The sequence below is a fragment of the Hymenobacter metallilatus genome (assembly GCF_003944705.1).
Taxonomy (GTDB): Bacteria; Bacteroidota; Bacteroidia; order Cytophagales; family Hymenobacteraceae; genus Hymenobacter; species Hymenobacter metallilatus.
On sequence record NZ_RWIS01000003.1, the window covers coordinates 401,819 to 452,165 of the forward strand.

41 protein-coding genes (1 of these 41 only partly in view) are annotated in these 50,347 nt (G+C 59.1%); 27 read left to right on the plus strand and 14 right to left on the minus strand.

Annotation, left to right across the window (positions count from 1 at the left end):
- From EI290_RS07260 to EI290_RS07275, 4 genes are all read left to right on the plus strand, one after another.
- Positions 1-1,393: the 3' portion of a DUF5916 domain-containing protein gene (locus EI290_RS07260; RefSeq protein ID WP_185816884.1), read on the plus strand. It extends 1,211 nt beyond the left edge of the window; only the last 1,393 of its 2,604 coding nucleotides appear in the window; its start codon lies off the left edge, out of view; its stop codon occupies positions 1,391-1,393.
- A gap of 351 nt (positions 1,394-1,744) precedes the next feature.
- Complete coding sequence (locus EI290_RS07265) at positions 1,745-2,467, plus strand: dioxygenase family protein (protein ID WP_125428186.1); 723 nt, start codon at positions 1,745-1,747, stop codon at positions 2,465-2,467.
- A 105-nt stretch (positions 2,468-2,572) separates the two neighbouring features.
- Positions 2,573-3,088, plus strand: coding sequence for a hypothetical protein (locus EI290_RS07270; RefSeq protein ID WP_125428188.1), 516 nt, complete (start codon positions 2,573-2,575; stop codon positions 3,086-3,088).
- Entirely contained in the window at positions 3,085-3,777 is a 693-nt protein-coding gene (locus EI290_RS07275) for a pirin family protein (protein WP_125428190.1), read from the plus strand. The genes EI290_RS07270 and EI290_RS07275 overlap by 4 nt, the downstream gene beginning before the upstream one ends.
- A gap of 83 nt (positions 3,778-3,860) precedes the next feature.
- Here EI290_RS07275 and meaB read toward each other — a convergent pair whose 3' ends face one another.
- On the minus strand, positions 3,861-4,838 hold the full coding sequence (gene meaB / locus EI290_RS07280) for a methylmalonyl Co-A mutase-associated GTPase MeaB (protein WP_125428192.1): 978 nt from the start codon (positions 4,836-4,838) through the stop codon (positions 3,861-3,863).
- Between the two features lie 130 nt (positions 4,839-4,968).
- Between meaB and EI290_RS07285 the strand changes: the two genes are divergently transcribed.
- On the plus strand, positions 4,969-6,366 hold the full coding sequence (locus EI290_RS07285) for a DUF5723 family protein (RefSeq protein WP_125428194.1): 1,398 nt from the start codon (positions 4,969-4,971) through the stop codon (positions 6,364-6,366).
- 114 nt (positions 6,367-6,480) lie between these two features.
- On the opposite strand, the gene EI290_RS07290 is transcribed toward EI290_RS07285, so the two are convergent.
- The 3 genes from EI290_RS07290 to EI290_RS07300 all read right to left on the minus strand — a co-directional run bounded on the left by EI290_RS07290 (position 6,481) and on the right by EI290_RS07300 (position 9,085).
- Positions 6,481-7,581 (minus strand): TolB family protein, encoded by a 1,101-nt coding sequence (locus EI290_RS07290; RefSeq protein ID WP_125428196.1) that lies wholly within the window; start codon positions 7,579-7,581, stop codon positions 6,481-6,483.
- Between the two features lie 148 nt (positions 7,582-7,729).
- Positions 7,730-8,287: an NUDIX hydrolase gene (locus EI290_RS07295; RefSeq protein ID WP_125428198.1), complete on the minus strand. Its 558-nt coding sequence runs from the start codon at positions 8,285-8,287 to the stop codon at positions 7,730-7,732.
- Between the two features lie 42 nt (positions 8,288-8,329).
- On the minus strand, positions 8,330-9,085 hold the full coding sequence (locus EI290_RS07300) for a L,D-transpeptidase family protein (protein WP_125428200.1): 756 nt from the start codon (positions 9,083-9,085) through the stop codon (positions 8,330-8,332).
- 131 nt (positions 9,086-9,216) lie between these two features.
- Between EI290_RS07300 and EI290_RS07305 the strand changes: the two genes are divergently transcribed.
- Genes EI290_RS07305 through EI290_RS07315 form a run of 3 tightly spaced genes read left to right on the plus strand, consistent with a single transcriptional unit; the run spans position 9,217 to position 11,862 of the window.
- Entirely contained in the window at positions 9,217-10,188 is a 972-nt protein-coding gene (locus EI290_RS07305) for an alpha/beta hydrolase (protein WP_125428202.1), read from the plus strand.
- Between the two features lie 43 nt (positions 10,189-10,231).
- Positions 10,232-10,663: a DUF4174 domain-containing protein gene (locus tag EI290_RS07310; protein WP_185816885.1), complete on the plus strand. Its 432-nt coding sequence runs from the start codon at positions 10,232-10,234 to the stop codon at positions 10,661-10,663.
- A 41-nt stretch (positions 10,664-10,704) separates the two neighbouring features.
- Positions 10,705-11,862: a geranylgeranyl reductase family protein gene (locus EI290_RS07315; protein WP_125428206.1), complete on the plus strand. Its 1,158-nt coding sequence runs from the start codon at positions 10,705-10,707 to the stop codon at positions 11,860-11,862.
- Between the two features lie 320 nt (positions 11,863-12,182).
- On the opposite strand, the gene EI290_RS07320 is transcribed toward EI290_RS07315, so the two are convergent.
- Positions 12,183-12,974 carry an SDR family NAD(P)-dependent oxidoreductase gene (locus EI290_RS07320; RefSeq protein ID WP_125428208.1) on the minus strand — a complete coding sequence of 264 codons (792 nt, stop codon included), beginning with the start codon at positions 12,972-12,974 and terminating at the stop codon, positions 12,183-12,185.
- Between the two features lie 149 nt (positions 12,975-13,123).
- Between EI290_RS07320 and EI290_RS07325 the strand changes: the two genes are divergently transcribed.
- The 3 genes from EI290_RS07325 (at position 13,124) to EI290_RS07335 (ending at position 15,955) form a co-directional block, all read left to right on the plus strand.
- Positions 13,124-13,609, plus strand: coding sequence for an ankyrin repeat domain-containing protein (locus tag EI290_RS07325; protein WP_125428210.1), 486 nt, complete (start codon positions 13,124-13,126; stop codon positions 13,607-13,609).
- 383 nt (positions 13,610-13,992) lie between these two features.
- Positions 13,993-14,487: a hypothetical protein gene (locus EI290_RS07330; RefSeq protein ID WP_125428212.1), complete on the plus strand. Its 495-nt coding sequence runs from the start codon at positions 13,993-13,995 to the stop codon at positions 14,485-14,487.
- A gap of 346 nt (positions 14,488-14,833) precedes the next feature.
- A complete protein-coding gene (locus EI290_RS07335; protein ID WP_185816886.1) occupies positions 14,834-15,955 on the plus strand; it encodes an MBL fold metallo-hydrolase in 1,122 nt (373 codons plus the stop codon).
- A 179-nt stretch (positions 15,956-16,134) separates the two neighbouring features.
- On the opposite strand, the gene EI290_RS07340 is transcribed toward EI290_RS07335, so the two are convergent.
- The 3 genes from EI290_RS07340 to EI290_RS07355 form a co-directional block, all read right to left on the minus strand.
- Entirely contained in the window at positions 16,135-16,572 is a 438-nt protein-coding gene (locus EI290_RS07340; RefSeq protein ID WP_125428216.1) for a hypothetical protein, read from the minus strand.
- Between the two features lie 775 nt (positions 16,573-17,347).
- Positions 17,348-19,549, minus strand: coding sequence for a methylmalonyl-CoA mutase (gene scpA / locus EI290_RS07350; protein WP_125428220.1), 2,202 nt, complete (start codon positions 19,547-19,549; stop codon positions 17,348-17,350).
- A 122-nt stretch (positions 19,550-19,671) separates the two neighbouring features.
- The gene (locus tag EI290_RS07355; RefSeq protein ID WP_125428222.1) at positions 19,672-21,450 is read right to left on the minus strand and encodes a methylmalonyl-CoA mutase family protein; all 1,779 of its coding nucleotides are present in this window, start codon (positions 21,448-21,450) and stop codon (positions 19,672-19,674) included.
- Positions 21,451-21,627: 177 nt separating this feature from the next.
- Here EI290_RS07355 and EI290_RS07360 point away from each other — a divergent pair, with 177 nt between their 5' ends.
- From EI290_RS07360 to dnaA, 4 genes are all read left to right on the plus strand, one after another.
- Entirely contained in the window at positions 21,628-22,851 is a 1,224-nt protein-coding gene (locus EI290_RS07360) for a porin family protein (protein ID WP_185816887.1), read from the plus strand.
- A gap of 155 nt (positions 22,852-23,006) precedes the next feature.
- The gene (locus EI290_RS07365) at positions 23,007-23,768 is read left to right on the plus strand and encodes a 5'-nucleotidase C-terminal domain-containing protein (protein ID WP_125428226.1); all 762 of its coding nucleotides are present in this window, start codon (positions 23,007-23,009) and stop codon (positions 23,766-23,768) included.
- Positions 23,769-23,899: 131 nt separating this feature from the next.
- Positions 23,900-24,829, plus strand: a complete 930-nt coding sequence (locus tag EI290_RS07370) for a bifunctional metallophosphatase/5'-nucleotidase (RefSeq protein ID WP_125428228.1) — start codon at positions 23,900-23,902, stop codon at positions 24,827-24,829.
- A 314-nt stretch (positions 24,830-25,143) separates the two neighbouring features.
- Complete coding sequence (dnaA, locus tag EI290_RS07375; protein WP_125428230.1) at positions 25,144-26,643, plus strand: chromosomal replication initiator protein DnaA; 1,500 nt, start codon at positions 25,144-25,146, stop codon at positions 26,641-26,643.
- 332 nt (positions 26,644-26,975) lie between these two features.
- On the opposite strand, the gene EI290_RS07380 is transcribed toward dnaA, so the two are convergent.
- Positions 26,976-27,455, minus strand: coding sequence for a hypothetical protein (locus EI290_RS07380; protein ID WP_125428232.1), 480 nt, complete (start codon positions 27,453-27,455; stop codon positions 26,976-26,978).
- A gap of 173 nt (positions 27,456-27,628) precedes the next feature.
- Positions 27,629-28,057, minus strand: coding sequence for an OsmC family peroxiredoxin (locus tag EI290_RS07385; RefSeq protein WP_125428234.1), 429 nt, complete (start codon positions 28,055-28,057; stop codon positions 27,629-27,631).
- Between the two features lie 177 nt (positions 28,058-28,234).
- Here EI290_RS07385 and EI290_RS07390 point away from each other — a divergent pair, with 177 nt between their 5' ends.
- The 4 genes from EI290_RS07390 (at position 28,235) to EI290_RS07405 (ending at position 31,775) form a co-directional block, all read left to right on the plus strand.
- Positions 28,235-29,731: a GH3 auxin-responsive promoter family protein gene (locus tag EI290_RS07390; RefSeq protein WP_125428236.1), complete on the plus strand. Its 1,497-nt coding sequence runs from the start codon at positions 28,235-28,237 to the stop codon at positions 29,729-29,731.
- A gap of 21 nt (positions 29,732-29,752) precedes the next feature.
- The gene (locus tag EI290_RS07395; protein WP_125428238.1) at positions 29,753-30,169 is read left to right on the plus strand and encodes a hypothetical protein; all 417 of its coding nucleotides are present in this window, start codon (positions 29,753-29,755) and stop codon (positions 30,167-30,169) included.
- A gap of 5 nt (positions 30,170-30,174) precedes the next feature.
- Entirely contained in the window at positions 30,175-30,621 is a 447-nt protein-coding gene (locus EI290_RS07400; RefSeq protein ID WP_125428240.1) for a hypothetical protein, read from the plus strand.
- Positions 30,622-31,310: 689 nt separating this feature from the next.
- On the plus strand, positions 31,311-31,775 hold the full coding sequence (locus EI290_RS07405) for a 3-oxoacyl-ACP synthase (RefSeq protein WP_125428242.1): 465 nt from the start codon (positions 31,311-31,313) through the stop codon (positions 31,773-31,775).
- 150 nt (positions 31,776-31,925) lie between these two features.
- On the opposite strand, the gene EI290_RS07410 is transcribed toward EI290_RS07405, so the two are convergent.
- Positions 31,926-32,405: a hypothetical protein gene (locus tag EI290_RS07410; RefSeq protein ID WP_125428244.1), complete on the minus strand. Its 480-nt coding sequence runs from the start codon at positions 32,403-32,405 to the stop codon at positions 31,926-31,928.
- Between the two features lie 345 nt (positions 32,406-32,750).
- Here EI290_RS07410 and EI290_RS07415 point away from each other — a divergent pair, with 345 nt between their 5' ends.
- The 4 genes from EI290_RS07415 (at position 32,751) to EI290_RS07430 (ending at position 36,682) form a co-directional block, all read left to right on the plus strand.
- Positions 32,751-33,191 carry a hypothetical protein gene (locus tag EI290_RS07415; RefSeq protein ID WP_125428246.1) on the plus strand — a complete coding sequence of 147 codons (441 nt, stop codon included), beginning with the start codon at positions 32,751-32,753 and terminating at the stop codon, positions 33,189-33,191.
- A 63-nt stretch (positions 33,192-33,254) separates the two neighbouring features.
- Positions 33,255-34,430 carry a 1-deoxy-D-xylulose-5-phosphate reductoisomerase gene (locus tag EI290_RS07420; RefSeq protein ID WP_125428248.1) on the plus strand — a complete coding sequence of 392 codons (1,176 nt, stop codon included), beginning with the start codon at positions 33,255-33,257 and terminating at the stop codon, positions 34,428-34,430.
- A gap of 215 nt (positions 34,431-34,645) precedes the next feature.
- Complete coding sequence (locus EI290_RS07425; protein WP_125428250.1) at positions 34,646-36,061, plus strand: site-2 protease family protein; 1,416 nt, start codon at positions 34,646-34,648, stop codon at positions 36,059-36,061.
- Between the two features lie 117 nt (positions 36,062-36,178).
- Complete coding sequence (locus tag EI290_RS07430; RefSeq protein WP_125428252.1) at positions 36,179-36,682, plus strand: DUF6702 family protein; 504 nt, start codon at positions 36,179-36,181, stop codon at positions 36,680-36,682.
- A gap of 293 nt (positions 36,683-36,975) precedes the next feature.
- Here the strand turns inward: EI290_RS07430 and EI290_RS07435 are convergent, their stop codons facing one another.
- Positions 36,976-39,048, minus strand: coding sequence for an OmpA family protein (locus tag EI290_RS07435; protein WP_125428254.1), 2,073 nt, complete (start codon positions 39,046-39,048; stop codon positions 36,976-36,978).
- Between the two features lie 431 nt (positions 39,049-39,479).
- Between EI290_RS07435 and lon the strand changes: the two genes are divergently transcribed.
- The 4 genes from lon to EI290_RS07455 all read left to right on the plus strand — a co-directional run bounded on the left by lon (position 39,480) and on the right by EI290_RS07455 (position 45,549).
- Positions 39,480-41,936, plus strand: a complete 2,457-nt coding sequence (lon, locus tag EI290_RS07440; RefSeq protein WP_125428256.1) for an endopeptidase La — start codon at positions 39,480-39,482, stop codon at positions 41,934-41,936.
- 151 nt (positions 41,937-42,087) lie between these two features.
- On the plus strand, positions 42,088-43,143 hold the full coding sequence (gene porQ, locus EI290_RS07445) for a type IX secretion system protein PorQ (RefSeq protein WP_125428258.1): 1,056 nt from the start codon (positions 42,088-42,090) through the stop codon (positions 43,141-43,143).
- Positions 43,144-43,246: 103 nt separating this feature from the next.
- The gene (gene hslU / locus EI290_RS07450; RefSeq protein ID WP_125428260.1) at positions 43,247-44,671 is read left to right on the plus strand and encodes an ATP-dependent protease ATPase subunit HslU; all 1,425 of its coding nucleotides are present in this window, start codon (positions 43,247-43,249) and stop codon (positions 44,669-44,671) included.
- Positions 44,672-44,817: 146 nt separating this feature from the next.
- Positions 44,818-45,549, plus strand: a complete 732-nt coding sequence (locus tag EI290_RS07455) for an SDR family NAD(P)-dependent oxidoreductase (protein WP_125428262.1) — start codon at positions 44,818-44,820, stop codon at positions 45,547-45,549.
- Between the two features lie 48 nt (positions 45,550-45,597).
- Here EI290_RS07455 and EI290_RS07460 read toward each other — a convergent pair whose 3' ends face one another.
- Together EI290_RS07460 and EI290_RS07465 are read right to left on the minus strand one after the other, a co-directional pair.
- A complete protein-coding gene (locus tag EI290_RS07460) occupies positions 45,598-46,899 on the minus strand; it encodes a RagB/SusD family nutrient uptake outer membrane protein (protein WP_185816888.1) in 1,302 nt (433 codons plus the stop codon).
- 133 nt (positions 46,900-47,032) lie between these two features.
- The gene (locus EI290_RS07465) at positions 47,033-50,212 is read right to left on the minus strand and encodes a SusC/RagA family TonB-linked outer membrane protein (protein WP_185816889.1); all 3,180 of its coding nucleotides are present in this window, start codon (positions 50,210-50,212) and stop codon (positions 47,033-47,035) included.
- Positions 50,213-50,347 lie beyond the last annotated feature (135 nt).

Genomic DNA, 50,347 nt, shown 5'->3' on the forward strand with positions numbered 1-50,347 from the left:
CAGCAATGATGTGTACGCCACCGTGCGCGACTCGGTGGACGGGCGGGAGCGGAGTGTGCTGACCCAGCCCTTCAGCAACTACAACATTGTGGTGCTCGACCAGAGCCTGAAAAACAACAGCTACGTCTCGCTCATCAACACCAACGTTACGCGCTGGGGCAGCACCTACGATGCCAACGTGACGGGCGGCCTGTTTCGCTTCGCCAACAAGAAGAACTCCTACGCCGTGGATGGGCGCGTGGTGTACTCGCGGCGGCGGGGCACGGTGTTCGGCTCCGAGGAGGCCATTGACGACCAGAACGGCTACAAGTACCGGGTGGGCGTGAGCAAAATCAGCGGCAACTTTACCTGGAGCCTGAGCCAGGGCATCGAGTCGGACACGTACAACCCCAACGACCTGGGCATTCTGTTCGGCAACAACAACATCAATCAGAACATCAACTTCAACTACAACAAGTACAAGCCCTTCTGGAAGGTCAATAACTTCTACTCCTACTGGGGCGTCGACCATACCCTGCTCTACAAGCCCACACGCTACCAGGGCCTGAATTTCTACGGGGGCTTCAATACCACCTTCACCAAGCGCTTTCTGACCACGGGCCTGAATTTCGACGCCAACCCCGTGACGCACGACTACTTTGAGCCGCGGCAGTACCCGCTGGGCGACTACTACGTGCGGGTGCCGGTGAATGCCAACGTGGGCGGCTTTGCCTCTTCCGATTACCGCAAAAAGCTGGCTCTGGACGTGAACGGGGGCATCCGGTGGTACCAGCAGGATAACCGGTTTGCCCGGCCCCGCCGCATGGGCTACGGCTGGGGCTTCTCGCCCCGCTACCGCGTGAGCAACCAGCTTAACTTCCGCTATAGCCTCGACTGGAACCTGCGCCAGAACCAGGTGGGCTACGTGAATGGGGGGCTGGATGGCAGCCAGCCGGAGGATGCCCGCTTCCGCGCCGACCACCCCAACGACGTGCTGCTGGGCGTGCGGCGCGTGCTCACGGTTACCAATACCGTATCGGGTGGGTACACCTTCAACAACCGCATGTCGCTCACGGTGCGGGTGCGCCACTACACCAGCACCGTGAATTACCACGACTTCGCGCGGTTGAGCAAGGGAGGCGAGGAATTTCCCGTGGACTACCGCCGCAACCGGGACAACACGTTCAATGCCTTCAACGTGGATGCCGTGTACTCGTGGTGGTTTGCGCCCGGCTCGCAGGTGAGCATCGTATGGAAAAACGCCAGCTCCTCTTTCCTGGAGGCCAACCAGGCCACCCCGCTCTACTTCGACAACCTGAGCAACACCATCAACACGCCCCACAACAACAACCTGAGCATCAAAATCCTGTACTACCTGGATTACCTGATGTTGAAGCGGCGCACGAAAGTGTAGCCGACGGGTGCCGCGGCCCGAACCAGCAGTTCCCCTGATTTCCGGTATTCCTTTCCGGTGCGTCGTTCCGACGGGCCTGGGTTTCTGTTGCCTTGTCTGCCCGCCCCGTAGCGTATCCGCCGATGAAGAAATGTATTCTGCTTTTGCTGTCCTGGCGGTGGCTGGCAGCCGAAACGCAGCAGTTGACCCAGGCAATCCGCTCAGGTATTGCAATTCCCTGGGCAGGTAGTACGTGCTTTTCTGCCCGAACTGTCGGCATTCGGGGCCGGGTGGTCGATTAGAATTGGGCTGGTAAGAGGTAGTGGGCAACTTCGGGTAAGAAATCAGATAACCTTTCATCCGGATTGCCTTATGGAACGCAAGAATTTCCTGAAAACCCTGTTTTTGGGCGCTGTTTCGGCGCCGGCCGTGCTGGCCGCCTGTAGCAAGGACGAGGCCGACACCGTGACGCCCACCAGCAGCGGCACCACCACCGGCGGTACTACCTCGGGCAGCTGCACCGTGGCTCCTACCGAAACCGAGGGACCTTTTCCCACCAAAGTGCCGTCGTCGTACGTCCGCTCCGACATTACCGACGACCGGACGGGCTACAAGCTGACGGCCACTCTCACCATTACCAACAGCAACAACAGCTGCGCCGCCCTGGCCGGGGCGCTGGTAGATATCTGGCACTGCGACGCCGAGGGCAATTACTCCGAGTACGGCGGCACGGGTATGCAGAGCACCAACTACCAGAGCGTACACTTCCTGCGCGGCCGGCAAACCACCAACGCCAGCGGGCAGGTAACGTTTACCAGCATCTTCCCCGGCTGGTACTCCGGGCGCGCCACCCACATTCACGTGCACGTGTACTCGGCTACCGGCACTTCCCTCAAAGTCACCCAGATTGCCTTTCCTGAGGGCACTGGTACGGCCGTGGCCGCCGTAAACGGCTACGCCAAGGGCCTGAGCGGCTACACCTCCAACGCCCAGGACAACGTGTTCAGCGACGGAGTGGCCCAGGAGCTGGCCACCGTAACGGGCAGCACCACGGCGGGCTTTCAGCTGAACATCACGTTTGCGGTGCCTGCCTAACCAGCTTATCGGGCTTGTTCGTATCCGGGAGCCGCGCCGGGTAGTACGTTCCGGCGCAGTTTCGCGGTGCGGCGGCAGTTCAACTTCTTCTACTGTTTATGGGCTATGACTGAGCGGGTTATTACGCTGTGCTACCGGAAAATTATCGACGCCGCCGCCACCCGGCCCTGGGACAAGCTGGTGCTGGAGGATACGTACAACGAGCTGCGGATACAGGCGCAGCTCTACAACCCGGAGCGGCGGTTTCGGACCTACGCCGAGCTGGTGCACCACGTACCCGGGGCCAGCCAACTGTCGTTTCTGGTGAGTGGGGTGGCCCGGGGCTACCTGCCCCAGTTGGGCGGCCTGGTGCCCGATGTGGTAGACAACCTGGGCCGGCGCTTTCTCCGGTTCAGCCGGTTTCAGTTTGAAATCATCAACTCCGACCTGCTCGATAAGAGCCGCCACCAGGTAACCATCAACTTTTTCTCCGACCCGCTCACCTGGCACGCCACCATCGAGAACCTGCTACTGGTGTCGGCGGCGGCAGCCGACCCCGAAAACAGAGAGATACTGACGCACCTGGTGCCGCTACAGCCCTTTCTAGGCATCTATTCCATCCAAACCCCGGCTGCTGTATGACGCTGCAAATTCCCGGCCGCCTGTACCTGGCCGACCAGCACGGTACGCTCACCACGCCGCAGTCGAGCCGCCGCAGCGTGTTTTCCTTCGGCCCCTACCAGGATGCCCAGCGCCCGGCTGCCGGCCGGCTGCTGGCCCTCAACGAGGAAACCCTGGCTGGGGGCCACCAGCTGGTGCTGCCCGCCAGCCAGGCCGCGCACTGCCTGGTGCTGCCCCTGACGGGAGCGGTGGGCTGCGGCGACGCGCTCAGTCAGGAGCTGGTGCAGGTGGAAGCGGTGTGGGCGGGGCTGGTGTCGGCGGGTCACCAGCTGGTGCTCAGCAATCCATATGCTGAGGAGGCTGTGAGCTTTTTGCATATCTGGCTGGCTCTTGATGCCTCCTTGGCCGCGCAGCCCCAGGCCACAACAGTTGCCTACACCTTTCAGCAGGTAGAAAGCGGCCTAGCCGAGCTGGTCAGCACGCCGGACCTCAGGCTCAGCCTGGGCCGCTTCGGGGGCCGGCAGGAGGATGTGTACCGCCTGCACGATACGGAGGCCCTTTTTTTTGCCTACGTGCTGGCCGGGGCTTTTGAGGTGGAAGGCCGCCTCCTGCATCCCAACGACGGCCTGGCGTTGTGGCAGGTGCAGCAGGTGGAGCTGGAAGCCCTTAGCAACAATGCTTTGGTGCTGGTACTGGAAGTAAGCCAGTAGCGCGCAGCTCCGCTTCGCGCACGAGCCGCAGGCGAGTTCCGGCGCGTAAGGGTAGCGCGGCAACGTAGCAGCGCACCACTCCGCTACAGCCCCAGTAGCTCCTCCGCCGCTCCAAACGCCGACTTGGTACCATGCATTACCTGCTGGCGCAGCTCCGGCAGGCGGTTGGCCACGGCCGGTCGGGCGTAGAAACGGGCTTCCAGCGTTTCCCGAATGGTTTCCTCCAGCCAGTGCAGGTGCTGCTCCTGGCGGCGGCGCTGGAAGTAGCCGCTGGCCTTGGTGTGCTGCACGTACTGCTCTATCAGCTGCCACACCTCCGCTACCCCGGCCCCGGTAAGCGCCGAGCTGGTGGTTACCACCGGGCTCCACTGCGAGGCGGCCAGCGGAAACAGGTGCAGGGCGTTCTGGTACTCGGCCCGGGCGCGGCGGGCGGCCTGTTCGTTGCCGGCATCGGCTTTGGTGATGGTTACGGCATCGGCCATTTCCATAATACCCTTCTTGATGCCCTGTAGCTCGTCGCCGGCCCCGGCCAGCATCAGCAGCAGGAAGAAATCTACCATGCCGTGCACGGCAGTTTCACTCTGGCCCACGCCTACGGTTTCCACGAAAATAACAGTGTGGCCCGCCGCTTCGCAGAGCACCAGAGCCTCGCGGGTGCTGCGTGTAACACCGCCCAGGCTGCGGCCGGCGGGTGAGGGTCGGATGAAAGCCTGCGGGTGGGCTGCCAGTTCGTTCATGCGGGTTTTGTCGCCGAGGATGCTGCCCCCACTGCGCTGGCTGCTGGGGTCCACGGCCAGCACGGCCAGGCGCTGGCCCTGCTCGCGCACCAAGTGCAGGCCCAGGGCCTCAATAAACGTGCTTTTGCCCACGCCCGGCACGCCCGTAATGCCTACCCGCACCGAGCGGCCGGCCTGGGGCAGCACCGCATCCAGCACCTGCCGGGCCAGCTCCTGGTCGGTGGGCAGGGTGCTTTCCACCAGGGTAATGGCCCGGCTGAGCATGACGCGGTTGCCGGCCAGTACGCCGTCGATATACTCAGCAGGAGAAAAGCGTTTGGGCACGGGTGAAAAAGAAATGTGGCGTAAGCTTTAGCTTGCGCCCTGCGCTGATGAAAACCTGTATTTTCAGCAGTTGGCGGCCGCCCGGCCGCCACTTAACAGCGCAAGCTAAAGCTTACGCCACATTTTCGCTATGAATCTACTCCGACTGACTTCTGCGCTGGCCTTATTGCTGGCGCTGCCCACCGCTGTGCGTGCCCAGAACGAGCTGAGCAACTTTACTGCCACGGGCCGGGGCGGCGTGGCCACCACCTTCGCCTCCGACTATCAGGCTATTGGCATCAACCCCGCCAATTTGGGCCGGGTAGGCGGGGCCACCGTGGCCTTTACCATCGGTGAAGTGGGGGCCGGCGCTGCTTCTCAGTCGCTCACGCGGCAGCAGCTGCGCAAGTTCATCACCGATACCAACCAGCCCCTCACAGCCCCCGAAAAGCAGGCGCTGGCGGTGGCCTTCAACTCCGGTAACGCGCTCAACCTGAACGCCGACGCCACCACGCTGGCGCTGGCTGTGCAGCTGCCGGTAGTTGGGGGTATTGCCATCAGTAACCGGGTGCGCACGGCCGGGCACGTGGGCCTGAACAAAAACGCCGCTGATATTCTGTTTCTGGGCAAAGATGCGCCCATTTATACCAGCACGGCGGCCGGCAACGTGCCGCTGGTAACGGAAGCCCTGGCTGGTACTGAAATGCAGTTTTCGGTACTGAATGAGTTCAACCTGGCCTGGGGTACCCGCCTGCTCGATTTACCCCTGTTCCAGCTGTCGGCCGGGGCGGGCTACCGCCACATTCAGGGCATTGGCATTGTGGATGTGCGCGTGCAGCCCGGCAACCTGCAAGCTTACAGCTCCATGTCGCCGGTGTTTGATATTGATTACGGCAGTCTGGCGGCTAACCCTAACTTCAACCTGCGCACCGGCTCCGGCCTGAACCCGGTGGGCAAGGGCCACGGCTTCGATTTCGGGGTGGCGGCAGAAGTGGGCAAAACTATGCGTCTGGGCCTGGCCGTTACTGATATTGGCCGGATGACCTGGACCGGCAACCTGCTCACGGCCAACGACCAAAAGCTGAAGCGGCTGAAATCGAGCGGGGTGGGTAGCTACAACTTCATCAAAGAGGCTGCCGAAATCTTCGCCTCCGGCTCCGACAGCCTGTTTCAGTATCAAACGGGCCAGGAGCGCCGCGCCGACCTGCCCACCAAGCTGCGGGCCGGGGCCGGGCTGCGCCTGAGTGAGTATGTTGAAGTAGGTCTGGATGTTACCGTCCCACTCAACGAGGTGGCCGGTAACATCACCTCTCCCTTTGTGGGAGCCGGCCTCGACTATAAACCGGTAAAATGGCTGCGCCTGAGCAGTGGCCTGACGGCCGGGGCGGGCTACGGCTTCAGTGTGCCGCTGGGTTTCACGCTGGCTACCAGTTTCTACGAAGCCGGCATCAGCACCCGCGACGTGGCGGGCCTGCTGACCTCTGAGCATCCCTACCTGTCGGTGGCAGGCGGCTTTCTGCGGTTTAAGCTGGGTGGGAAAAGTAATTAACCGTGTCATTGCGCGGTGAGAAGGACGACGCACCCGCAGGACACTGGCTTGATGCGCCACATGCCTCGCAATGACGGTTCTTGCTTTCACCATTTCACCACTTCACCATTTCACCTACTTCCCTGGCTCCGTGATAAAATTGGGGAGGCCCAGCTTGCTGCGTCGGCCACCGAGCTTCAGGCCGTCGTCCAGGTACTTGGCGGCTTCGGAGTTGGGGTTCTGGATGACGCCTAGGAACTGGTTGTCTTCGCGGGCCACGTAGATGTTACCATCGGGGGCGCGCTGCAGGGAGCCCACCTTGCGGTTGGCCGATTTGCCGATGACGGTAGCCTTGCCCGTTTTCAGATCGAACTGGTATACCTGAGCCTGGCCGCCGCCCTCACCGTTGCTGGAGCCATACAGCTTGGTGCCATCCGGCGAAAATTCCACGCCGTAGGCTTCGGGGTAGGGGGCAAAGGCTTTCACATTCTTTACCTGCCCGGTGGTCCGGTCAAAGTCGAACAACTCATACTTGTTGGCCTCACGCCATAGGGCCACGGCCAGCTTGCGGCCATCGGGGGAGAACTTCATGGCCCCGATGGCGTTGCGGCCGGGGCCGGCGTGCATACTGCCCACGTTGCTCATGATGGGCTTACTCTGCACCCCGTCGGCGGTTACCAGGTAGCTCACAAAAGCGTTGGAGTTCCAGCGGTGGGCCACCACCCATACGTCGCGGCCGTTCTGGTGGCGCACGGCGGCCAGCTTCTCGGCCACCGGCGTAATGAGCAGGGCATTGGCACGGGGCACGTCGCCGAGGCCATTCTCGCGGGTCATGTCCACTACCGAGTAGCGCAGGCCGTTGGAGCCGCCCTGGGCGCCCACGGTAAATACGTAGAACACGTTGCCGCTGCCGGGGTCAGGTACGATGAGGGCGCTTTGGGTGCTGGAGTTAGAGCCCATCAGCTTGCGGCCGTTGGGCATTACCTGGTGCTGACGGTTGAATACAAACTCGCCATTGGTGTAAAACAGCAGCTGGCCCTGCTGATTGGTGGCCACGGCGGAGCCCTCATAGGTAGTCATTTTGCTGGTGAGCAGCGGCGTGGGCGTACCACCATCGGCCGGGAACTGCAGCCCGGCCTGCTGTCCAAATAGCCAGATGGATTGCTCGCGCTGAGCCAGAGCCGCACCTGGCAGCAGCAACGCCAGCAGTAACGGCAGGAAAGAGAATCGTTTCATGGAGCGAAAAAGGGTGTGCGGAGTGCTAACGTAATTTCATGCCAGAAAGTAGGTAGTGCAGCGAAGTGACAGGGTAGACCGTCCTGCTCTATCTGGCGTCCGCTTGTCGAAGCAGGACGGTCTACCCTGTCACCTCATCACCTCATCATTACACCTCCCATTCGCCAGCCAGCAGCCGCGGAATCAGGGGCTGGATGATGCGGTAGCTGGCCCCCCACAGCTGGTAGCCGCCGGCCAGCCGGTAGAAGGGTACACGGCGCGGGCCCGGCCAGCCGGCCAGCTCCCATACCTCCTCCGCGTGGTTGGCCGCATCGGCCAGGTAGCGCAGCGGAATTTCCAGCACCTCATCAATTTCGGCGGTTTGCCACTGCCAGGTTTCTGGCCGGCGAATACGGCCCAGGAAGGGACTGATACGGAAACCGGAGGGCACCGGCACCGTGGGCAGCGCTGCCAGAATAGCCACGTTGGCCGGAGGCAGGTGTACCTCTTCAAATGCTTCACGCAGTGCCGTGGCCTGTAGGTCTTCATCCTGAGGCTCATACTTACCGCCTGGAAAAGCCAGCTGGCCGCCATGCACGCCAAAGGCAGCCCGGCGTACCAGTACTACCTGCAACTCGCCGGCTGCATCCCGGAAAACGGGCACCAGTACGGCGGAATCACGCAGGTTTTTAGGAATCGGGAAATCATGAAGTGAAAGCTCGGGCATAGGTGCAAAGTACGCAGCGCTCTGGTATAGCGTTCCGGTAATTTAGTGCACAGCGTATGCTCCGGCGGCCGTAACCGTTACGCTGGGGAGCTCATGGGTAGCTTCGAAGGCCTCATACCCGGGGGCCAGCTGCTGCCAGAACGCCAGGTGCGGGCTGGTCATGCGGCGGGCCAGATTATCGGCGGTCAGCTCAAACGGGAAAATGTGCACCGGAATACTGGCCTGCCCGGCGCTGCGGGCCTCTACTGCCAGCACGTACAACTCCCGGATGCCTTCATCGGTAATGGGCAGGCAGCCGATGGTTTCGTGGGAGCCGTGGATGAAAATGTCGTTGCCGGGATCCTGGGGGCCGGCCCGGAACTGGTCGGCGGCGTTGGGGTAGTCGAGGCCCAGGGAGAGGTGAAACCGGCTGTCGGGGTTGAAGCGGTTGATGGTATAAAAGCCCTCCGGAATCTGCCCGTCGTGGGCCCGTTGCTTCGGCCCCAGCGTACCCGAGGTGCCCGCCAGCCGGAACGTGCGCAGCAGCACAAACTGTCCTTCACCCTGATTGCGCCCCCACACCTCTACTCGCCGGCCCACTTTAAACGCCCGCAGAAACAGCTCCAGCCGCCCGGGGGCCAGGCCGTTGCGGCGCAGCAGTGCCCCGGTGGCTGTTTCGTAAGCAGCGTAGGCCGCCCGCACCCGTGGGAATTGCAGCTGGTTGGCCCGGAAGGTTGGGTTAGGCTCGGGCGTACGCACCGAAGAGCGGGCGGCCAGCGCCACCAGTAGCACGGTTGCCACCAGGAAAAATACACGCATAACAGGGAGAGGTAACACCGCTGAGGCAGCGGCCGGGCTCCTGAAACGGCCCCGCAACCGGTTTAGTATTGTGCTCCGGATATATTCAGCAAGGCGGATTATCCTTCCGGCCCGTTTTGCGTACCGAGCCTATGTCTCTTGTTTCCGCCGCCGCTGCCTACCTACCCGACCCCTTAGGCCCCGATTTCGAGCAGCTCAGCCTGATGCAGCCTCCCGATTATGAGGGGCCGGTGCGGGCCGTGCTGGTGCGTTGCCACCTCAACCCTGCTTCTGCTGCAGGCCGGGCCGTGCTGTACGTACACGGCTTCAACGACTACTTTTTTCAGCGGGAAATGGCCTTGGAGTACACGGCGCACGGCTACCGGTTCTACGCCCTCGATTTGCGCAAGTACGGGCGGGCTCTGCTGCCCCACCAGCAGCCTAATACCGTGCGCAACCTCCAAGAGTATTTCCCCGACCTGGATGCAGCCCTGGCCCGGATACAGGCCGAGAGCCATACCGAGGTGCTGCTGAGCGGCCACTCCACCGGTGGCCTTATTACGGCCCTGTATATAGCCCAGCGGCAGCCGCCGCAGGTGAAGGCGCTGGTGCTGAACAGCCCGTTTCTGGAGTTGCATCAGTCGTGGCTGCGGCGGCAGGTGGCGGTGCCGGTGGCAGTAGCGCTGGGAGCCTACTGGCCCACGATGCCCCTGCCCGCCGGCCTGCCCGATACCTACGGGCAAAGTCTGCACCGGGCGTACCGGGGCCAGTGGGACTACAACCTGGCCTGGAAGCCCAACCGCGTATTTGCCGTAAATGCCGGCTGGCTGCGGGCCATCCGCCGGGGGCAGGCCCGGGTGCGGCGTGGGTTGCACCTGTCGTTGTCGGTGCTGGTGCTGCACTCCGCCCACACGGCCACCGGCCGCCGCTGGCACGAGGAGTTCCAGCGGGCCGATATTGTGCTGAATGTGGCCCACATCCGGCAGCTGGCTCCGCGTCTGGGCGAACAGGTAACGGTACAGGCCGTGCCCGGAGCGGTGCACGACGTGTTTCTGTCGGCTCCGGCAGTGCGGGCGCAAGCGTACCGGCAGCTGTTCGCGTGGCTGCAAACGGTTATGGCGTAGCCAGGAAAATCAGGAGGGCGTAACTAACATGACTATGGGACGGATGAAAAGATATTGGCTGATGTGCTGGGCGCTGGCACTACTGGCGAGCGGTGCCCGGGCTCAGCAGCCGGGTTCCGCTCTGGCGGCTGCCATTCGGGCTGGCAAGTGGCAGCAGCGGATCCTGCTTCTGTGTGCCCCCAGTCCCGATAATGCCGCCCTGCGCCGCCAGCAGGCGCTGCTGCGGCCGGTGGGCCGGGAGCTGAATGCGCGGGATATGGTGGTGCGGGTAGTAGTGCCGGACCAGCTTTCCGCCCCCGACCAGCGCTACCTGCGGGAGCAGCTGAGAGTGAAAACCGGCGGCTTTGTGTTGCTGCTGATAGGGAAAGATGGAGGGGTGAAGCGACGGGAAACCGCCCCACTACCCGCCGCTGAGCTATTCTCAACGGTGGATGCCATGCCCATGCGCCAGCAGGAAATGCGCCCGCGCCAGTAGGGCACGCAGCAGTTCCGCAGGAGCCTGCGTACTTTCAGGCGGTGGCTGCTACTCCGGAGTATGATGTGCTGATTGTAGGAGCCGGTCCGGCCGGTACGGCCTGTGCCCTGGGCCTAGCCGGCAGCGGCCTGCGTGTTGGCCTGTTGGATAAGGCCGCCTTTCCCCGCGACAAAGTGTGCGGCGACGCTATTCCGGGCCCAACCCTACGGGCCCTGGCCCGCCTCAATCCACGCTACGCCCAGGAGTTACGCGAACTTACCCAGCCTCACCGCACCGATGTCAGCTGCAGCCGGCTGGTGTCGCCGCGGGGCCGGGAGCTAAGCGTGCAGTGGCAGGCTCCGGCCTTCAACAGCCCCCGGCTGCACTTCGACGAGGCCCTGCTGGTGCTGGTACGCCGTCATACTGCCACGGAAGTGCTGGAAAACAGTCCGGTGAAAACGCTGGCAGCTACTTCCGTGGGTGTAATGGTAACGCTGGCCGATGGTAGCACCCTCTCCACCCGCCTGGTTATTGGCTGCGACGGGGCCAACTCGGCGGTGGGCCGGTGCCTGGTGCCGCACCCGCTTAACCGGCGGCGGCACTGCGCGGCCGTACGCGCCTACTACCAGGGCGTAGCCGATGCCCCCGAAACTACCAGTGACTTTCTGTTTCTGCGCCGCTACCGGGCGGGCTACTGCTGGGTGTTTCCAGTGGGCAATGGCCTCTACAACGTGGGGTTTGGCATGTTGTCGGAGGATATTGCCCGCGAAAAAGTCGACCTGAAACAGGTGCTGAATGAGCTGCTGGCCACGCATCCGACGCTGGAGCCGCGCTTCCGCCAGGCCCGGCGGGTGAGCCCGCTCCAAGGGTTTGGTCTGCCCCTGGGTGGTGCCCGCCGGCCGCTTACCGGTTTCCGGGTCCTGCTCTGCGGCGACGCCGCCGCCCTCATTGACCCGCTGCAGGGGCACGGCATCGACAAAGCCGTAATCAGTGGGATGCTGGCGGCGGAGCAGGCCCGGCGTTGCTGCCAAACCCAGGATTTCAGCCCTGCTTTCCTGCAGCAGTACGCCCAAGCCGTACACCAGCGCCTGGGCCGGGAGCTGCGCTTCCGCTACCGCATTATGCGCCTGCTGGCCCGGGTTCCGTGGCTGGTGGAGGCTGCCTTCCGGGCTAGCCAGTGGGCGTGGCTGCGGCGGTGGCTGGTACGGGTAGTAGGGTAGAGGCCCCCGTTACGAGCCCCGCGAGAAAGTCCGTGTGCTAACGTTGTTTATCCAATGCACCTTGCCGGACGGAGCCACGCCATTCTGCGTGCCTACTGCCTGGGCCGCACACCACCGGCCCGTCAGATGCAGCGTACCGGACAAGCTGTTACTCTCCTGTTACAACGGTTTGGCGAACCACGCAGCGCGGACTGTAGTCCCAGTTCCCGCGTACTTCTCGGCCAGCAAAGCAGAAGACCCCGCTACGGGCAAAAGCCCGCGCTACGAACCGGATTTACCGCTTGCGGAACCGCTGTGCCTCAAGCCGCAAACAGCTGTTTTTAGCCGATGCTGCGGATAACGCCCCCATCTACCCGCACCGAAGCCCCATTGGTAGCCACGGCTAAAGGACTGGCGAGGTAGGCCACCATGTTGGCTACTTCCTCGGGCGTGATAAAGCGCTTGAGCAGAGATGAAGGCCGGGCGTCGCGGAAGAACTCGTGCTCTGCTTCCTCCCGGGTTTTACCATTGCCGGCTAGCTTCTGCAGAAACTCCTCCACTCCTTCGGAGGCGGTGGGACCGGGCAGCACCGAGTTAACGGTTACTTCGGTGCCAGCCGTAAGCTCGGCCAGGCCACGGGCTACGGCCAGCTGGGCCGTTTTGGTGGTGCCATAGTGAATCATTTCCTGCGGAATCTGCAAGCCCGATTCGCTGGAGATGAATAGGATGCGGCCCCATTTACGGGCCAGCATCTGCGGGAAGTACTGGCGCGCGAGGCGCACCCCACTTAGCACGTTTACTTCAAAAAAGTGCAGCCAGTCCTCATCCGTAATGTCGGAGAAAGGCTTGGGCTCGAAGATGCCGACATTGTTGACCAGAATATCCACCGCGGGTACTTCCGACAACAGATGCTGCACCTGCTCGGCCTGGCCAAAATCCACGGGTGCGCCGCGCAGCTTGGCGCCGGGCGTTTCGCGCAGAATGACGGCGCGGGCTTCGCTGATGCGGGCTTCTGTGCGACCAGTCACTACTACTTCGGCACCTTCGGCGGCCAGGCGGCGGGCAATGGCCAGGCCGATGCCGGCGGTAGAGCCCGTTACCAGGGCTACTTTGTTGGTGAGATGCAAATTCATAAGAAACGATAACCAGCGTGGAAAGAAGGAGGTTGTATAACCCCACGGCCGCAGGTTTGTCTGCGGGGGCCATCCAATTTGTGCCGGTTGCGTACTTCCCAGGCCGGATACCTACTTCTGTTTTTCGCTTTCTTTTACCGATTTACCGCATGGATTTTACCTCATCCCGTCCCGAGGACCTGTTTTTTAACGCGGCCCGCCAGGGCGACGTAGCTACCCTGCAACGGCTGCTGCAGGAGGGTGTGAATGTAAATACCCAGGATGGCCGCGGCTTCACGGCCCTGATTCTGGCTGCCTACGACAACCACCTCGAAGCGGCCCGCCTGCTGCTGGAAGCCGGCGCCAACCCCAACGTGCACGATGCCAGCGGCAACACGGCCCTGATGGGTGTTTCATTCAAAGGCTACCCCGAAATTGCCCAGCTGCTCATCGACAACGGCGCCGACCTGAATGCCCGTAACGGCAACAATGGTACCGCCCTCATGTATGCCACGCTCTTCGGCCGCCACAACCTTGTGCCCCTGCTGCTCAAGGCCGGGGCCGATACCACTCTGCGCGACGTGCGGGGCCTCTCGGCCCGCGACCTGGCCATTCAGCAGGGCAATACCACCGCGCTGGAGCTGCTGCCGGAGTAGCAGTCAGCGCCCTCAAACAGGCGCTGAGTTACCGTAACTTCTCTTGAGCAGTACGGGCCAGGATGCGGCAACTCAGTGCCTGTTCGGGGTAGGGGCCGGAGGGCCTGTCGGGTTTGCGGGAAGCTGCCTACCGCCTGTCCGGGCGCGGTGGCCTGGGCCGGCTGAGGCTACCGGCTGCGGCGTTGTTTCCTCTCGGGCAAAGCCCGGACCGGGGGCAAACAAGGCGCGGGCGAATAAATGAGGCGGTTGGTCGGTTTTTCGGCGGGGTTACTGGAGTAGCGGGGCAACGGCAGCGAGGTCGGCATTGGGTTTGAGTAAGGACAGACCGAACACGCGGTTCTCAATCTTACTTGCTTCAACCCTCACTTTTCAACCCCTTCCTCATGAAAAAGCAATTTTTGAGTTTTGCCCTCCTGCTCGGTCTGCTTGTTTCCGTTTCCGAAACCACTGTTGCCGCCCCTGCCGTTTCCGGGCAGGAGCAGCACCAGGATAAGCGCCTCTACCAAGCGGGCCGCCAGGGCCGCAGTCAGCGCCCCGATGGCCAGCAGGGTCCGCGCCGCCAGCAGCGCCTCGATGCTATGGCTAAGGAGATGAACCTGAGCAGCAAGCAGAAATCCAAAGTGGAGAAAATCTACCAGGAGCAGCAGCAGCAGATGCAGGCCCTGCGCGGCCAGTCGGGCCAGGACCGGACCCAGCAGCGCGACGAGTTCAAGCGCATCCACGAAGGCACCGATAAAAAACTAAAAGACGTGCTGTCCAAAAAGCAGTACGCGCAGCTGGAAGCCAAGCGCCAGGAGCGGATGCGCCAACTGCAAAGCCGCCGGGGCGACCAGCGGCGCGGTGGCCCAGAACGCCGCGACTTCAACGGCCGGGGCTAAACCGGCCTGTCCGTTCCGAGTTCCTATTCTGAAAAACAGACCGTCATTCCGAGCGTAGCCGAGGAATCTCGCGTGCTGATGTTGCAAGGGTAAACCTGACGTCAGCACGCGAGATTCCTCGGCTACGCTCGGAATGACGGTCTATTTTGTGCAGGCTGTCAGGCCGGTTGTTGTGAGCTGATATTGTGATGACGTGGTGCAGATGAATCGGACCACTATCGGCCCGATGGTTTGCCGCCGGACCGGCGTCACCGCCGAAGCTTGCGGCTGCGTTACAATATTTCCCGTATCAACCCGACTACCGGAACAACCAGCTCCGATTGGCGGGGCTTCACATGTCGAGTTGATGCGCAGAATTCTGAAAATAACCGGCCGCCTGGCCCTGGTGCTGCTGGCCGTATTGGTGGTGGCCGGCGTAGCCTTTGCCAACCTTAGCCCCGAGCTGGGCGGCAAGCCCACCAAAGCCCAGAAAGCCGCCTACGCCCGCACCGGCCGCTACCACGACGGTGAATTCCGCAACCTGGAGCCCACCGAGGTAATGACGGGGGGCAGCACGTTTTCGGTGCTGTGGCGTTTCCTGTTCACCAAAGTAACCAACGCGGCCCCGGCGGCTCCGCTGCCCACCCAGCCGCTCGATTCCAGCAGCATCACCCGCAAAACGCCCGAAACGGTGCGTGTCACCTGGTTCGGGCACTCGGCCAGCCTGGTGGAAATCGGGGGCAAAAACGTCCTGCTCGACCCCATGCTGAGCGTGCAGATGGGGCCACTTTCCTGGGTGACGCCCCGGCGCTACAACCCCAGCCTGGCCATTACCGCCGAGCAGCTCCCGGCCATCGACGCCGTGCTCATCTCCCACGACCACTACGACCACCTCGATTACCAGACCATCCGCCGGCTCAAGGACAAAACGGCCCGCTTCCTGGTGCCGCTGGGTGTGGGGGCGCACCTGCTGGCCTGGGGCGTAGCACCCGAAAAAATACAGGAGCTGGACTGGCAGGATTCGGTGCGGCTGCCGGGCCTTACCATCATCAGCACGCCGGCCCGGCACTTCTCGGGCCGGGGCCTCACCAATCGCAACTCTACTTCCTGGAGTTCCTGGGTGCTGAAAACGCCCACCCACCGCGTGTTCTACAGCGGCGACGGGGGCTACGGCCAGCATTTCCGCGCCATCGGCCAGCAGCACGGCCCCTTCAACCTGGCCCTGCTAGAATGCGGGCAGTACGACGCCAACTGGGCCCAGATTCATATGCTGCCCGAGCAAAGCGTGCAGGCCGCCCTCGATGTGCGGGCCCGCGCCATGCTGCCGGTGCACTGGGGCGCTTTCACCGAAGCCCACCACGCCTGGAACGAGCCCGTGCGCCGCGCCACGGCCGCCGCCGCCCTGCACCAGCTGCCCATCACCACCCCCGAGTTGGGCCAGCCCGTTACGTTGGGCCAGCCCCTGCCGCAGCGGCGGTGGTGGGAGTAGCTGGAACGGTGTTGAGTAGAAATAAAAACTGTCATCCTGAGCGGAGCGAAGGACCTTATCAAGTAGAACGGCACTCGTAGCAATGGCCAGCTCTAAGGTGATAAGGTCCTTCGCTCCGCTCAGGATGACAGTTTTTGAAACCGAAACCGGCCCGCTGCAGCAGCGGGCCGGTTTCGGTTTCAGACAATGCCGGCAATATCCAGCGTTTCCAGCTCGGCTGCGGAGCCGGGCAGTTGGGTGCGGCGCAGCAGCTCCGCCAGCGGCGGCGGTAGCTCGGCCAGGGTGAGGGGTTGTAGGGGCCGGGCCACCGCGTAGTAGCGCGTATCGGTGCGCTCGTGCAGGCGGGTTTTGGCGAAGGAGAACAGCCCGCGCCGGGCGTAGCGGGCGGCACCCGGATAAGCCCCATCCTGGGCCAAAGCCGGCGCGGCCGCCGCCGCCGAATCGGTTTCCGGCCGCGTCAGGAAATACTGGTGCAGCTCCAGCAGCGCCGCCTCATCCGCCGCCACCGATTCCGGCAGCACCCCGCCCCCGGACGCCACGTGCACAATGTGCCCGGCCGCATCAGTAGCGAAGTAATCAATGTCGGCGTCTTCCTGGTCGATGTCGTGAATGCGCATAAGAAGCTAGTGTGAGATGCTAATGCGAGGTATTCTCTTTGTGGTTTCTAACAACGCAAACAGCTACCAATACTGTCAGAGAAGCGCCCGAAAGTATAGAGTATAAGCACGAAGCATACAGGCCGATATATAACAGCCAGGAATCAATAAAAGCAAAACCAAATGCGCCGACAAATCCTATGTCAATCCGTAAAACATAATTTTACAGATTAGTACAAACTGCTGGTATTTTATTCTGTTGGATATATTTTTACACTGCACGGCAAAGCATGTTCAGTATTTTTTATGTGCCAGCTATTATCTGGTTTAATTTTGCGTTTTCTTGTCTTCAATATGAATTAGTATGCGTTCATGTAATTGGGTTTCAATGTGTCCTTTTTCTAATGGATTCGATAGAATGCCCAGTATGTCGATGCCATTCATAAACCGGTAACTGCGTCCGTCATCAAAGTGTATTTTTGAAAGAAACGTGTTTCCATTAGATACTGACTTGTAATTCTGAAATGAATAATTTCTGGTTGACCAGATTTGTTCAATTGCTATACTTTTATCCGTGAGAGTAACATTGGGTGTAAAAATCACAACTGATAGCAAGCACATTCCAAGCGTGCAAATAATTGTTATGATTGGTTCTTGTTGATGTAAAATTCCTCTGATGGCTGTCAGAGCCATCAGAGGGACTATGAATAATAAAATAGCCCATTTCTTTAATTTAGATGAGTGGAAGCCTAGGGGAGTATTTTGCATAATCTATTGTGCTTTGCAATTTAGTTATCTACTCCCCCAGCTTCCCCAAAATCTCCTGCGCCGCCACGGCAATAACCGTCCCGGGGCCGTACACGCCGGCCACGCCGGCATCGTAGAGGAACTGGTAGTCCTGAGCGGGGATGACGCCGCCGGCAATGACGAGGATATCCTCGCGGCCGAGCTGCTGCAGCTCCCGGAGTAGCTGCGGAATCAGGGTTTTGTGGCCGGCGGCGAGGCTGCTCACGCCTACTACGTGCACGTCGTTTTCGGCAGCCTGGCGGGCTACCTCGTCGGGGGTCTGGAACAGGGGCGCAATGTCCACGTCGAAGCCCACGTCGGCGAAGGAGGTGGCAATGATTTTGGAGCCCCGGTCGTGGCCGTCCTGGCCCATTTTGGCCACCATCATGCGGGGGCGGCGGCCTTCGCGCTGGGCAAACTCATCGGCCTGCTGGCGGGCCTTGGCGAACTGCTCGTCGTAGTTCATTTCCTGGGAATACACGCCCGAAATAGCCCGAATAGTGGCCTGGTGGCGGCCGTACACTTTCTCCAGCGCATCCGAAATTTCGCCCAGCGTAGCGCGCAGGCGTGCCGCGTTTACGGCCAGGGCCAATAAATTATGAGAGTTGAATGATGAGTTATGAGTTGGGTTTTCCGCAGTGGTGTCTGAGCCGGTCAACTCATCATTCATCATTCCTAATTCATCATTCCCTCGCGCAGCAGCCGTGAGGGCCTCCAGGGCCTGCTGCACGGCGGCCGTGTCGCGGGAGGCTTTGATGTGGTTGAGGCGGGTGATTTGCGACTCGCGCACGGCGGCGTTGTCGATGTCGAGCACCTCAATGTCGGTGGCCTCGTTTACGCGGTACTTGTTCACGCCCACCACCGTTTCCTTGCCCGAGTCGATGCGGGCCTGCTTGCGGGCGGCGGCTTCCTCGATGCGCATTTTGGGCAGGCCGGTTTCAATGGCCTTGGCCATGCCGCCCAGTTCCTCCACTTCCTGAATCAGGGCCCAGGCTTTGTCGGCCAGCTCGTAGGTGAGGCTTTCCACGTAGTAGGAGCCGCCCCAGGGGTCCACCACGCGGGTAATGTCCGTCTCGTGCTGGAGGTAGAGCTGGGTGTTGCGGGCAATGCGGGCCGAGAAGTCGGTGGGTAGGGCAATGGCTTCGTCGAGGGCGTTGGTGTGCAGGCTCTGGGTGCCGCCCAAGGCCGCGGCCAGGGCCTCAATGGCCGTGCGGGCCACGTTATTGAAGGGGTCCTGCTCGGTGAGCGAATAGCCCGAGGTCTGGCAATGCGTGCGCAGGGCCAGGCTTTTGGGGTTCTGGGGGTTGAACTGCTTAATCAGCTTGGCCCAGAGCAACCGGCCGGCCCGCATCTTGGCAATTTCCATGAAATGGTTCATGCCGATGGCCCAGAAGAAGCTCAGGCGCGGAGCGAAGTCGTCAATCTTCATGCCCGCCGCCAGGCCTGCCCGCACGTACTCCAGTCCATCGGCCAGGGTGTAGGCCAGCTCCAGGTCGGCGGTGGCCCCGGCCTCCTGCATGTGGTAGCCCGAAATGCTGATGCTGTTGAATTTGGGCATCTTCTGGGCCGTGAAGCTGAAGATATCCGCAATGATGCGCATACTCGGCTGGGGCGGGTAGATGTAGGTGTTGCGCACCATAAACTCCTTCAGAATATCGTTCTGAATGGTGCCCGCCAGCTTATCGGGCGTGACGCCCTGCTCCTCGGCCGCCACAATGTAAAACGCCAGAATGGGCAGCACGGCCCCGTTCATGGTCATGCTCACCGACATCTGGTCCAGCGGAATCTGGTCAAACAGCACCTTCATGTCCTCCACCGAGTCGATGGCCACGCCGGCCTTGCCCACGTCGCCCACCACGCGGGGGTGGTCGGAGTCGTATCCCCGGTGCGTAGCCAAATCAAAGGCTACCGACAGGCCCTTTTGCCCGCCCGCCAGGTTGCGGCGGTAAAAGGCGTTGCTTTCTTCGGCCGTGCTGAAGCCCGCGTACTGCCGGATGGTCCAGGGGTTTTGCACGTACATGCTGGCGTAGGGCCCCCGCAGGTAGGGCGCCTGCCCCGCCCCAAAGCCGAGGTGCGTGAGGTGCTGCACATCCTGAGAGGTGTAGAACTGCTTCAGCGCAATACCTTCGGGCGTGCTGGTTTCGGTGGGTTCCGTGGCCGGTGCAGGCAGCTGGGCCGCGTCGTAGGCTATAGTAGAGAAGTTGGGCTTCATGGGTGGTGGTGAAATTGTGAGTTTGTGAAATTGTGAGTTAGGGGGTGAAATGCGTGGTTTTGTTGTACGGACGCAGCACATGCGCCCTGAACATCAATTCACCATTTCACCACTTCACCATTTCACTTTTTCCCCTGTAACCGGGCCAGTACGGCTTCGGTGCTGTATCCCTGCACCGTGAATTCCTTGAGGCCGAAAATATGCGTGGCTTCCTGCATGGTAGCCAGGTCGGCGGTGAGCAGGGCCGGCGCAATAAAGTTGGGCTCATCAATAGGCACATGACTGATGGCCCGGGCCAGGCGGCCAAACTGCTCGGGCGTAGCATACATCAGCGTGGCTTCCTCGGCGGAGGAAAACAGTACCGACAACGTGCCCTCGGGGTGAGATTTGTGCAGCTCGGTACGGTCGGCTTCCGGCAGCGTCATCAGAAACGACTCCAGGATGGTCTGGTTGGTGTGGGCACCCAGCAGCACCAGCGCCGCCCGCTTCTTCTTTTTCTCCCGGCGCTCAAAGTGCAGGGCCGTGGCCAGTCGCAGCACCTCGGCCGGGTAAGTGGCGCGGGTGCTGTCGAAGTCCCGGCTGCGCAACAGGCGCTTGGGGTTGTAGTCGAACTTCTCGTTGGGGTTGTGAAATTTGTTGGTGCCTACTACTACCTGCTCACCGTTGGCAATACGCCGGAACTGAGCCTGGGCCGAGGTATGCAGCTCCTGCAGCACGAAGCCCGTGGCCGCCGGCAGGCCACCCTGCGCCTGAATTTTCTGAAACAGAGCCCAGCCTTCCCGGGCCAGCTGGTCGGTGAGGGTTTCCACGTAGTAGGAGCCAGCGGCGGGGTCCTGCACCCGGTCGAGGTAGGCTTCCTCGCGCAGGAGCACAGGCAGGTTGCGGGCCAGCCGCTCGGCAAACTCGTTGGGCGCGTGAAACAGGCAGTCGAAGGTACCCACGCTCACCGCGTCGGCGCCGCCCAGCACGGCGCTCATGGCCTCGGTGGTGGTGCGTAGCAGGTTGGTGTGCGGGTCGAGAGTAGTCTGGCTCCAGGTGGCCGTGCTGGCAAAAATGGTGAGCTGCTGGGCTGCTTCGGCGGGCAGGCCGTAGGCGTGCAGCAGGGTAGCCCATAGCTTGCGCAGGGCCCGGAGCTTGGCAATTTCGAAGAAGTAGTTTGGGCCCACGGCTACGTGCAGGTGCAGGGCCGCCGCCACCTCGGCCACCGCAAGGTCGGCCGTGGGCAACTCGCTCAGGTAGGCGGCGGCTGTACTTAGTGCAAAAGCAAGTTGTTGGGTAGCGGTGGCGCCGCGGTTGCCATAAAAGGCCACATCCAGGCCCAATACCTTGAAGGCGGGCCAGGCGCGGGCGGTTCGCACGGCCTCCCGTACCTCGTCCAGCTGGGCCGCCAGATCCGGCGCGTGCCTAGTTACCGGGTCCGATACCAGAAACCCCCGGGGAGGCGACGGCAGGGCTGCTAACCGCTGCAGCAGGCCGGATACTCCCCCCCGCACTGTGTAGCCCACGTACGTGGTTGCCAGCGGCATCCGCTGTTGCAGGTAGTCGGTATCAAAGCCTTCGGAGTGGCCCAATACGAAGTGGGCACCTTCGGCGCCGCGCTCCAGGGCTTCCGCTGCCCGCCGAATGGCACCGTGGCCGCGCTCCAGGGCGGGTACTGAGTAGGTGGGCACGTTGCGCCAGTGGGTGGCCGGCCGGGCCAGAGGGGAAGGCCAGCCGCCTAAGGCCTGAAGCGCCTCCTGATGATAAAAGGGCTGTACCACAAACCCATCGGGGGTGGTCCAGGTGAGGGAGGCGGGGTCCTGGCCTTTCAGGTCGCGGGCAATGCGCTCCTGCCACTGGGCGGTGGTAACGGCGTCAAACTCAGAAAACGAAACAGGCGCAGAGCGCAGCGAATCGGCCATAATACGGCGGGGTGGGGGTGGGAAACTGGGCCTGGGGAGGCGGGCTAAAGATACCGGTTCGGGACGGGAATGCCGCCGGGCGCAGCCGGTTCTTGCGGAGGCACACGTCCGGAAGTATCTTTGCAGCCCTTTTACCAAATCCCTTTCGCCGGCCCGGCCCGCATTGTTTTATCAACCATGAAAAAGTGCTTATTCCTGCTGTCCTCACTGGCAGTATCCTCAGTGGCAATAGCACAAACTAATTTTCAACCCGGTTATGTAGTACCCCTGAGTGGCGACACGCTACGGGGGGAGGTAGACTCGCGGGGCGAGCTGCGGGGCGCAACGCTGTGTCGGTTCCGGGCTTCCGCCCAGGCAGATGCCACCGAATACAAACCGGGCGAAATCAGGGGGTATGGCTTCGATGCCGGCAACTCGTACCGAACGGCAATGCTGCCAAACGCTGCCCGTACACCAGCCTTTTTGCAGGTACTGGCCGACGGAAAGCTGACGTTGCTGCGGTATACCAACGAAAACGAGAACAAGCAGTATTATGCTCAAACAGCCAGCGCACCATTGCTACAGCCGTTGATACAGCGCGATACAATTGTACTGCAGATCAATCCGCAAACTCAGGCCGAAAATAGGGTCAGCACCCGGGTTTATCCGTTCCGTAATGTGCTGTGGCAGCTTATGGCCGACTGCCCAACGGTGCAAACTTCCTTAACTCGTCTAGAGCTCCAGGAGGCGCGCCTGGTGAAAACGGTTACCGCCTACAATACCTGTGTTGGCGGCCCGCAATACGTCATTCGCAAGCAAACCAATAAGGTTCGGGTTGGCGTTTTTGCAGGGGTCTATCGGGCCAATGTCACGTACAAGGACGACAAACAGTATTTTGATCTTACCTCCGATGCGTTGCCCTCATTTGGCCTGGCACTGCACCTGAAGCCCGCCAGCTTCAATCCTCATCTTTCGCTGCTGGCAGAGCTGTGGTTTACCCGGCAGAAATATAGCACTACCTACGATGGCGTGGGGCCGCTGGGCCCTGGCTATGAGCGCACGTTGAAAGTGGATATTGCCTCTATTGGTGTGCCTCTGTTACTACGGTATAGCCTCACGAAAGGCATCGTTCGGCCGTATGTGCAAGCCGGATTTGTGTTCAAGCAGAATATCAAGAACGAGGCGGAGAAATCAGATTATCTGCCTCGCTTCTCCTCCGACCGAACTACCACTGCCATAGATTTGAAGTCCTACAACATTGGCGGCTTGTTTGGAGTTGGGGTTACTATTCCAACGGGCTCCAAAGGCAGCATCAACCTGGAGGGCCGGCTGGATAAGCTCGACAGTACTTCCTCGGCCGCGGGCATTATCTCCAACTCGCGCGGGTTGTCGTTGCTGGCCGGGTACACGTTCGGTCAGTAGGCAAGCACCCTTGCTTCCGCGCAGGCCCCGGCCGGGCCGATACGTTTTATGCATGTGTCGGCCCGGCCGGGGCCTGCGGCCTTCGTGGGCCAGCCTGTCAACTCCCGCCTCACTGCCGTATCTTTACGGCTTGCTTTCCTCTTTTTCCTGATTCCATGCAGTTTCTTCGTTCCCGCGTAGCAGCGCTGGGCCTGTTGGCAGCAGTGGCAGTGGCTTCATCCTGCCAGCGCGGTGCTTACGTGCCCAAGGCCCAACTGGCTCCTGTTACAGCTCAGCCCGTAGGCAGCACTTTGGCCGACAATGCCCAGGCCGCGGCCACCATTGCGCCCTACCGCCAGCGGGTAACCGAGCAGATGACGGCCGTATTGGGGCAGGCACCGGCCGCCATTACCAAGAACAGCGGCGAGTCGCCCTTGGCCAATTACGTGGGCGATATTCAGCGGGTACGGGCCAGCCGGGAGCTGGGCAAACCGGTCGATTTGGGCGTAATGTCGAACGGGGGGCTCCGGGCACCGCTACCCGCCGGGGCCGTTACCATGGGCTCCGTGTTTGAGCTGATGCCCTTCGAAAACGAACTGGTGGTGCTGGATGCCTCCGGGGCGGTGGTGCAGCAGCTGTTCGACTACGCGGCTCGCATCAAAATGGCTGTTTCAGGTGCTACCTACACCGTTACGGCCGATGGTAAGCCACAGAACATCCTCATCAACGGCCAGCCCTTCGACGCAGCCCGCACGTATACCATTGCCATTTCCGACTACCTGGCTGGTGGCGGCGACAATATGGTATTCTTTAAGCCCATTAAGCCCCGGGGTACGGGCGTACTGCTGCGCTCTGCCATTGCCGAGTACATTCAGGAGCAGACCAGACAGGGCAAATCCATCGAGGCCAAAGTAGAAGGCCGGGTGAAGAGTAACTGAGCAACTGCGTATCTGAATAATCGTTCTACTGGCGCAAATGACGCAGGTATCCGTTCGATTATTCAATTCGTCAGTCAGTCAAGTGCTTAGCTACTCCATTCTCAGTTACTCAACTACTCAGTTACTCTTCCATGAAGCGTCGCGAATTTCTGAAATATACCGGCCTGGGGGCTGCTTCTGTGGGGCTGCTGGGGGCTGCGGCACTGCCGGCTGCGGCTGCCGATAAAAAGGCCGTGCGCCTTACCATTCTGCACACCAACGACATGCACTCCCGCATCGAGCCTTTCCCCAGCAATGCGGCTCAGTGGGCGGGCATGGGTGGCATGGCCCGGCGCGCTACGCTCATCGAGCAAATCCGGCAGCAGGAGCCCAACGTGCTGCTGCTCGATTCCGGCGACATCTGGCAGGGCACGCCGTATTTTAACTTCTTCCAGGGGGAGCTGGAGTACAAGCTCATGAGCCAGATGGCTTATGATGCCAGCACCCTCGGCAACCACGACTTCGACAATGGCCTGGAGGGCCTGCAGAAGCAGCTGCCCAACGCCACGTTTCCCTTCCTGATTGCCAACTACGACTTCTCCCAAACCATTCTGGCGGGCAAGTTTCAGCCGTATAAGGTGTTTGAGAAGCAGGGAATCCGCATTGGTGTGTTTGGGCTGGGCATCGAAATGGCCGGACTGGTGGCCGACAAAAACTTTGGAGCCACCAAGTACCTCGACCCCGTAGCCGTGGCCAAAGACATGGTAACCAAGCTGCGCGGCCCCGAGCGGTGCGACCTGGTTATCTGCTTGTCCCACCTGGGCTACAAGTACGAGTCGGCCAAGCTCGACGACCGGAAACTGGCGGCCCAGGTTAGCGGCATCGACCTGATCCTGGGGGGGCATACCCACACTTTCCTAGAGAAGCCCGAGCCCATTGCCAGCCCCAACGGCCAGCCGACGCTCATCAACCAGGTGGGCTGGTCCGGCATCAACCTGGGCCGCCTCGACTATGCCTTTGAGCACGGTACCCGCCGCCCCACGGTGGCCGCCTCGGCGGTAGTGCCCATCCGGCAGGCCTAGCCCGGCTGCCTGTGGGCGCTTACCTGGCCGGGCTCCATTCGGGTGGTTTTCCATCCTTGGGCCGGGCTGCTTTTAGCATCAGTTTTTTGCGAAAAAAATACCTGACTCCGAAAAAAAATCGTTGAGTCAGATCCAGGCACGGGTGTGAGCGGTAAGTGGTAAAAGCGTGTAAAATGCAAGAGCCAGAAGTTTTTTTTGTCTCAGGAGTTTTCCACATTTTTGTCTCCCCCTAGAAAAAATGGGTGCCCTCACGCCCGTTGCCAAGCTGTCGTTTCTCCCATCTGCGCACCAGTTGCTTTTGTCCTATCGTATTGATGCTCAAAGATTGTCGAACCGTATGGGCCAACTGTCTTCGTGTCATCAAGGCAACGATTGGTGAGCAGAGTTTCCGGACCTGGTTTCAACCCATTGTGCCGGTGCAGCTCCACAATAACATCCTGCTGATTCAGGTACCCAGCACCTATTTCTACGAGTTTCTGGAGGAGCACTACGTGGAGGAGCTGAAGCGGGCCATCCACCAGGAGCTGGGGCCCGAGGGGCGCCTGGAGTACAGCATTGTGGTAGACCAAGGCAATGCCCAGCAGAAACCCCGGACTCTGAACCTGCCTACGGCCCGCAAATCGGCGGGACCAGCCCAGGCCGCTACCCCGGCCGCCACGGCAATGGCCGCCAGCGCCCTCACGGCCTCGGCCCGCAACGTAGCGGCGGCGGCCGTGTCGCCGGCACCCACGCCCCCCACGCTGCGCAACCCCTTTGAGGCCAGCAAAACCATTGAGCGGGATTATTTGAAGTCCCAGCTTAACACAACGTACACCTTCGAAAATTATATCGAGGGCGATTGTAACCGCCTGGCCCGCTCGGCCGGCCTCGCGGTGGCTAACAAGCCCGGTACCACCTCCTTTAACCCATTAATGGTGTACGGGGGCGTGGGCCTGGGTAAAACCCATTTGGTGCAGGCCATCGGCAACCACATCAAGGCCACCAATACCGACAAGTTCGTGCTCTACGTGTCGGCGGAGAAGTTTACGAACCAGTTCATCGAGAGCCTCCGCTCCAACCAGGTGCAGGACTTCGCCAACTTCTACCTGCTGGTGGATATCCTGATTCTGGACGACGTGCAGTTTCTGTCGGGCAAGGACAAGACCCAGGAAATGTTCTTCCACATTTTCAACCACTTGCACCAGGCCGGTAAGCAAATCGTCATGACCTCCGACCGGCCCCCGCGCGACCTGGTGGGCCTGGAGGACCGGCTGTTGTCGCGCTTCAAGTGGGGCCTCACCGCCGACCTGCAAAGTCCCGATTTCGAGACGCGCATGGCCATCATTCAGAACAAGATGCAGCAGGATGGTATTGACATTCCGCCGCAGGTGGTGGAGTATCTGGCCCATTCCGTGAACACCAACGTGCGGGAGCTGGAGGGTGTGCTGATTTCCCTGGTGGCCCAGAGTAGCCTCAACCGCCGCGAAATTGACCTGGAAATGGCCAAGCAGGCCCTGCGGCATATTATTGAGGAAGTGGAGGCTGAAGTCAACCTCGACTTCATTCAGAAAACCTGCGCCGAGTACTTTGGTGTGTCGTTGGAGTTGCTCAAGGCCAAAACCCGCAAGAAGGAAGTGGTAACGGCCCGGCAGGTGGCCATGTACTTTGCCAAGGAGCACACCACCCATTCCCTTAAAAGCATAGGCCACCACTTTGGGGGCCGCGACCATAGCACCGTCATTCACTCGGTACAAACCGTATCGGACCTGATTGACTCGGATAAGTCGTTTCGCAGCACTATTGTGGAGCTACGCAAGAAATTTGCCGGCAAGTAGTAGGGTAGTGCCTGCGTCATTGCGAGGCATGTGGCGCATCAAGCCAGCGCCCGAAGCAATCCGTCCTTTTCAAGGTGACAAGTTCCGACCTATTTTAAAGACCTTGATAGTGGAACGGATGTAGAGACGCGACACTTCGCGTCTTCCATCAGAACGGCACAGCCGAACCGTTCAACGCCGAGACGCGAAGTATCGCGTCTCGGCTACATACAAAAGCCCCTGCCGTTCCACACAGCAGGGGCTTTTCACTTTTTTATATTTCTACCTGAGAAAAAGACGGATTGCGTCGTTTTCTCCTCGCAATGACACTTAACTCAGCCGCTCATTCACTGCTACTGCACGTCGCGCAGGGCGATGTTGTGCTTGGCAGCAAAAGCGCGTACCTGCTCACGCATGATGCGCTTGCGCTTGGCTCCTTTCACCTGACGCAGGCTCAGCGCATAGGTGCCGCCTTCTTTCAGCTGCAAGCGTAGCTGCTGCGGGGCCAGCTCCAGGCTGGCAATGGTTTCGGCCGGAAAGGCTTGCTTGGGCCGGAACAGCCCATCTTTATGCACAATGTAGGCAGGCGTAAACTCCAGGTAGCTCTGCGTACCGAAAACGGGGGCGTTATGCACCAGCACGTACCCCACGTACACCAGGCTGAACAGCAGAAACAGAATGTGCAGAAACTGAAAGTCGCTGGCCCCCGCTCCCGTTACAATAAGCGCCACCGTATAACCAATCCAGAGTAAACCCAGAAAGAGCTGCCCCCAGAATGGGATGCGCTGCGTATTGGCGGGCTGAAGACGAATGCGGGTAGAGTCAGGGTTCATAGAGGCAGTAAAGTCGCTAGGGCCCGCAAAAGTAAGGAGTTGGCAGTTAGGAGTTGCATACTGCCAGGAGAACAGCATTGTGTGGAGAAATACATTCCTGAGAATTAGTATTCTGAATGTAGCGAAGCCAAGGAATGATGGTTCACGGGCACGACGCGCTGATAGGCAGCCGCTTATTTCAGCTTGGCTGAAGCCAGCTCCATTTCGGGCACGGCTTTCAGCAGCACCGAAATGGGGCAGTTTTCCTTGGCTTTCTCAGCATACTGCTGAAACTCTTCCTGCGTCAGACCCTCTACCTCGCCTTCGGTAGTCAGGCTGATTTTGACCACCTTCGGAGCCTCGCCAGAGGTATCGAGCGTTACCTTCGACTCGGTGCGGATTTGCTTCACCTGCTTGCCATCCTTGGTCAGAATGCTGGTCAGGAACATGGTGTAGCAGCCAGCGTGGGCCGCGCCAATCAGCTCCTCGGGGTTGGTGCCCTTCTGGCCCTCAAACCGCGCACCTACCGAATACGGTGCTTGTACGGTGCCACTCTGGGTGGAAATTTCGCCGCTGCCTTTAATGTCGCCGTTCCAGACGGCCGTGCCACGTTGGTTGATCATGAGAGGAAATGAGATAGTGAAAGGTGAAGTTGTGCAAAGAAGCAGATACGGAAGCCGGGCGGAAAAGATAGTGTTGCGGCATCAGCCTGCACTAACCAGGAGTGTATCTTTGACAAGCTGTAAGCGTGAAATTGAACCAGCAGCTCCCTATTTCACCATCTCACTATTTCACCGCTCATGGGCCTGAAATCTACCTTGAGCCAACCTTTGGCCGCCTACATAGTCCGCCAGTACGCTCAGTGGCAGCAGGACCCCATCGGGACCCAGCAGCGGGTGTTGCGCGGGTTGCTGGCCCAGGGTGCCCGCACGGCTTTCGGCCAGGACCATTGCCTACACAACGCCCGCACGGCCCAGGACCTGGCCTGGCAGGTGCCCGTGCGCGACTATGAGGCCTTGAAGCCCTACTTTGAGCGGGTAAAGGCTGGGGAAGCCAATGTGCTCTGGCCCGGTAAGCCCCTATACTTGGCCAAAACCTCCGGCACCACCTCCGGCGCCAAATACATCCCGCTGACCCGGGACAGCATCCCCAACCACATCAACGGGGCCCGGGATGCGCTGCTCCACTACGTACACCGTACCGGCAAAAGCCGGTTTCTGGATGGCAAGCTGATGTTTCTGTCGGGCAGCCCGGAGCTGGAAACAGTGGGCGGCATCCACACGGGCCGCCTCTCTGGCATCGTAAACCACCACGTGCCGGCCTATTTGCGCCGCAACCAGCTGCCCAGCTACGCTACCAACGTCATTGAAGACTGGGAACAGAAGCTCGACCGGATTGTGGACGAAACCCTGCCCCAGCCTATGACGCTGATTTCGGGGATTCCGCCCTGGGTGCAGATGTATTTCGACCGTATTGTGCAGCGCACCGGCCGGCCGGTGGGGGAGGTGTTTCCGCAGTTCGATTTGTTCGTGTACGGCGGCGTCAACTTTGAGCCCTACCGTAAAAAGCTGCTGGAAACCATTGGCCGGCCCGTGGACAGTGTGGAGCTGTTTCCGGCCTCCGAAGGCTTCTTGGCCTTCCAGGACGAGCCCGGCAACCCCGGCCTGCTGCTGCTGCTGGACGCGGGTATCTTCTATGAGTTCATTCCGGCCGAGCGGTTCTTTGAGAAGAATCCGCCCCGTCTCACCCTGGCCGATGTGGAGCTGGACCGCCAGTACGCTGTAGTGCTCAGCAGCAACGCCGGCCTCTGGGGGTACTCCCTCGGCGACACGGTGCGCTTCGTGAGCCGTTACCCGTTTCGGGTGGTAGTTACGGGCCGCATCAAGCATTTTCTATCGGCCTTCGGGGAGCATGTTATTGGGGAAGAAGTTGAGCAGACCCTGCGCGAGGCCATGCGCCAGCATCCAGAGGTGGAGGTAGTGGAATTCACCGTAGCTCCCCAGGTCAGCGACGACCCCACCGTGCCCTCCCGCCATCAGTGGCTGGTAGAATTCGCCCGCCCGCCCCACGATGCTGCCGCCTTCGCCGCCGCCCTCGATGCCGGCCTGCGCCAGCGCAACACCTACTACGACGACCTGTTGCGCGGCCACATTCTGGCCCCGTTGCAGCTCACGCCGCTGCCGGCCGGTGCCTTCCAGCGCTACATGAAAAGCCAGGGTAAGCTCGGCGGCCAGAACAAAGTGCCCCGCCTCAGCAACGACCGGGTGCTGGCGGAGGGGTTGGTGGGCGTTGGGTAATCTTCTGAGTAGCTCCTTCTGATGAACACCGGTAGTTTACAGATTTTGACATGGGATATTGCTGATAGCACTTATAGTTTCGAGGTAACTATCTGTTTCCAACAATTAGCAACGAAGCTGGATTTCTATGCCGAATGTGACATTTGGCGACAATTCGGGCGGGAGTTGCAAACTTTCCCGTTAAGCCTGACTCATGAAGTTACGCTTCAGATACAGCAAGCTGAAATGGCACTAGAGCTTACAGCCTTTTGCTATGATAACGAGGGGCATGCTGCTTTGCGGGTCATGGTAAATGATAACAGAGTGCAACCGGGACCGTATCGGCTGGAATTTGCCATCCCTACCGACATAGGCGGGTTGAACGAGTTGGGCCGGAAACTCGCTGGCTGGTCTTTGCATGCGTATGATGAGTTTTATGGGGAGTTTCATACAAGCTGACCTTCATGCGCCTGGCTTTCGACCTCGACAATACGCTAATCCGTAACAACTACGCATTTCCACTGGCAAAGCCCTATTGGCCGCTGCTGGCGCGTTTATTCAGCAACGAGGGGTTGCGCCAGGGCATACGAGAAGTGGTGGCCTTTTGTCGGGAGCAAGGCTGGGAAGTGTGGGTGTACACCACGTCGTACCGCAGCAAATGGCATATTCGGCGGCTATTCTGGCTGCATGGCATCCGGTTGGATGGGGTCGTCAATCAGCAGCGGCACGACCGGTACGTTCGGGTCCGGTGTACTAAGCACCCGCCTACTTTTGGCATAGAGTTGCTCGTTGACGATTCGGAAGGCGTACGACTGGAAGGCGAGCGGCACGGTTTCCGGGTGCTGGTGGTGCGGCCAGACGACGAACGGTGGACGGAAGCATTGAAACGCGCGGCGCTAACTGTTGCGTAAGCTGTAGCAGGGGTAGGCTGTATTTAACTTTAGCATCCAAGCACGGTAGCCAGAAGGAGTGTCTTACCTCAGCAACGACCGGGTGCTGGCAGAGGAATCAATGGAAATTGAGTAACCAAGAATCCATTGTTTGTTGCAGTTGAATTTCGATTAGGACTTACACATCAGCCTTTTTAAGCACTGCGAAACACTGCGTAACCCTCTGCGAGACACTGCGAGAAATAAGCATTGCTAATATGTTGCGTAAGTCCTGTCAATACTATTTCGTATGGTATCAGTAAATAGAATCGTATCTGTTCTTCTGGGAGTTACAAGTGCACTCCTCGCCGCTTTTTTCTTCTTAGGAACACCGGAAGGGCACAAGCAACTTCTGCAGGAAGATTTCTGGTCAGTTTTCTTTAGCCGATGGTATGGCTTTGGCGCATTGGGCTTACTAGGAAGCCTAGCCTGCTGGTTGCTGAATGGCTTACTCCGGTTAATGGGTATTGAGCAGAATGTTCAATTAGGGTGGGCGGCTTTAGAATTGAGCATTGGCCCAGTTGTCGGGGCTTTTTTTGGGTACTCTTTTTTTCTGCCTATGGAGTGTCAGCAATGACTAAGCCGCCTGCTTCCTCAACCTTTGCCGGACACAGCACTTAATTAGGTTGGCTTTCGATAAGGTGATTTGCTGAAGATAATATCAAACTAATATGGCAGGCTCTGCTCAACTAATCAAACCCCACCTCCACGCCCTCTGCCTCGCCTATGTGCAGGAGCGCATAGCCGCCTGCCAGGCCGCCATCCGGGCCGCCCAGGAATCGGCAAACTCCGAAACCAAGAGCAGCGCCGGCGACAAGTACGAAACCGGCCGCGCCATGGCCCAGAACGAGCGGGACCGGAACGCCGTGCAGCTGCAGCAGGCCCAGCAGCTCCAGGGCGAGTTACTGCGCATCAACCCCGAAGTACCCTGCGACACCGTGCGGCCTGGGGCCCTGGTGCATACCAGCATGGGTACATTTTACCTCGGTATCAGCGCGGGCAAGCTTACGGTGGAAGGGCAGGACTATTTTGCCGTATCGGCCGCTGCCCCGGTGGCCGCCGCTCTGGCCGGCAAGCGGGCCGGGGAGAAAGCCGTATTCAACGGCAAGCCGGTACAGGTTACGGCCATTGAGTAGAGTACCTGTTCGATAGACAAGACGTGCCAGTTCGCGTTCTGGTGTATGTGAAGCGTTGGTAAGTTGTCATTCCGAGTACAGCGAGGAATCTGAGTGAATTGCTGAAGGACACACCCAGATTCCTCGCTGTGCTCGGAATGACAATCCTTTTTATACCCGCGGCAGCAGCCCCGAGATGCCCCGGATGTTGAGGCGCACGAAGTTGCGCACCCGCTCGAAGCGGGCGTTGGCTTCGTCCAGCTCCTCGTCGGGGTCCAGCTTGGTGGGGCGGTGGGTGTCGAGCAGGGTGAAGACGGTTTCGGCCAGGTCCATGTAGCCCAGAATCATCAGAAACAGCAGTTTCTTGTCGTCTTCCGGGTAAGGTTTCTGGCGTACGGCTTTCACCAGGCTGTCGAGCTGGATGGTTTCGTCCGCGTACAGGTCGCGTAGTGCCGTCCGCTGGTGCTGGTAGTCAAGCAACTGCTGGGGCTGCAGGCTGGCGGCCACGAAGGGAAACGTGGTGGTGAAGCGGGTAGCTGCCTGGAAGTCTTTTTCGGCAGCATACACAGTGCCCAGGTGCTTTTGCAGGCTGACCCACAAGCCGGTGCGGGCTTTATCGAAGGCAGAAGGGGAGGCAGCGGATTCAGTCACGGAAGTAGGTACAGAAAGCAGAAAAGGCAAAGTACGCGGATTTTGGGGCGTTCAGCCAATTGCACATTCGGAGGCCAGAGGGGAGTGGTTTCCTTATCTTATGGCCAAATTCCCTGTTACTCCCTCGCCAAACGCAAGATGCGGCCCCAGCTTCTTCTCCTATTGCTGAGCTGCGTGGCCTGCCAGCCGTCGACTCCAGAGCAGGCGGCACCTGCTGCTACGACCCCGGCCCCTGTCCCCGTACTTGCTCCTCCGCCCCCGAGGGCTGATAATTTCCTTGATTCAGCTTGGTTTACCGTAGCTAAGCTGGATACTTTTTTCGTCGGCAGAGCCAGTGAGAAGCTTTTGCAGCTGACGCCGACTCAGGAAAAACAATTCTTCCAGCAGACGGCCCGGCCCTACAGCCGGTACACGCCCAGCTACTTCTACTCTTTGCAGGAAAACACGCCCAACCGCCAGGAAATTACCGTGCTGACCTACGACGGCGAGTATATGTCTACGTTGTGGCGGTTGGTGTACGATGCTCGTCATCGGCTAATCAGCCGGCAGCGGGTGGCCGGGTACGGAGCGGATGGGGAGCAGCAAACCAGCATAACCGGCCTGTTTGAAACGCCTGCCCGTTTCCGGCAAACCGTCCTGGATAAATGGAGCACCGAGGACTCAACGCTCACCCGGTACGAGGTAGATTCCACCGTCACGCACTACGCCGTGGCGCAGGAGAAATTCCGGCAACTGCGGCAGCGCACCTACAAACGCCAGTACACTCGGCCGTTGAATCCGGAGTAGCCGCCCCGCCTGAACTGCGCGGGCTTCCACTACCTTTGCGCCAGCAGTTCCCGACTCTTTTCTATGTCCTCCGAATTTCCCAAACGTGTGAGTCTGCTGGGCTCCACCGGCTCCATCGGCACCCAGGCCCTGGACGTAGTGCGTGCTCAGCCCGGCCGTTTTCAGGTCACAGCCCTTTCGGCCCAGTCCAATGCCGCGCTGCTTATTGCCCAGGCCCGGGAGTTCCGGCCCGCTGCCGTGGTTATCGGCGAGGAGAGCAAGTACCAGCAGGTGCGCGAGGCCCTGGCCGCTCAGCCCGAAACCGAGGTGCTGGCCGGCGCCGCTGCTCTCACCGAAGTAGCCGCCCGCCCCGACACCGACGTGGTGCTCACGGCCATGGTCGGGTACGCCGGGCTGCTGCCCACGGTGGCCGCCATCCGGGCCGGGAAAGACATAGCCCTGGCTAACAAGGAAACTCTGGTGGTGGCCGGCCAGCTCATTACGGGGCTGGTGCGGGAGCACGGCGTACAGCTGCTGCCCGTCGACTCCGAGCACTCGGCTATTTTTCAGTGCCTGGTCGGGGAGGAGCGCAACCCCATCGAGAAAATCATTCTCACGGCTTCGGGTGGGCCGTTCCGGGGGCGCACCCGCGAGCAGCTGGCCCAGGTAACCAAAGCCCAGGCCCTCAAGCACCCGAATTGGGACATGGGCGCCAAAATCACCATCGACTCGGCTTCGCTGATGAACAAGGGCTTGGAGGTGATTGAGGCCAAGTGGCTGTTCGGTCTGCAAAACGAGCAGATTGACGTGGTGGTACACCCGCAGAGCATCATTCACTCCCTGGTGCAGTTCGAGGATGGCTCCCTGAAAGCCCAGTTGGGCCTGCCCGACATGAAGCTGCCCATTCAGTACGCCCTGGGCTACCCCCAACGCCTGCCCAATCAATTCCCCCGCTTTAGCTTCCTCGACTACCCCCAACTCACTTTCGAGCAGCCCGATACCACCGCTTTCCGCAATCTGGCGCTGGCATTTGAGGCTTTACGCCAGGGAGGCAACGCAGCCTGCATCCTCAACGCCGCCAACGAAATTGCCGTGGCAGCTTTCCTGCGCGACGAAATCGGCTTCCTGGAAATGTCGGAGGTGGTGGAGTCCAGCCTCGCCCGGGTTTCGTACCTTGCTACGCCCTCCCTCGACGATTACGTACTGACCGACCAGGAAACCCGCCGGGTAGCCCAGGAGTTTACCCGCAGCCGCGTCTGACACCCTGACCGGTTTGCAGGAGCTTTTCCGGCTTCGGTGCGTTGTTTGCAGCGGCAGGGACCCCACCCCAACCCTCGCCGCTTCATGCGCGGAATCCTCCGGGAGAAGGGCTCTAGCCTTAGTTTGCTAGAAACCTAGTTTTAGAACTAGAGCCCCCTTTCTTTTGAGGAGGGGTTGGGGTGGGGAAAATTCATCATCACATTACTTCATTTCCGTTGGAAGGACTTATCATGGCCGGGCAAATGCTGCTGGGCCTTTCCATTCTGGTTGGCTTGCACGAGTTCGGACACTTTGCCGCCGCCAAATACTTCAAAATCCGGGTCGATAAGTTTTACATCTTCTTCGACTTTCTGTTTCCGCTGCCCGGGGTAATGAACTTTGCCCTGTTCAAGAAGAAAATCGGGGAGACAGAATACGGCCTGGGCTGGTTCCCGCTGGGCGGCTACGTGGCCATCCACGGTATGATTGACGAAACCCAGGACGCTGACAGCCTGGCTGCCGAGCCGCAGCCCAACGAGTTCCGCTCCAAACCGGCCTGGCAGCGCCTCATCGTGATGCTGGGCGGCATCATCATGAACGTCATTACCGGCATCGTCATCTTCTCGCTCCTGACCTTCAAGTACGGGGAAAGCTACCTGCCGGTAACCGAAGTACGCTACGGGGTGGATGTAAGTGAGCTAGGCAAAAAGCTCGGGTTTCAGCGCGGCGACAAAATCGTGAAGATCAACGGCCAGCCGTTCACCGATTTTGAGGACATCTACGGCGTAGAAGCCCTGCTCGGCACCGATGCCTACTACACCGTCGACCGGAGTGGGCAGCTGGTAGACGTGCCGGTACCCAACAACCTGATGGACGATTTGACGGACGCGAAAGAACGATTCGTGACTCCGTTGGTTGCCTTCACCATCGAGCAGGTATACGCGGGTACCCCGGCGGCCAAGGCGGGCCTGCAGGCCAACGATAAAATTCTGAAAGTAGGCAGTCAGCCCGTGCCCTTCTTCTCGGATTTGCAAAAGGCCCTGCGGGTGAATGCCAATAAGGTAGAGCATCCGTCGCTGTTGCAGCGTTTCCTGAACTGGATTCGGGGCGTCAAGCCTAAGCGCCTCACCTCCAACACCACCACGCTGCTGGTAGAGCGCGCCGGTAAACAGCTCACGCTACCGGTGCTGATTGATGAGGATGGCAAAATTGGGTTTAAGCCCAAGCTGCTGATCAAGGAGGGTGCGCGCAACTACAACTTTGTGCAGTCGGTAGGGGTTGGTACCAAGCAGGCGTTTGCGGTAATAACCACCCAGATTGCGGGCTTTAAAAAGATTTTCAGCGGCGAGGCGTCGCTGAGCAAGTCGTTGGGCGGGCCAGTGGAAATAGCCCAGCAGTACGGTGGGCAGTGGGATTGGCTGCGGTTCTGGACCCTGACCGGTATGCTGTCGATGGTGCTGGCCTTTATGAACCTGCTGCCCATTCCGGCCCTTGATGGCGGCCACGTTATCTTCCTGCTCTACGAAATGATTGCCGGCCGCAAACCCTCCGACCGGTTCCTGGAAAATGCCCAGAAAGTGGGCATGGTCCTGATTCTAAGCTTGATGGCTTATGTGTTGATAATCAAGCAGATTATTAATGCCATTGGTTAACTGCTAAGTACGGCCCTTGGGTCATCGAAAAGCCGTGTTGCCTGCTGAAGGTGGCACGGCTTTTATGCTACCGTACCCGGCTGCAACTTTCGGCCCTGGTTCCCGCCTTTTCCGTCTATGAAATTCTTCCGCTTCCTGTTGCCTTTGGCCTTCCTGCTTACCAGCGCGTTGGTAGCCTGGGCGCACGCCTACCACGCCAGCATCATGGAGCTGCGCTTCAACCCCGGCAAGCAGCGGCTGGAAGTAGCCCTCAAGGTGTTTATCGACGACCTGGAAAAGGAATTGTCGAACGGCAAGCCGGCGCCGGTGCGCACCGATCAACTCAGCCGAACCCAGCTTGATCCGCTGCTGCTGGAACTGCTGCGCCGCTCAGTGCAGTTCAGTACCCGGCCGGGCACCACGCTCCCGCTCACGTTGGTGGGTCTGCAAAAGGAAAAAGACGCCTACTGGCTGTATTTCACGGCCCCGCTGCCGGCCTCGGCCACCGGTGTAACCCTGCGCCACCAGTTGCTGCTGGAGCTGTTCCCCGACCAGATGAACATCGTGAACCTCGAAGCCAAAGGCCAAAAGCAAAGCCTGCTCTTCCGCGACGGAGAGGTGCAGCAGCAGTTGAAGTGGTGAGGGCTGTAAGTGTCATTGCCAAAGTCACGCCGACGCACCCGCCGCTACTGCATCCTTTTCAGAGCCTGTAGTTTTGAAGAACTGAAACGCCCTTGACGTACACACGTCAAGGGCGTTTGCCTGTAGAGACGCGACACCTCGCGTCTCCACGTTGAACGGTGTCGTTCTGACGGGAGACGCGAAGTGTCGCGTCTCTACAGGCAAATTCGGACGCTTTCAGCCTTGAAAAGGATGGATTAGCGGCGCGGTTCTGCGGGTGCGTCGGCGTGACCCTGGCAATGACACCTACGGCCTTACCATTCCAGCTTGCCATCCTTATCACCGGGGGCGGGCTTGGGCTCCGGCTTGTTGGTCGGCAGCGGGTCGGCCTTGAACTCGTCGGTGTTCTTACCCTCGGGGCGGAGCAGGCGGAACTCTACGCGGCGGTTGGTTTTGGCATCCTCCGGAGTTACTTCCTCCTTGAGCGGTTTCGAGGAGCCGTAGCCGAAGCTGTCGATGCGGTTGGGGGCTAGTTTGCCTTTCTGCTCGATGTAGCGCCGGATGCTCTCGGCCCGCTCCTGCGAAAGGCGCTCATTGAAGTCCGGGTCGCCCTTACTGTCGGTATGGCCCGTGATGCTAAGCCGGAACGAGGGGTGGTCAACCATAAACACGGCAATCCGGTCGAGCACCGGGTGCATGCTGGCCCGGATATGGGCCTTGTCCTGGTCAAACTCAATGTTTTTGAACACCAGCGGCAGCTTGTAGTCGATGGAGTTGGTCATCAGCTTCATCACCGTGTCGCCTTCCAGGGCAAACTTCTTTTCCACGCTGAAAAAGTCCGGGCTCTGAATCAGCATCACGTAGTGCGAGCCTTCAATCAGGTCGAAGTCAAACGACCCATCCTCGCGCAGGTATTTGCTGGCTACCTCAATGCCGTTGTCGGTATCGATGATGCTGACGATGCCGTTGAGCGGCTTCTGGCTCACGGAGTCAATCAGGGAGCCCTCCACGTGGGTAGTGGCCAGGGGCTGGGCCTCCATCGGCAGGGGGAAGGAGTAAAGGTCCAGGTTTTTCATCTCCTTCTCCTCGGAGCGGGCGTAGTAGAGGTTTTTGGAGTCCGCGTCGATGGTGAAATAGTACTCCGAGCCTTTGCCGTTTACCAGGGGCCCGATGTTGATGGGCTCCTGCCAGCGGCTGCGCACCCGGTAAGTTTTGTAAATATCAAAGTCGCCGAAGTTGAGCAGCTGTCCGCGCGAGCTGAAATACAGCACGTGGTAAAGCGGGTGGTAAAACGGGCTGACCTCACTTTCCCGGGTGTTTACCACCGGCCCCATGTTCTGGGCCCGGCCCCACTGCCCGTTCTGCTGCTTCACGGTGTACCAGATGTCGGAGAGGCCAAAGCCACCCAGCCGGTCGGAGGCGAAATACAGTGTATCCTCGCCCGGCGACAGGGTCGGCTGCGAGTCCCAGGCCGTGGAGTTGACGTTGGCCCCCAGGCTCTTGGGCATCGTCCACTGCCCGTCTTTGAATGTAGCCGTGTACAGGTCACAGTTGCCGTGGCAGGTAGGGCATTCACAGCGGGCAAAGAACAGGGTAGTACCATCCTTGCTGATGCAGGCCGAACCCTCGTTGTAGGGCGAGTTGATGGGCTTAGGCAGCGGCTCCGCCTGAGACCATACACCATTTTCGCGCCGGGCCGTGTACAGATCTTCGTCAATTACGCCGTGCAGGCCGCGCATTTTGCGCTTGGAGGAGAAAATCAGCAGGTCGGCGTCGGCGCTGAGGGTAGGGCCGTAATCTTCGCGCTGGGAGTTGATGGCGTCGCCCATGGTAGTGTACACGCCCTTAGGGGGTCGGAACGTGGCAATATTTTTCCGGTACTCCACCAGGTCGTAGTACGTTTTCAGGGGTACATACAGCTCCGTTTCCTTTTGCTCCAGCGAGTCGTAGTAACGTTGCACCTTAGTCAGCGTCTGGCGGCGGTGCTTGAGGGCTAATCGGTAGTAGGCTTTTGCGCGGTCTTCATTGCCGGCCTTTTCCCAGAGTTGGCCCAGGTGCCACAGCAGGGTATTATCCTTGTAAAAATTTTCGATGCCGAACTGGCCCACGTAGGCCTCCAGCAGGTTGCGGGCGGCCGTCCAGTTTTTCCGCTTTTCAGCCCGCTGAATTTCGCGCAGGGCTTTTTTATCCTGGAAATAGGGCAGGCGGTTGATATTTAGAAACTCGGGTGTAGCATCAGTCCGAGCCCGTGCCTGCCGGACTACTTTCGCCGTGAGTTTGCGTTGCGCATTGGGTAAGCCCGTTTTTTGTTGGGCAAATACAGCAATGGGCAGGCACAGCGCACAAAGCACCAGGCACAGCGTAATCAGGCGGGCAATGGAAAACATAGCAATAATAAAGCACGAAGGCGGTGGGAACCGGCAAGCATCAAAAATAGGAAATTTTGGATAAGGGTGGGTAGTGGATAGTAAGTGCCCGGAACTGTCATGCTGAGTTGGCAAAAGGCCTTGCCACGCTGGAATAGCAGGGCTTTTCTCTGCGCCGGTTGCGCCAAAACGCCGGAACAATTACTTGTACAGCGGATACAAGGTCCTTCGCCAGCTCAGCATGACAGTTCCGGGCCTTCCATTCGTCTGCCCTTCTGACGCCTTCCGGCCGTGGCACGGCACTTGCCAAATCCCTACCTTCGATACCTACGTTAGCCTCCCGGGTTCCAGGCTGAACCGTTGGTCTGTCATTGTGGCATCCGTTCAGCCTCCTAGCCCGTCCTTCTTACATGAGCCGAAATACGCCGCCTTCCTCTTTCTCTTCTGTACTAATGGCCGAAGATCCCGCTGAAATGGTGTCCATTGTGGCTACCGACCCCGACCAGCCGTTGGAAGCCGGGGAGTCGCCGGAGGTGTTGCCGCTGTTGCCAGTGCGTAATACGGTACTGTTTCCGGGCGTGGTGCTGCCCGTCACCGTCACGCGCAAGAAGAGCATCCGGCTGGTACGCAAGGCGTATCGGGGCAATAAGATTGTGGGTGTAGTGGCCCAAAAAAACGGTCAGAGCGACGACCCGGAGCTGCAGGATCTGTATCCGGTGGGTACTATGGCCAAAATCCTGAAGTTGCTGGTGCTACCCGACGGCAACACCACCATCATCATTCAGGGCCAGTCACGCTTCCGCATTGAGGAAGCCGTGCAGACCACACCCTACCTCACAGCCCGCGTGAGCTATATTCCGGAGGTGTTTCCGGCCAAAACCTCCAAAGAGGTGAAAGCACTGGTGTCGTCGCTGAAGGAAGCGGCGGCCCGTATGCTGAAGCTTAACCCCGAAATTCCGCAGGAAGCCCAGGTAGCCCTGGATAACATCGAGTCGCCCTCTTTCCTGACGCACTTCCTGTCCTCCAACATCAACGTGGAGGTAAGCATGAAGCAGCAGCTTCTGGAAACGGCCGACGGTGTGGAGCGTGGCACTCGCCTACTGGAGCTGATGATGAAGGAGATTCAGCTGCTGGAAATTAAGCGCGAAATCCAGACCAAAGTCCACACCGACATCGACCAGCAGCAGCGCGACTATTTCCTGCGCCAGCAGATTAAAGTGCTGCAGGATGAGTTGGGCTTCGATGGCCCCGACCAGGAGGTGGAAAAGCTGCGCCAGCGTGCCAAGAGCAAGAAGTGGCCCGAGGCCGTGGCCAAGCACTTTGCCAAGGAGCTGGATAAGCTCACCCGCATCAACCCCCAGGCCGCCGAGTACCCAGTGAGCCTGAACTACGTGGAGTTCCTCTTGGATTTGCCCTGGGCCGAGTACACCAAAGACAACTTCAACCTGAAGCGCACCCAGAAAATACTGGACCAGGACCACTATGGCATGGAAAAAGTAAAGGCGCGCATCATCGAGTACCTGGCTGTGCTCAAGCTCAAAAACGACCTGAAGGCGCCCATTCTGTGCCTGTATGGGCCTCCCGGCGTGGGCAAAACCAGCCTGGGCCGCTCCATTGCCAAGAGCCTGGGCCGGCAGTACGTACGCATGAGCCTGGGCGGAGTGCGCGACGAGGCCGAAATTCGGGGGCACCGCAAAACCTACGTGGGCGCCATGCCCGGCCGCATCATCTCGCAAATCAAGAAGGCCGGGGCCTCCAACCCGGTTATTGTGCTGGATGAAATCGACAAGCTGGCCTCTGACTTCCGTGGCGACCCGTCGTCGGCGCTGCTGGAAGTGCTGGACCCCGAGCAGAACTCCACCTTCACCGATAACTTTCTGGAAGTGGAATATGACCTCTCACGGGTGCTGTTCATTGCTACCGCCAACTCCCTGGATACCATTCAGCCTGCCCTGCGCGACCGGATGGAAATTATTGACCTGACCGGCTACACGCTGGAAGAGAAAACCCAGATTGCCAAAAAGCACCTCTGGCCCAAGCTCCTGCATGAGCACGGCCTCACGCTCAAAGATGCCGGCATCACCAACGGTGCCCTGCAGCGCGTGATTGACGACTACACCCGCGAGTCGGGGGTGCGGAGCCTGGAGCGCAAGCTGGGCGCGGTTGTGCGCAACATTGCCAAGAGCAAGGCCATGAAGGAGCCCCACCCCGCCACGTTGGAGCCCAAAGACGTGCGCCGCATCCTGGGGGCCGCCATCTTCGACCGGGACCAGTACCAGGACAATGAAACCGCCGGCGTGGTAACGGGGCTGGCCTGGACCTCCGTGGGCGGGGATATCCTGTTCATTGAAAGCCTGCTGAGCCGGGGCCGGGGCAAACTCACCCTGAGCGGCCAACTCGGCGACGTGATGAAGGAGTCGGCCGTGACGGCCCTGAGTTACCTGCGCAGCCGGGCCGAAGAACTGGACATTGATTACCGCCTCTTCGACCAGTACGACCTGCACATTCACTTCCCGGAGGGGGCCGTGCCCAAAGATGGACCCAGCGCCGGTATTGCCATTTTTACCAGCATTGCCTCGGTATTCACCCAGCGCAAAATCCGCAGCCACCTGGCCATGACCGGCGAAATTACCCTGCGCGGCAAGGTGCTCCCCGTAGGTGGCATCAAGGAAAAGATTCTGGCCGCCAAGCGGGCTGGTGTGCGGGATATTATCCTGTGCCCTAAAAACAAAAAGGACATCGACGAAATTTCGGCCGAGTACCTCAAGGACCTCACCATCCACTACGCCGACCGGGTAGATGATGTGCTGCGCGTGGCGCTGCTGGAGGAGAAAGTAGCGCATCCCATTAAGCTGGTGGTGCGCGACGAAGCTCCCGCACCCGTTGGGCCGAGCGTAGAGGTAAGCTAAACAGCACTGCCATTCCGACGCTGGTGGAATCTGCGCTTACCGTTTCAACGATTAACCCAGATTCCACCAGCGTCGGAATGGCAGTGCTGCCACACAATAAAATGTCCGCTTACCGCGTCCTAACTGGCAACCCACATTATCTTAGTTGCCGATGAATCCATTTCTACGCGCCGCCTTTTTCTCCGCTGGTTTCGCTGTGCTGGCCGTTGCCCCAGCGGCCCAGGCCCAGATTGGCGGCCAGCAGGCTATGTCCTTCCTGAACCTGCCCACCAGCGCCAAGCTGGCGGGGCTGGGCGGTGTCAACGTGTCGGCCCGCGACGCCGACGGTACCATGCTGTACGGTAATCCGGCGCTGCTCAACCAAGAAATGGACGGCCGCCTGGCGCTGGGATTCGTGGATTACCTGGCCGATATTAAGCAGAGCACGGCCGCTTATGTGTTTAATACCGCTAAATATGGCCGTTTCGGCGTGGGTCTTACCTACCTGAGCTACGGCCAGTTCGAGCAGTTTGATGCGGCGGGCAATTCGCTGGGGCAGTTTTCGGTGAATGAGTATGCCCTGAGCATTGCTGATTCCTATACCAGCGGAGCCTTCACTATTGGTGGTACCCTCAAGCTGGCGGGCTCGGGCATTGCGGGCAACCACTCCTATGCCGCCCTGGCCGACGTAGGTGGCCTGTTCAAGCACCCCGAGCAGGACTTTACAGTAGGCCTAGTGGTGCGCAACGCCGGTATTCAGCTCAAGCCCTACGACGGAGCCGGCCGGGAGCCCATGCCGTTGGATGTACAGCTGGGTACCTCCTTTAAGCCCGAACACCTGCCCTTCCGCTTTTCCTTCACAGCCCACCACCTGCAGCAGCTCGACATCGTGTACCTCGACCCCAACCAGCGCGGGCAACTGGATGAAAACGGGGAAGAAATAAAGCCCAAAAAGACCCTGGGCGACAAAATTGCCCGCCACTTTGTGGTCGGCGGAGAGTTGCTGCTTAGCAAAAATCTGAACGTACGCCTGGGCTACAACCACCTGCAGCGCCGGGAGTTGCGCCTGGAGAATACTTCCGGTGGGGCTGGCTTCTCGTTTGGGGTCATGCTGCGGATCAGTCAGTTCCAGCTTGACTACACCCGCGCCGGTTACCATGCTTCGGGCGGTGCCAACTATTTCACCATTGCCCGCAACCTCGACTCCTTGTTCAAGAAAACGCCCTGACACTCTCCGAAAACGCCCTGGTGTGGGCGTTGCTAAACCTTTGCTTGCTGCCGGCGGTACTACCTATTCGTCATGCCGACCAAGTTGCTTCCCTTATTGCCCTATGCTCGATTCCGCTGATTTTTTGACGCCGGCTCAAATTGTGGCCGAACTGGATAAATATATTGTTGGCCAGCAAGATGCCAAGCGCCATGTGGCCATTGCCCTGCGCAACCGGTGGCGTCGTCTGCACGCTCCCCAGGATATGCAGCGCGAAATAGTGCCCAACAACATTCTCATGATTGGCTCGACGGGCGTGGGCAAAACTGAAATTGCCCGCCGCTTAGCCAGTATTGCCGGCGCCCCCTTCACCAAGGTAGAAGCCTCCAAATTTACGGAGGTCGGCTACGTGGGCCGCGACGTGGAAAGTATGGTGCGCGACCTGGTGGAGCAGTCGGTGAACATGGTGAAACAGCGCCGCAAAGAAGAAGTGAAAGTGCAGGCCGCTCAGGTAGTTGAGGATATCATTCTGGATATTCTCATTCCGCCGGTCACGGCTGCTGTGGCTACTCCGGCTGCCAAGCCTGCCCTGGGGTTTCCGCTGCCTGCCTCCGGTACCGATATGCCCGACTCCGACCATGAGCTGAACGAGCGGACCCGGGAGCGGTTTCGGGAAAAAATCCGCAATGGAGAGCTGGACGAGCGTAAAATTGACATTCGGGTGCAGCAGAACACTGGCTCCGGTATCGGGGTGATTGGCGGTGGCCCGGGCGGAATCGACGAAGCCAGCATGGCCGGCATCCAGGATATGCTGGGCTCCATGTTGCCCAAAAAAACCCGGAAGCGGAAAGTGACAGTGGCCGAAGCCCGTAAAATTCTGCTGGATGAGGAAGCCGCCAAGCTCATTGATATGGATGAGGTAAAAGATGAGGCTATCCGCCAGGCGGAAAACGCGGGTATTATCTTCATTGATGAAATCGACAAAGTGGCCAGCCGCAGCGGTAAGGGTGGGGGCGGGCCCGATGTAAGCCGGGAAGGAGTGCAGCGCGACCTGTTGCCCATTGTGGAGGGCTCTGCCGTGAATACCAAGTACGGCATCATTCACACCGACCATATCCTGTTCATTGCGGCCGGCGCCTTCCACGTCAGCAAACCCTCCGACCTCATTCCGGAACTACAAGGCCGCTTCCCAATCCGGGTAGAGCTGCAAAGCCTGAGCAAAAACGACTTTTACCGTATCCTCAAAGACCCCAAAAATGCGCTTACCAAGCAGTATGAGGCATTATTACAGGCCGAGCAGGTAAGGCTCACCTTTGAGGATACTGCGCTGGAGCGTCTGGCCGAAATTGCCTTCGAAGTGAACAGTGAGGTGGAAAATATCGGGGCCCGGCGGCTGCACACCGTGATGAGCCGCTTGCTCAATGATATTTTATTTGATGTACCGGATGTAATTGGTGCTCATGCCCACATTCTTATCACCCGCGAGCTGGTAGAAGAGCGCCTCCGCGACATGGTGCAAAACCGGGACCTAAGTCAGTATATTCTGTGAAACGAAATGGCCTGGCTGCACATACGTCTGGTTGCTGGGTCTTTGGGATTTGGGAATACGTCAGCACGCAAAAAGAGGCAGCTTAGCTGCCTCTTTTTGCGTGCTGACGTATTCCTTGAAAAACGCAGACTATTCATCTTCACCAAATGCACTACTACATCATTACCGGCGCCAGTCGTGGACTGGGTAAAGCCTTAGCTGAAGTGCTCCTGGAGCAGCCTGAAACCAACGTTATCGGTGTTTCGCGCCATGCCACCATTGAGCATCCGCGGTATCATCATCAGCCCCTGGACCTTTCCGATATGCTGGCTGTGCAAAGCAACCTGCACAAGGTTTTCCCGCGTTTTGCGGATGCGGCTAGCATTACGCTAATAAACAATGCGGGTGTCCTAGGCGAAATTGGGTACGTGGGTGAACAACAAAATGAGCAGTACGAGTTTGTGTTTGACGTCAATCTTATTGCACCCGCTATGCTCATGAATACATTTCTGAGTACTTACTCGAGCTTAGCGGTGCCACGCACCATTCTCAACATCAGTAGCGGGGCTGCGCAACGGGCCGTCGACGGATGGGCGGCCTATTCAGCCTCCAAAGCGGCCCTGGATGCCTTGTCGCGCACGGTCCAAAAGGAGCAGGATCTGCGCGGCAGCGGTATCCGCATCCGTAGCCTCGCCCCCGGTATTTTGGATACTGCCATGCAGCAACACATCCGCACAGCCGACACCCAGAGCTTCAGTGAGGCCAGCACCTTTGCTGACTATCATGCTCAAGGGCAACTGGTAGAGCCTCGAGTTGCTGCCGCTATAATTGTAGCTTGGCTGCAACGTCCAACATCTGCCACGGAAGACGTAGTCACCCGTATAGACAGGTTATCATAAAAAAAGGCCCCAACCGAGCGGTTGGGGCCTTTTTTTATGACCATGAAACTAGTAGCTGGGGTTCTGCACCACCAGGTTGCTAGTGGTTTGAATTTCCCGAATTGGAATTGGCCACAGGTTCCGGAACGTTTGCGTAACGGCAGGCAGCGTAGCCTGAACAGTGTTGGTCCGACGCAGGTCAAACCACCGGATTCCTTCGTTGGCTAACTCAATACGACGCTCTCTAAGAATGGCCGTGATAAGCTGAGCCTGGGTGAGGGTGGTGGCAAGTACTGGCAGGCCAGCCCGGGTGCGAATCTGGTTTACGAGAGTCAGGGCTGTTGCCAAGTTACCCGTCTGAGCAAGTGCTTCCGCGCGAGTCAGAATTACTTCGCCCAAGCGCATCAGAATCGGCTGATCATCTCCGGCAGCTACCCGGAAATACTTGCGGGTAGTACCCGAAGGATAGGAGGGGAGCTGAGCAGTAGCCGCGGTAACCACGTTTACGTTCAGACGTTTGTCGCCGGCCTCGTGCGCTGGCCCCAGGCCCGTAGCGGGGTCTACCTCGTTCCGGCCGCCATTAGCTGCCGGGAACCAGAAAAATGCCAGTGAGTTGCTGTCTACCGCATCGAAGGGCAGTTCCCAGATAGACTCATTAGAGAATTTCTGCGCAAAAATGTTGTTGTATTCGCCTTCAAGCGTGACAGCAGGAAGTGCAGCAATTGCCTGAGCGGCAAAATCGGCAGCATCGGCATAGTTGCGCAGACGCAACTCAAACCGGGCCCGCAGGGCCAGAATGGCACCTTTGCTGAGGCGGGCTTTAGTGCCTTGCGCAGCAATGTTTGCAGCAGCAGCAGTCAGGTCGGCCCGGATGGCGGCGTTCACCTCTGCTTCTGTAGCGCGGGCTTTAGGTTTGATTTGCTCGCCATTGATGGAGGTAGTTGCCTCTAAGCGCAGCGGCACTCCAAGCCCATCGGGATACCCGTACCCAGCCGGAGTACCTCCCCAGTAGCCAAGCAGGTTCATGTAGTTGAATGCACGCAAGGCCTGCGCTTCGGCCGTTACGCTGGCTTTATTGAAGGCTGGATCATCAATTTTTTGAACCTGCTCAATTACGTAGTTACACCGGTTGATGCCGGAGTAAATAGCGTTCCACATGGCACTCAACTCTGTATTGTCCGGCAGAATCTGGTTCTGGGCAATTTGAGCGAATGTGGGGAAAGTACCCGTATGGCGGGCGTTGTCAGAACCCAGGTCTGCGAACAGCTGATAGCGCAGGCCCAGGTAGTTAGCACTTTGCAGTGCATCGTAGCAACCCCGAAGGGCGGCTTCAGCATCTTGGCGGGTTTGCAAGCCATCAGTTGAGTCCAAACTCGCCCGAGGTGTTACCTCAAGCGGTTTTTCGCAGGATGTCAGCCCCAATGAAGCTAGTAAGATGGATGCCGCCAGTAAGTGGCGAACAGAAGGAAAGTTCATATCGATCCGAAATGCAAGTCAGAAAAAGTTAGAAACCAATGCTCACACCACCCGTGATGGTACGTGCCTGGGGGAAGGTGAGGAAGTCGGTACCTAGTGCGGTGTTTGAGCCGCTGAAGGTGTTCACTTCCGGATCCAGACCGGAGTAATTGGTGATAGTAAACAGGTTTTGCGCTTGAGCATACACACGGAAGCTGCTCATTTTCAATCGGCTGGTGAATGCCGAAGGCAGAGTGTAGCCCAGCGTGAGGTTCTTCAGACGAGCGTAAGAACCATCCTCAATAAACCGGTCGGACACACGACGGTTGTTGTTAGGGTCACCGTAAACAGCGCGTGGAACATCCGTGTTTGTATTGGTAGGAGTCCAGCGGTTCAATACCGCCGCATCCTGACCAAATACTCCGTTCATACCCTGCGCAAACGAGATGTTGTTGTTGTAAATCTCGTTACCGTACTGAAACTGCAGGAAGGCGGTCAGGTCGAAGCCTTTGTAACGGAGCGTATTCGTGAATCCGCCGTAGAATTTGGGCTGAGCATTGCCAATAATTTCCTGGTCATCACCCGTGATGCGTCCGTCGTTATTCAAGTCTTTAAACTTGATATCACCGGGAGCAGTCAGGGAGCTTTGGTAGCGGGCGGTTGCACCGTACGTAGCCTGAGCTGCTGCGTCTAGGGCGTTAATTTGCTCCTGGCTCTGGAAAATTCCGTCTACCCGATAACCGCGGAATGCACCCAAAGGCTGACCCTCGGCCACCCAGCTGGCAAAACCAGCCGCGAAAGGAATACCATCAACTAGTTTGGTAACCTTATTTCGGTTGAAGGTGATGTTGAAATTGGATTCCCACGAGAAGGCATCATCTGAGTTGCCTTTGATGTTAACCGTGGTCAAACCAAATTCCAGACCCTTGTTTTCAATGGAGCCAACGTTGGCCAGATACGACAGGAAACCAGTGCTGCCTGGCACTAGGCGGCTGAGCAACAGGTCGCGGGTATCGTGCTTGTACGCATCGGCAATAAACGTAACCCGATTGTTGAGCACGCTAAAGTCGATACCAACGTTGGTTTTGGTGGTGCGCTCCCACTTCAGGTCAGGGTTGGCTAACTGTGACAGGGCCAAACCACCTACCTGCTGGAAGTTCGCACCCGTACCAATCAGGCCACGGGATGCGAAGTTGCCAATCTCCTGGTTACCAGTCTGCCCGTAGCTAGCCCGGAGCTTAAGGTCATTAACAAAGGAATCTTTCAGGAACGACTCTTCCGAAACGCGCCAAGCAGCCGACACGGCCGGGAACAAGCCATACTTGTTGTTTTGTCCGAAACGAGAGGAACCGTCGTAACGGGCGGTCAGTCCAAGAAGGTACTTTTCCTTGAAGCTGTAGTTTACGCGACCCAGGAAACCCAGAATACGCCATTCTGTTTCACTGGATGAAGCACCGGTTTTGGTAGCACCCGCCGAAACCTGCTTCACATCATTGCCAGGGAAACCAGTAGCGGAAGCAAATACCTCGTTGAATACGTCCTGCTGATAATCAACTACTGCCTGAGCCGAAACAGAGTGCGCTTCGCCAAAAACTTTAGCGTATGTCAGCGAGCTGATATGGTTAAAGTTGCGCTCCTGACGGTAGGATGAAGTGGCCGAGCCACTAGTGCCTGCCCCGGTGTTGGTAGTGGTGGGGAAGAAGGTATCATCCTTGAAAGTGAGGTAATCCAGACCGAAAGTTGCCCGGTACTTCAGATTCTTCACCAGTTCGAACTCCGTGAACTGCGTTCCGATGACACGCGCACTCACACCCAGGATGGTGGGCTCTTTTGCAGCTGCCAGCGGGTTCTCAGTTGAGGAGCCCGGGTCTTTGGCGTACGTTCCGTCGCGGCGATACTTCGGAATATCACTGGCCACAAGCACCGCCGTGCTGAGTACACCATTGATGTTGTTGTCGTTCTGAATGCGGTTGTTCGTCGACCGGTTTAGTCCGATGTTGACGCCCATGCGAATTTTGTCGCTCAGCTTAGCGTCCATGTTCAAACGGCCGCTGGCCCGCTGGAATCCGGAGCCGATGATGATACCCTGCTGATCAAAATAGCTGCCGCTGGCCCGGTAGCGTATACGGTCGGTGCCGCCAGATACTGCCAATTCGTAGTTTGAAATCGGGGCCGTGCGCAGAATCTCATCTGCCCAGTTCGTAGAAGGAGCAGTGGATGGGTTCTGGAATTGTGCCAAGTCACGGATACCGTCACCGTTATCGGCGTAGGTATACAAACCGTTCTGGACTGCCAAGCCACCTTCACTGAACAGGTAACCGGCCAAATCCGCGTGGCTGCGCCAGTTTACGCCAAGCGCCGAGATAGTACCCGTAGACGAAGCCGGGTACCGGTTACGCACCATATCCAGGAACAGCTCCGTCTGCTGCTGGCCGGTCAGGGCCTTCGGACGGTTCCAAGCTGTTTGAGCACCCCGATAGTAGTCGAGGTTAACGCGGGTACGGCCAGCACGGCCCTGTTTGGTTGTAATCAGAACAACCCCATTGGCACCCCGGGAACCATAAATAGCAGAGGACGAAGCGTCTTTCAGGACCTCAATTGACTCAATATCGTTCGGGTTAAGGTCGGATAGAGCGTTGGTCTGCTGGTTGCCCGTGCCAATGTTGCTGTAGCTACCAGTATTGATAGGAAGACCATCTACCACGTAAAGAGGCTCGTTGCTGGCCGTCAGGGAAGACGCGCCCCGTACACGCACCGCAATGCCGGAACCTGGCGTTCCGGAGTTTTGGGTTACCTGTACACCCGCAGCCCGGCCCTGCAGAACCTGATCTACACCGGCAACGGGTTGGTTCTTGAAGCTTTCAGACTTCACGGTGGCAATGGCACCGGTAAGCTCACGGCGCTCCTGGGCCACACCGAAACCCGTTACTACTACTTCACTAAGGGTTTTGGTGTCTGCTGCGAGGCCAATAGTGTAGGATGCTTCATTTCCCAGCGTAACCTCTTGCGAGATGTATCCTACAGACGAGACAAGCAGCGTAGAGCCCGAGGTAGGAACCGTTAGGGCAAAAGATCCATCGGAGTTAGTAGAAACACCGTTGGTGGTACCTTTTACAAGTACGGTAACGCCCGGCAGGCCTTCACCGGTAGCACGGTCGGTTATCCGACCCGAAATGGATCTAGTTTGTGCTACCGTTTGAGTAGCTACCAGAGTAGCCAGCGGTAACAAAACAAGTAAGAGCGTGTTTGGGAATTCAGACCCGATTGAGCGACATAGTGATGTTAGCTAGTAATAGCCAAGCAACATGGCTAGCGGGAGTGAATTCGTAATCAACGACCACGCGGCGAAAGCAGGCTAACCAGG

What these genes read in the sequence shown, in the direction of transcription:
- EI290_RS07265 (WP_125428186.1), top strand. Translation starts at nt 1,745, where the DNA reads ATGGAACGCAAGAATTTCCTGAAAACCCTGTTTTTGGGCGCTGTTTCG.
- EI290_RS07270 (WP_125428188.1), top strand. Translation starts at nt 2,573, where the DNA reads ATGACTGAGCGGGTTATTACGCTGTGCTACCGGAAAATTATCGACGCC.
- EI290_RS07275 (WP_125428190.1), top strand. Translation starts at nt 3,085, where the DNA reads ATGACGCTGCAAATTCCCGGCCGCCTGTACCTGGCCGACCAGCACGGT.
- EI290_RS07285 (WP_125428194.1), top strand. Translation starts at nt 4,969, where the DNA reads ATGAATCTACTCCGACTGACTTCTGCGCTGGCCTTATTGCTGGCGCTG.
- EI290_RS07290 (WP_125428196.1), bottom strand. Translation starts at nt 7,581, where the DNA reads ATGAAACGATTCTCTTTCCTGCCGTTACTGCTGGCGTTGCTGCTGCCA.
- EI290_RS07295 (WP_125428198.1), bottom strand. Translation starts at nt 8,287, where the DNA reads ATGCCCGAGCTTTCACTTCATGATTTCCCGATTCCTAAAAACCTGCGT.
- EI290_RS07300 (WP_125428200.1), bottom strand. Translation starts at nt 9,085, where the DNA reads ATGCGTGTATTTTTCCTGGTGGCAACCGTGCTACTGGTGGCGCTGGCC.
- EI290_RS07305 (WP_125428202.1), top strand. Translation starts at nt 9,217, where the DNA reads ATGTCTCTTGTTTCCGCCGCCGCTGCCTACCTACCCGACCCCTTAGGC.
- EI290_RS07310 (WP_185816885.1), top strand. Translation starts at nt 10,232, where the DNA reads ATGAAAAGATATTGGCTGATGTGCTGGGCGCTGGCACTACTGGCGAGC.
- EI290_RS07320 (WP_125428208.1), bottom strand. Translation starts at nt 12,974, where the DNA reads ATGAATTTGCATCTCACCAACAAAGTAGCCCTGGTAACGGGCTCTACC.
- EI290_RS07325 (WP_125428210.1), top strand. Translation starts at nt 13,124, where the DNA reads ATGGATTTTACCTCATCCCGTCCCGAGGACCTGTTTTTTAACGCGGCC.
- EI290_RS07330 (WP_125428212.1), top strand. Translation starts at nt 13,993, where the DNA reads ATGAAAAAGCAATTTTTGAGTTTTGCCCTCCTGCTCGGTCTGCTTGTT.
- EI290_RS07335 (WP_185816886.1), top strand. Translation starts at nt 14,834, where the DNA reads ATGCGCAGAATTCTGAAAATAACCGGCCGCCTGGCCCTGGTGCTGCTG.
- EI290_RS07340 (WP_125428216.1), bottom strand. Translation starts at nt 16,572, where the DNA reads ATGCGCATTCACGACATCGACCAGGAAGACGCCGACATTGATTACTTC.
- scpA (WP_125428220.1), bottom strand. Translation starts at nt 19,549, where the DNA reads ATGAAGCCCAACTTCTCTACTATAGCCTACGACGCGGCCCAGCTGCCT.
- EI290_RS07355 (WP_125428222.1), bottom strand. Translation starts at nt 21,450, where the DNA reads ATGGCCGATTCGCTGCGCTCTGCGCCTGTTTCGTTTTCTGAGTTTGAC.
- EI290_RS07360 (WP_185816887.1), top strand. Translation starts at nt 21,628, where the DNA reads ATGAAAAAGTGCTTATTCCTGCTGTCCTCACTGGCAGTATCCTCAGTG.
- EI290_RS07365 (WP_125428226.1), top strand. Translation starts at nt 23,007, where the DNA reads ATGCAGTTTCTTCGTTCCCGCGTAGCAGCGCTGGGCCTGTTGGCAGCA.
- EI290_RS07370 (WP_125428228.1), top strand. Translation starts at nt 23,900, where the DNA reads ATGAAGCGTCGCGAATTTCTGAAATATACCGGCCTGGGGGCTGCTTCT.
- dnaA (WP_125428230.1), top strand. Translation starts at nt 25,144, where the DNA reads ATGCTCAAAGATTGTCGAACCGTATGGGCCAACTGTCTTCGTGTCATC.
- EI290_RS07380 (WP_125428232.1), bottom strand. Translation starts at nt 27,455, where the DNA reads ATGAACCCTGACTCTACCCGCATTCGTCTTCAGCCCGCCAATACGCAG.
- EI290_RS07385 (WP_125428234.1), bottom strand. Translation starts at nt 28,057, where the DNA reads ATGATCAACCAACGTGGCACGGCCGTCTGGAACGGCGACATTAAAGGC.
- EI290_RS07390 (WP_125428236.1), top strand. Translation starts at nt 28,235, where the DNA reads ATGGGCCTGAAATCTACCTTGAGCCAACCTTTGGCCGCCTACATAGTC.
- EI290_RS07395 (WP_125428238.1), top strand. Translation starts at nt 29,753, where the DNA reads ATGAACACCGGTAGTTTACAGATTTTGACATGGGATATTGCTGATAGC.
- EI290_RS07400 (WP_125428240.1), top strand. Translation starts at nt 30,175, where the DNA reads ATGCGCCTGGCTTTCGACCTCGACAATACGCTAATCCGTAACAACTAC.
- EI290_RS07405 (WP_125428242.1), top strand. Translation starts at nt 31,311, where the DNA reads ATGGCAGGCTCTGCTCAACTAATCAAACCCCACCTCCACGCCCTCTGC.
- EI290_RS07420 (WP_125428248.1), top strand. Translation starts at nt 33,255, where the DNA reads ATGTCCTCCGAATTTCCCAAACGTGTGAGTCTGCTGGGCTCCACCGGC.
- EI290_RS07430 (WP_125428252.1), top strand. Translation starts at nt 36,179, where the DNA reads ATGAAATTCTTCCGCTTCCTGTTGCCTTTGGCCTTCCTGCTTACCAGC.
- EI290_RS07435 (WP_125428254.1), bottom strand. Translation starts at nt 39,048, where the DNA reads ATGTTTTCCATTGCCCGCCTGATTACGCTGTGCCTGGTGCTTTGTGCG.
- lon (WP_125428256.1), top strand. Translation starts at nt 39,480, where the DNA reads ATGGCCGAAGATCCCGCTGAAATGGTGTCCATTGTGGCTACCGACCCC.
- porQ (WP_125428258.1), top strand. Translation starts at nt 42,088, where the DNA reads ATGAATCCATTTCTACGCGCCGCCTTTTTCTCCGCTGGTTTCGCTGTG.
- hslU (WP_125428260.1), top strand. Translation starts at nt 43,247, where the DNA reads ATGCTCGATTCCGCTGATTTTTTGACGCCGGCTCAAATTGTGGCCGAA.
- EI290_RS07455 (WP_125428262.1), top strand. Translation starts at nt 44,818, where the DNA reads ATGCACTACTACATCATTACCGGCGCCAGTCGTGGACTGGGTAAAGCC.